This is a genomic window from Taibaiella soli (assembly GCF_003236175.1).
Classification (GTDB): Bacteria; Bacteroidota; Bacteroidia; order Chitinophagales; family Chitinophagaceae; genus QKTW01.
This window is the reverse complement of record NZ_QKTW01000023.1, coordinates 1-50,253: the sequence shown is the minus strand read 5'-3', so window position 1 is coordinate 50,253 and position 50,253 is coordinate 1. Positions and strand designations below refer to the sequence as shown.

Genomic DNA, 50,253 nt, shown 5'->3' with positions numbered 1-50,253 from the left:
CAACCTTTTTTAGGACGAGGCATTTTTCGAATAGAATAAGAGGTTGTCTCATCCAGAGACAACCTCTTTTCATTTGTCGCAATCCCCCTGTTGCACAAAATCAGCAGAGAGTATACAGCAATAAAAAAAGACGGCCGAATGGCCGTCTTTTATAAAAATATTCGGTTGTTATTATTTAATAACAGTGAATTTTTTGAATGTAGTACCGTTGTCAGTACCGATCAGCAGGTAGTAGTTACCAGCAGCGTAGCGAGATACATCCAGGCTCACTTTCTCGCTCTGAACATTGTGATGTGTTTCAGAATACATAGAACGGCCGAGTGCGTCGATTACTTTGTACGTAACGTTTTTAGAAGCGTTATTCAGCTCTACAGAAACGTTTGTGCTGCCTTGTGCCGGGTTAGGGAACAGTGTAACATTACCAATGTTTTTAGTAACGTTTTTCACGCCAACCGGAGCAGTTTTATACATGTGCATTGCAACAGCAGGAACTTCATTGTATCTGTCGAACTGAACTGAGTCAATGAAGAGTGCATTACCAGCGAACGGATAAACACCGAACACATTATTAGGATCTGCAAGACCAGTGTTAAGGTCAGTACCGATAATAGATTCTGCAGGATCTGCAGTACCAGCTGCTGCTCTTACACCACCAGCGAGGTAGAAACCGTATGCACGGGAGAACCAGCTTGCAGTTTTGTCCATACCCAAGAATGAACCCAATGGAGCTTCAACTGCAACCCAGTAATGGCTGTTTGCATCGATTTGTGCGAAAGGAGAACCGTTATCATCAGTCAGATCAACAGTGAAAACACCGAATGTATCAGCTGAAGTAAAGTTTTTGATATTTGCACCCATCAACTGCAGTTCACCAGCTTCGATAGTTGAATCTTTTTGCAGCGTATCTGTCCATTTGAACACATATACAGATGCAGTCAGGTTTTCCAGAGATGCAGGAGGGTTAATGCTCAGATAGTATTGAACTTTAGAAGCGTAACCACCATTTGGCATATAGAAAATCGGACCCATGGTGAAGTTGTTCGAACCACCTGCCGGCTGAATGCTGATGCTTACATTTGGTTCGTATTTCGTGAAGTCATATGCACCTTTACATACAATTGAATCAGAGATGTTATGATTAAATGTATACAGGTTGTCCTGTGGTGTACCTTCTAACGCTACGCTATCATAAGTCATAGAGTAGTTGTGTGAATAACTACCTTGACCAGTTGGAGCAGCCAGCGTGTACGGTGTTGCATTAAAACCAAATTTGATTGAATCGGCAGGAGCGATAGAATCAATTGTGTAAGAATGCGCAGCTTTAAATGAAGCTGAACCACCGGTAGGAGTCCAGTATACAGAATCCGTAACTACGATGTTATGTTCAGTAGCGGTACCATAGTTAGCAACACCACCACCACAGATGAAGCTGTAAGGGAAGGCACCGCTAGTACCAGCCAACTGTGTATAAGGAACGTTAGTCGCGTGCGGTGTAGCCTGGTAGTTACCTACGATACCGAGATCGTGGGTAGCGCCGAGTGCCCATGTACCGAAAGATACTGTTACCGGAACGTTGTTATGGAGTGCCTCATTGATCAGGTCACCGTCAGCCTGAGTAACCATCATTACAGGGATACCCAGAGCAACACCAGTACCACCACCCATAGCGATTGGATCGCCTGGAACGTTGTTAACAATGATTACAGCGATAGCGCCTGCGCTTGCTGCTGCAGTAGCTTTCGTTACGAAGCTGATGCCGCCGCCGCGGTACAACAGACATACTTTACCAGCAACCGCAGCTGCGTTAGTCAATGGATTAGTAGCCGCGAGACTATCTTCACCTTGTATAACCGGCTTGTTCAGCATTGGAGTAGATGGCTGAGCGCCCCAGTCTGCAATTGATGCTTTTTTCGTGCCTGTAAGGTTCGTCGGTGTATTTACCATGAGTCTTACACTGCTAAGATTCGCGATGATGTTGTCCTTCATCGGTTGGTACTGCGACTGTGCGACAGCCAGATTAGTACCCCCCACCAGACATGCACCTGATAAAAGGAGTGATCCGAGTAAGTTAAAATGCTTCATAAAAAAGGTAAAATTTAAATGCAGCTCAAAATAACACAATGTTGCGTTAATAGCAAAATGTTAACTTCACGCAAAGTCATTTAATGGTAATTTTCGCTAAGGAAAGTCGTATTTAAATGCCTTGATTACGAAAGTTGTTCAGGTTCTTTGCCCCACTCTTCATTAACTTCTTCTATATATGCCAGCATTTCTTTGCGGCCATGAAATTTTTCTGCGCTGGTGACAAAGCTGCGAGGAATGAATTGCCATTCTTCTTTCATCTTTTCAATGAATTGTTTCGCGTTTTTCGCCACTTCGCGTTGCGTACTTTTATCCGCTTTGGTAAATACAATACTGAAAGGAACGCCCCACTCGCCGAGCTGCGCCATAAAGTCCAGATCAAGCTGTTGTGGCTTCAGACGGCTGTCCACCAGTACAAATACGGTCATCAGATTTTCACGCTTTGTGAGATAATTGGAGATCATCTTCTGAAATTCCGCACGCTGCTTCTGCGAAACTTTAGCATAACCATAGCCTGGCAGATCCACCAAATACCAGGAATGGTTGATCACGAAATGGTTGATTAATTGCGTCTTTCCTGGGCTGGAAGAGGTTTTCGCCAGCTTGGTCTGGCGGGTCAGCATATTGATAAGCGAAGACTTGCCCACGTTGGAGCGGCCGATAAAGGCATATTCTGGTTTATCCGGCTTCGGACAATCTTCCACTTTGGGGCTACTGATCAAATATTTGGCAGAACGTATTTCCATTGATTACTGTGCTGTACTTTTGCGTCGAGATGCAAAATGAATTTCAAAAAAATCCGGCAGACGCCGTTCTTCCCGATGCGGGCTCAAATTTAAGCAAGAAAGCGCAGGTTGCCGACATGTTTAATGACATTGCGGGCAAATATGATTTCCTCAATCATTTTCTTTCGATGGGAATTGATAAAGGATGGCGCAAAAAAGCGATCGCAGAAATAGCAAAAGTAAAGCCACAGCAAATTCTGGATGTGGCCACAGGAACGGGCGATCTGGCGATTGCCGCATCTAAACTTCAACCATCAAAGATCATCGGTGTGGATATTGCCGATCAGATGCTGGAGGTAGGCCGCAAAAAAATCAGCGACCTACAGCTCTCGGATATTATTACCATGCAAAATGGAGATAGCGAAAATCTTCCGTTTACAACCAATACTTTCGACGCAGTAACCTGTGCGTACGGCACCCGTAACTTCGAAAACCTGGATAAAGGTCTCGCTGAGATGGCCCGTGTGATGCGCCCCGGTGGTAAATTAGCCATCCTGGAATTTTCACATCCGAAGAAATTCCCAATTAAACAGATATATAAATTTTATTTCCGTTACATACTGCCAACATTGGGCAAACTCGTTTCCAAACACAGCCGTGCGTATACTTATCTACCTGAAAGCGTTATGGCTTTTCCGGAAGGAGCCGCGCTCTGCAAACGCCTTGGAGACGCGGGTTTTAAAGATGCAAAAGCAAGACCGCTCACGTTTGGCATTACGACATTGTATACGGCAACAAAATAGTTTATTGTGAGTAGTCAGTTGTGAGTGCTTGTGGCAATACGGTACTGACAACTGACCGCTCACAACTGACGCTCTAAGTGGTTTAAATAAGGTAATTTTATAACAGAACACCTTATTACATGAGCATTCCCGTGTCACAAGACTTGAAAAAGAAGAGATTGCAGCGGTTTAAGATGATGGCATTATCGCTGCTGTTGCTCATGGCAGCAATCTATGCCATATGTTCTGTTTTCATTGATCAGTATTCCTGGCTGGGGTATCTGAGGGCGTTTGCAGAAGCCGCTATGGTGGGCGGTCTTGCAGATTGGTTTGCAGTGACTGCACTTTTCCATTATCCGCTCGGCATTAAAATTCCGCACACCAACCTCATCGAAAACAGCAAACAGCGCATTGGCGAAAATCTCGGCGATTTTGTTGTCGGTAATTTTATCACACCCGAAATCATCCGGCCACGTATTGAAAAAATTACGATCGCTGAAAAATTAGGCGAATGGCTGGCCTTAGAGAAAAACAGACGACCGCTGGTAAATGAAGTAATGATACTGGCTTCAGACATGTTGCAGCGGACAGAACAGGAGCAGATTGTACGGATGTTTACACAGCAGGCACAAACATTGGTCAACGATATCAATGCCGGAATTTTGATCTCGGATGTGCTGAACTATGTGTTGGAACACAAAAAACACGAGCCTTTTATTGACAGGGCTTTGGAAAAAATAGAAGAATGGATTCTGGCGCATGAATCAATGGTACGCGACCGCGTAAAGGCGGAAAGCTCAGCGTTGGTCCCCGGATTTGTAGATAATATGATCGCTAAAAAGATCACAAATGGATTTATCAAACTGGCAGAAGAAATTCGTAACAATCCACAGCACCCCATCCGCCAGGATATTGACCGGCAACTGATGAGGCTTCGCGATGATGTACAATCGAACCCAGAATGGCGTGCGCAGTTGCAAGATGCCAAGACCAAATTACTAAGTACTGAAGCTATTGAAAACTATGCCAGACAAGCAGTAGCGCAGCTATTACAAGCTTTTGCCATCGATATTCAGAAAGAAGATTCGGCCGTAAAAAATTATTTACACCAGACGCTTCAAAAAATTGCACAGCAACTGCAGACTGAAAAAGAAACCAGTGACAAGATTGACAACTGGATTCACTATCACGCTTTCCGGCTAATTATGAAAAGCCGGGCCTGGGCCGGTTCTTTGATCAGTCAAACGGTAGGAAACTGGCAGGGCGCCGAACTGAGCGAAAAGCTGGAACAAGAAGTGGGCCGGGATTTGCAGTTCATTCGTATCAATGGTACGCTTGTCGGTGGGCTTGTTGGATTGCTGATTTATGCAATTACCCAGCTGGCCCGGCACTTCTAGATGGCGCATCCAATAAAAAATATTTATAGAAAATCCGGAAACAGGCTACAATGGTTGGGTTTTGATCTCATTCTCAATTTTTAGCAAAAAATGGCTGGTTGCATAACTAATTACATACTGTATCTTCGTATCAACGCGTTAATATCTTCAATGAAGCTTTTATCCAGTTTCCGTAGTCTGGGCCAATTACTGGTCATTGCAGGCATTTGTTTCTGCAGCAGCAAAGCAAATGCACAACGGTATATCTTAAATATGCCAGAGCACGACCAGAAGCCGTATTATTTCGGTATCACATTTGGCATGAATTTTTCTGAATATCAGATTCGTTATAACCAGTCTTTTGCCGAAACGGACACCTTCAAAAAGATTCAACCTAAATGGTCGCCAGGCTTCAATCTTGGTTTGATGGCCAATCTTCGTCTAAACAAACGTTTTGATCTGCGTACGGTTCCTTCACTTTCCTTTGCGGAAAAGAAACTGGACTATACCGATCCGCAGTTTTCAGATGCTGAAATTCAAAAATCAATTGAGTCGATTTATATCCATTTGCCATTACAAGTAAAATTCAAGAGCGATCGTATTAAAAACTTTCGTTTTTATGCAATGGCCGGTGGCAAATTTGATTACGATCTGGCAGCAAATGCCCGTTCCCGCCGTAACGATGAATTCCTGAAAGTAAAACCTGTGGATTTGGGTTATGAAATCGGTTTCGGGTTTGAATTCTACAATGCGAACTTTATTTTCTCTCCGGAAATAAAGCTGAGCCAGGGTTTGGTAAATCAGCTTTATAACGACAGAAGCTTACCACTCACCAATGCAATTGATCAGATCAATACGCGTATGATCGTTATCAGCTTGCATTTGGAAGGATAAGAAATTGGTGATTTGAATTTGTGATTTGTAATTGAATGCTCGATAGTACTGCTGCCGTTGAACGGTGCGACGCAACTCAGGCTTAATCTGTGCGCCTTAGCTGGTGGCAAAATAAAAACCTGAGTCATTACTTACCGGATCAATGTTACATCACCTTTTGATGTGTGCATTTTTTGTTCACCTCCGGCGCCCAGCACCCAATACCGAAGATACCAGAAGTACACACCGCCTTGCGCCTGTTTACCGTTGTAAGTCCCGTCCCAGCCTATAGTATTTTCCTGCGAGTGATAGAGACTGTTGCCCCAGCGATCATAAACAGCAAGATCCGCAACTTTAATGTTGGGATTATCCGTGATCAGATGAAAATAGTCATTGAGGCCATCGCCGTTTGGTGTAAAAGCATCAGGCAGCCATGCATCGGAAGGAATATTGGTGACTGTGATTTTGTAAAAACAGGTATCGGCACAATCCGCATTTCGTGTCACGCAATAATAATTTTTCTGCCAATCTTTTGCCAGAAGATTTAATGCCGCACAATTTGAACACACAAGATTATTGTTTTCATCGTACCAATCCGTTTCAGCCGCGGCTGCACAGGCTGGCAGATTTAATTCTGTTTTATAAGGCGTCACGATAATCGTATCTCTGAAACGAGGATTGGGCTTTGGCAGCACCGTGATGAAAAATGCTGCTGTATCTGCACCAAAATCATTGCTAACAACCAACGATGCTTTGAACGTACCGGCTGTATCATAGCAGACTAAAGGAGATTGATTGCCGGTAATTGTAGCCGGATTGCCACCAGCGAAATACCAGTCGAACTGTGTAGGATTATGATCAAATGATGCCTGAAAACTAATGCAGGAGCCACTGCAAATGGTATCTTTTGCTGTCGTAAAATCGGTGATCACCGGCGGGCAAAAATGTACGAACATGGTATCGCTATAGATACCGCAAGGCGTAGTGGCAGACACCCAATATTTTCCTGGTTGAGTGATCTGAATATTTGCAGTTGTGGCACCGGTATTCCACAAATAATTATTGAAATTTCCACCTGCCGTAATAGTTGCACTCATTGCGGCGTTGCAGATGGTGGTGTCTGCCGGCAACAAAGAAATATTTGATGGCGGATAAATAGTGATACGAAATGTATCCCTAAATGTGCACTGCCCTATTCTTGTCTGCACCCAATAAGTACCCGTTTGCGTTGCGGTAAAAACGCTGTCGTGTGTGCCATCACTCCAGGTAATGCTGCCCGGTGTATGCAATGTATATTTTACCGGTTGCCCGTTGCAGGAAATAGAGTCTGGGATTGGCGCTGGTGCTGTTATGCTGTGTACCTGAAATGTATCAATACGCCAGGCGCCGCAAGTCTGTGAAGATTTCACCCAATAAGTTCCGGGTTGATTGATATTGATACTTTGTGTAGTGGCACCGGTATTCCAGATATAGCCGCCAGCACTCGGTACTTGTGCGGTGAGCTGCGATGGGTATTGACAGGCGTACTCTTCGCTGTTATTATAGATTACATGGGAGACGGGAACAAGATTGGCCATACAAGCGGAATAATAAAAATTGGAATCCCCGTTTGGCATAGTGATATAATTGTTCACCAATCCGCAAGCCTGTGCTTCCTTATTCGGGTAAAGGATAGCTGCGATATTATTTCCATAATATCCCGTTGAAATGTAAATATTGTTTTGCCCTGTCAATTGAATTTCGCGGACCGAGTCAATTATACCTACGAGTGTTTTTGAATTTTGAATATCAATAGCCGTCGGCAATGAAAGATCATACTGGTAGATTAAACCTTTTTGGGTGAAATTGCTATCAGTGTTGACTGTGCTATACAATTTCTTACTATCGGAGGATAATTCAATGGCATTAGGCCGGGTTGCATCTTGAAAAGCTGAAATACCGCCGGCAAGAGCAGGTTCTACCATTACCGGGTTAGATACCACCCCTGTTTGATAATTGAAATCAAATGCCTCGATAAACGAAGCCGCCTGCAAATCATCGGAACGTAGCACGAGCCGCTGATTGTTACTGGCAAACTTCATGTTTGCGTAAGCTACTTTCACAGAGTCCCCTGCGGTAGATACTACCGGTGCGTCAATACCTGATGCAGTGATATGATAAGCCTTGAATTGATTTGAATAAAGCAGGTGCATCACCAGCCATTTATCACACATACCGTAACCGGCTACAGCGATAACAGGACACGCATTCGAATCCAATACCCTGTCTTTAAAATTGGGCAAAACATCGCCCAATCCACCGTTAAGACTCATATCGACTTTACTATACCTAATTTTCGACGGAGATGGATTTCCGAGGCTGCCGCTGTAACTACTTAATAAAGGCCCGGTAAAAACATAATATTGCGCTGCATTTCCCGGATCAGGCACAATAAAAGCTTCTCCCCCATCGGGAAATATCGCACTATTGGTATGAATAATGCTATCTCCATGGGGCATTATATTATTGGTCTGATCCCAAACAACCGTTCCATTGGTATAAAAAAGCAGATTACCATTTGCATCGCTTACTGTAGCAGAGCGGAAGGGAGCATATACCTGACTTGGCAAAAAGCTGGCTGGTTGTGTGGCAAATGAAAGCCCCCATTTATTGCCGAATGCCCAGTTGTTATTTTCATATTGAGCAAAGGCAGTAGAACAAAGCAGTAACAACAAAACAGCACAGATGTAAACAAACCTGTACCCCTTGCCTATGGCATGGATGATAATACTTTTCATAGTCTTCATTATGGGCGGCGAAGCGTGTTTTCGGCGAACGGGCAAAAGCCAAAATTAATGACAAACGCAAAACAAAACACAGTTTGGTCGCTATTGTTACTACAAAATAAGGGCAGCAACTGCTTGTTGCCACCCCTATTTTAAAAATTGACCCTAGGATTACTATTCTTTTACAAGCGTACCTGTTTTTTCACCGTTCGCTGTAGAAAGCTTATAGTGATAAGTACCAGGAACCAGCATTGAAACGTCTAATGATACATCATTGAACCCTTCGATTTGTGGCAATTGTTTTTTGATTACTACTTTACCCAAAACGTCTACCATCATCAACGTAGCTTCTGTAGCACCACTTTGTGCATGCCATGCCACCTGAATCTGGTTAGTTGCCGGGTTAGGGAATACGTTTGCTTCCATTACCTGAGCATTATCGAGTGTTTCTTTCCAGTAGTTGCCAGCAGAATATTGCGGACCGCCATCGATAATCTTGAAATAAGAAGATGTTGTTACTGTATCACAAACTGTAGTAACGATAGATGCTGAAACTTTAAACACATCAGTTCCTTTAATCGCAGCATAGTTATTGATAAAATATCCGCTTGCCAGAGATGCAAATGCAAGCGCTGTTGGCAATGTTCCAGTGAAAGTCTGTGATGCGATCTGACCACCAGGACCATCCAGTTTAACGATGTAAAGCGTAGCCGAAGTGTTTACAACGTTAGCTGCCACACCGATCATCGCACAACTTGCAGCACCTAACCAACCCTGATCACAGAATGGAGCAGAAACCTGACCATGCGGATTGAACGTTGGTGAAGTATTTCTCGCCTGATAACCGCCACCAGGACAGTTTGCCTGCGGTGGTGCCTGCATACCGAAATCTACAAGCGCAGAAGCAGAATTGACGCTGAAAATATGTGTTGTTGTCAACGGACCGCCACATGGACCATATACAGTCAGCTTAATCTGCAGATAGCCATAATAGTGATTCAGTGCCGCAATGTTTGCAGCGAGATCATATGGCATTGAGGCAGGCAATACGTTGTACTCCGTATAAGTAGTACCTGCAGTGAATGTAGTACCGGAATAACTGCCAGTGCTGGCTTCTATACGGTAGCTGTCCACAGTACCTGTCACCCAAGGTTGCAATTTCAGTGCTGAATCTCCGTTACACAGCCATACTTTACCTGGTGTGTCTACATATACTTGAGCTACGCTGTCCAATTTAAAGTCAAGACCAGACAATGATGTAGCGCGAACGAGGTGGAAGATTTCTTCTTTTTCGTTGTTACCACATACACCTATTGCTTTTACTTTAACGCTTACATAACCGCTATAGCTGCCGATTACAGGGCTCAATGCGGCATTAGAAGCCATGTCGAAAGAGGAATAGCTCGATGATGCGAAAGTCGCTGCAGCATTAGTTCCGTAAGTGAGCGGCAACGTAGCACCCAGCTGTGTCACAGTCACTACATAGCTTGTATAATTAGCCGTCAATGTAGCATCGAGATTCAATGCCGTAGCGCCATCACACAATACAACATTCGGGTAGTTGGTAGGACCTGTAGGTGTTACACCATTCACATCGAATGTAACAACCGTAGGAGTATTCACCGCATGAATATTGTAATAGTGTTTCACGTTCTGACCAGTACAAGTACTGTTTGCCGTCACCGATACCTGGATAGTACCAGTATAGCCCAGCATACCAGATAATGATGAGATATCATACGGCATGCCCGTCTGCAACACATGTAGTGCAGAAACAGTAGAACCTGTTGCTGTAAACACGCCACCAGTATAAGTTCCCGGAGTTACATCAATTGTGTAGTCAACCAAAGTACCGCTGGTTACAGAAGCCGCAACCTTCAACGCAGTACCACCGTCACATTCGTTTACATCAGCCGCCGTAGAACCCGACTGGCTAACCGAATTCAGTGTAAAATCGAGACCCGCGACAGAGCTGCTGCGTGTGAGCTGGAAGATTTCTTCTTTCAAACCATCGCCGCAAATGCCGTGATTGGTAATCTTAACGCTGAGGTAACCGGCATAACCAGCTACAACTGAAGCCAGCGTAGCATTCGAAGCAATATCAAATCCTGTAAACGAACCAAGAGGAACAGTATAAGTTGCACTAGTGCCATAAACGAATGATGGTGGTGTGCCGCTCAGACGTGTTACCGTAACATCGTAACTAGTGTACACACCGCCCAGTGTTGCGCCCAGGTTCAACGCTGTTGCTGGTGCGCAAAGATTGATGACCGGATAAACGCCAGCTGTCGTTTGTGTAATACCGTTTACATTAAACGTAGTTACAACCGGCGTAGCAGGCGTTTCCAGTTTGATGTATTCTGTTACATTACTTGCACGGCCACAAGCATCGTTATTCATCATATCGATACGATAGTAACCTTCATGGCCTGGTGTAGCGAGCCATGTACTGTTGCTTCCCGGCAGGTTTTTCAGATCAACAAGACCGCCAAACGGACGCAGGAATGAATAACCCCAGGTAAGACCACCCGCAACCGGATTACCACTGGCATCTACCTGCACAATACCCATGTTCAGATAAGTTTGTGCCGGAGTAGTAAGATCAGTCAATCGGATACTCTGACAAGTGTAAACCGCTTTCGGATTAGCGAGTGTACCTCTGTCGCCGTTTACTGTAAAGTCGGTGTGAATAGCAGCAAATTCACTGGTGTTTTCACCAGTCAACTGGTTGCCGAAAGAATACGATGTGCCGTTGTTGTACACACAGCCAAGCTGTCTGGTTACCGGGCTAAATCCGGAGTTCGGATCAAATGACATCAAGTCTGCCGCGTTACCGCCAAAAGTAGTGCCTCTGGCAATAAACATCAGACCATTTGCGCCGAGCGCGACATCAGACTTGATACCGTAATTTGGAGTGAGCACATTGAAAGTAGTGCTACCCTGTGTAAAATAACCAAACTGTGTTGCAGTACTTACATACCAACGCACTGTACCACCGATGTTCACGCCTTCCAAACCATAAATAGTAGAAAGGTTTGGCCCTACTGCATAGGCTTGCGTAGCCGTGTTGAACGTGATCAGATTACCATTGATGTCCTGGTAAGCGATGTACGCACCGTCGTTAGAAATTTTCGCCTTGCTGGCAATATAGTGACTCGTGTAAGAATCATATTGTCTGTAATTCGCAGTCGTACCATAACTGTTGGCGAGTGTAGGTCTGGTGCCATCGCTGTGGAGCGTATACTGCTCAATGTACGGACCAGGCTGGCCGGGACCATTATTGGCACTGATAAAATAGTAATAGTGATCGCCGTTAGATTGCGCCGGCGCCGCTACTGCATCATAATACAAAGGATCGCCAACTGAGATGTTGGCACTTGATACGGCATTTGGGAAATTCGTGGTGTTAATGTTGTTCGTTACCCCACTTACATCCATAATGGTGACGTCCAATGCAGAACCGTGCGGAACCGTAACACCTCTGGTATTGATAATAGCGTACTGGTTACAATTGCTCGGACCCGTGAGTGGAATGATGACGCGAGCGCCTTCACCGGTCATGTTGGTCCAGACACCGGCAAAATCAATGCTGCTCATGCTTGAAGAAAACAATACACTTCCCGCAGCGCTGAATATGGCGCGTGGATTGGGATTGGAATAGTCAAGCGGAATACCGGTGGAGGAGATGGTAGTGAGTGAGTTAGTTTTCACGTTGTAGACCCTGTTTCCGGCCATAGACCAATAGGTGTCCTGGGCCTGTGTCTGTAACACAGAGGCACAGAGGGATGCTATGGTAAGCATCCTCTTGAAGAGGTGTTTCATTTTGATGTTGGTTTTTTTAAGTTTTAGTTTTCGATAGGACCCAAGGTGGGCGTAATTCTAATTGCGCAAATATTTACGGAGCCAAAGAAAGAATAAACTATTTTAAAAAACAAGTATACAAAATAATTGCATGATATTTTTTTATTGTAAACAATGAAGAATACATACAAAAAACTGAAACAAATTGAACAAGTTCATCTTTGGGAAATAAAAACGCCGCTCCGAATTTCGGAGCGGCGTGGGTTAAAAATCGATTGAACGATTTTATTGTTTTACTACAGTACCTGTTTTTTCACCGTTAGATGTTTTCAGCGTATAATGGTAAGTACCGGATGCAACAGTAGAAAGATCTACCAGTCTGTCATTGCTTCCTTTAGTTTCCGCTAATGTTTGATTGTAAATCACACGACCCAATACGTCTACGATAGAGATGGTTGCATCCTTACCTTCGGCATTGCTGTTCCATGCAAAGTGTACATTGTTGACAGTTGGGTTAGGATACACATTTACAACTTCTGAAGCTGGCACTTCAACCATTCTCCATTGTTCCGGATAGCCACTGCCACCATCGTCACTAGAAAGGCCGCCGTCAATAATTTTGAAATAAGAAGAGTCTCTTACAATACCACACTCTACGCTATTCATAGAAACCACCGTTTTGTAAACATAATTATTCTTAATCGTTTCGTAGTTATTGGTGAAATAATACGATGGTGATGTTTTCGGATTAAATGTAAATGCTAATCCGATAGACGCTGGATTCTTCTTTAAGATTGGCGTTGTTCTATTAGGCGTCGCACCGTCTGACTTAAATTCTTCTACTCTGACCTCATAAGGGGTCGTTGCGCCAGGAAAGTTGGCTGGTGTGAGAGTAGGGGCAGTTCCTGTAGCAGCACCTTGTGTAATACCCAAGGTACTTGCGCCAAGCCAACCTTGAGTGCAAGGAGGTGTCGTTACGGGCTGAGTAAACGGAGTAAAATAATAGCTGTATATATATCGATTCTGAATCCCACCAGGACATACTGGCGTACCATTATTATCAGATGGGCCAATCATCTTGAAATCCATGCTTGCAGTTGCCGTTACTACTTTTACATATTCTGTGTGCGAGGAGATACGACTACATCCATCAAGAGTGACCAGATTAATGCGATAGATACCGTCATGACCAGGATTCCCCAGCCATGTACCATTTGTACCGGGCAGATTTTTCAGATTGTATGTATTAAGACCTGTATTCGAAATAGCGTTAGAATATTGGAAACCGCCAGTAACGGGTGCGTCGTTTGCATCTACCTGCATAATGTTCAGATGAATTTCACTTTGAACCGGAGTCGTCAAATCAGATAAAATAAAATCCGAACAGGTGTACAACATTTTTGGGGAGATGATTGTGCCTCTGCCACCGTTTACCAAAAAATCGGTGCGAATGCTGGACACCTCACTTGTATTCTCGCCCGGGATCAAGTTACCAAAAGTTAATTTGTAACCATTATAAAGCACACAATTGGCTGCTCTTCGTACCAGCGTAATGCCGGCTGCATACGGATCAAATGACAACAGATCTGCACAGTCGAGGTTGTAGATGTTGATGCCATCTCTCCCAACATATACCTGTCCGTCCGCACCTAACGCTATATCAGAGGCAATCCCAGTACCAGGAACTGCAGCTGTATAGCTAGTGCTACCTTGAACAAAAACACCCAATTCGGTCGTCGTACTTACATACCATTTTACCGTGCCATTAATATTAACCCCTGCCAATCCATAAACTGGACCGATATGCGGACCTACCGCAAAGTCTTGAGTAGCTGTATTGAAGGTAACCATGTCGCCATTTCCATCCTGATAGGCGATATAGGTGCCATCGTTAGAGATTTTCGCGAGACCATTAACAAAGTGGGTTCCATTGTCAAAATACTTACGATAATTAGCGGTAGTACCGAAGCTATTAAGCGCAGTAGGTATGCTGCCATCAGCGTGAAGGGTGTATTGCTCGATGTATGGGTAGGAGGTAGTCTGACCAGGCATCGCACCAGCACCTAAATAATAATAGTAATGATCTCCGTTAGATTGCATAGGAGCAGCAACAATGTCACCGCCTGAGATCGCAGTGACGGCCGTACTCGACACGGTCACCGGAGTACCGCCAGCACTGACATCCAGCACTTTGATACCCAACGTAGTGCCTGTTGCTGAATACCAGACATTAAGAACAGCATACCGTTTGGCACATCCGCTGACTCCAGTCAGTGGAATGAGAGCCCGGCAACCAGCTTCTTGGCCGTTGCCAGCGCTACCTGGAATAACGCTACCGTTATAATAGATACTGTTTGGGCCTGTACAAAATAAAACATCTCCGTCATAACTGAATACAGTTCTGGGAGTAGTACCTGCATTATCAATCTGAACGGCCCCGGCAGGAATTGTTAGGAGCTCATGAGTTTTGGTATTGTACACCTGGTTGGTACCGGCGGCGTTGGCAGAGTTCATATTCCAATACGTGTCCTGTGCCTGTATAGTTGACGACAGGAAGCTGCAAAGGGACGCCACGGTGAGCACCCTTATGGATAGGTTTTTCATTTGAAGGTTTTAAAAGTTTTCGATTAGGAGTACCTGGTAAATACCTTTGCAAAGATTTACCACAAAAAGAGGTTGCCTCGAAATATTGGAGACAACCTCTTTGTTTTTAACATTGATAGAACGATCGATTATTGTTTTACTACCGTACCTGTTTTTTCACCGTTAGATGTTTTCAGTGTGTAGTGGTAAGTGCCGGATGCAACAGTAGAAAGATCTACCAGTCTGTCGTTGCTTCCTTTAGTTTCCGCTAATGTCTGATTGTAAATCATACGACCCAATACGTCTACGATAGAGATGGTTGCATCTTTACCTTCTGCATTGCTATTCCATGCAAAATGTACACTGTTCGTAGTTGGGTTAGGATACACATTTACAAATTCAGAAGCTGGTACTTCAACCATTCTCCATTGTTCCGGAAAACCACTGCCACCATCGTCGCTGGAAAGGCCACCGTCGATAATTTTGAAATAAGAAGAATCTTTTATGATACCACATTCCACGCTGTTCATAGAAACGACGGTTTTGTAAACATAATTATTCTTAATCGTTTCGTAGTTCGTAGTGAAATAATACGAAGGCGATGTTTTTGGATTAAATGTAAAAGCTAATCCGATCGAGCCTGGGTTCTTCTTTAATATTGGCGTTGTTTTATTAGGTGTCGAACCGTCTGACTTAAGTTCTTCTACTCTGACCTCATAAGGGGTCGTAGCGCCAGGATAGTTGGCCGGTGTAAGCGTCGTTCCTGTAATAGTACCTTGTGTAATACCTAAGGTACTTACGCCAAGCCAGCCTTGCACGCAAGGAGGTGTAGTTACAGGCTGAGCAAACGGAGTAAAATAATAGCTGTATATATATCGATCCTGAACCCCACCAGGACATACTTGCGTACCATTATTATCAGATGGGCCAATCATTTTAAAATCTACAGTTGCATTTGCTACTATTACCTGCACATATTCTACATGACTTGCCAAACGACCACAGCCATCGGTTGTGTACATCGTAATGCGGTAAATACCAGGGTGAGTTGCTAACCAGGTGCCATTTGTGCCTGGCAGGTTTTTCAGATTATAAACACCCAAACCGCTGTTGGGTATCGAATAACCACCAAAATTAAACCCACCTGCAACCGGGTTGTCAGTGGCATCTACCTGCACAATGCTTATATTAATTGAACTTTGCACCGGTCTGGTCAAATCAAAAAGGTCAAAACCAGTACACGTGTACAGGTTTTTCGGATGCAAGAGTGTGCCCCGACCACCATTTACGGTAAAATCGGTATAAATAGAAGAAACCTCATTCGTATTTTCACCAGTAATCTGGTTGCCGAAATGGTAAGAAACACCATTAAAATAGACGCAATTACTAGCTTTCAACTTTGGCGTTTGTAAGCCGGTTATAGTCGGATCCAACGTCATCAGATCGGCGGCAGGGCCACCTGTAACCTGCCAACCGCGGGCAGCGTACAACAGACCATCAGGCCCCAGCGCGATATCAGATATGATGCCGCCGGCGTTGGCAGCCGTTATTGTTGATGTACTGCCTTGATCAAAATAAACCATCCGGCTATTCAAACTAACAAACCAACGCACGGTACCATTAAGGTTTACACCTTCCAATCCATAAAAAGTAGTAAGTTTCGGACCTGGTACAAACTGCTGGGTTGCCGTATTAAAGGTCATAATCGTCCCGTCTGCAATCTGGTAGGCCACATACGCACCGTCATTGGAAACTTTAGCTCTGCTATTAATAACGTGCGTCGGATCATTATCCTGCGCGCTGTAATTCGCCGAGCTGGTAGTCCCGTCAGCATGCAGTGTATATTGCTCAACGAATGGATTACTGTTTGAAAGTGGATTGAGCGCACTGATAAAATAAACGTAACGATCTCCGTTAGTCTGTTTTGGTGCAACAACTGCATCAAAGTGATTAAAGTCACCATAGGCATTGAGCGTTGAACCTGATACCGGAGTTGGAACACCACTGCTTACATCCAGGATAGAAACATCACACGTAGACGTATGTGAGCCTGAAGTTTGGTAAGCATTGATTACCGCATACTTCGAAGTACATGAGCCACCTAGCGGCGCTACCCCTCTGGAAGCCAGAGTGCTAATCGGACCGCCGTCGAACATCAGGTAATTTTGGCTACCAGTAAACAGAAGATTCCCCGCCGAACTAAATACACCTTTGGGATCCCAAAGTGGGTTACTAGCTGTTGGATAATAATAATCAAGTCGAGGAGACGCTGGCCAAGCTGGAAGTGTGGTAAGTGTACCGGTCTTTGTGTTATAGACCTGTTGGTTGGCCATGGACCAATATGTGTCTTGTGCTTGTGTAGTTTGCGACAAGAAGACACAAAGGGATGCGATAGTGAGCACCCGATTGGATAGGTTTTTCATTGTAAGGTTTTAATTGTTTTCGATTAGGATTACTTGGTAAATTACTTTGCAAAGGTTTACGGTATCAAAGAAAGGACAAAAAGAAATACAAAAAACAAATTAGAATATATATTTTTTTATGTTAATCGCTTGTTAACGTTACCTTAACACCAAATCTATCTATAGGTATCAAAAGCAAAAACGGTCTCCACAGTGTTGTGGAGACCGTTTTATTATTGAAATTCTTAAATTTTAAGCGATTTTTTCGACCTGCATGTAGTTCAGTTCTACTGGCGTAGCACGTCCAAAGATCTTTACAACTACTTTCAGTTTTTTCTTCTCTTCGTTTACTTCTTCTACCGTACCATTGAAATCGTTGAACGGACCATCGATGATCTTAACAGTTTCACCAACAATATACGGTTCTGCGATACCAACACCTTGTTCACTAACTTCGTCCATCTTACCGAACATTTTGTTCACTTCAGATTTACGCAGGGAAGTAGGATTATCTTTACCGAGGAAGTGAATAACGCCGTTGATGCCTTTAATACCCTGGATCATATCGTCGTTCAGTTTGCCGTCTGTAGCTTCCAGCATCAGGTAACCCGGAAACAAGATCTTTTCACGCAACACTTTTTTACCAGCCTGTACTTTAAACACCTTTTCAACCGGGCAAAGTACTTGAAGGATCGCGTGCGTCCAGTTATTGATCTTTACTTCCTTATCAAGATATTCTTTTACTTTCTTTTCCTTACCACTAACTACACGTAATACGTACCACTTAGTATCCTGATTTGTTACCGCTTCACTCATCTTCTAATAAACTTTAATTACTTGCCCAATAAATTATAAAGCAGCGTCAGCACGCGCTCAGATACAACATCCATACCAAAAATTACCGCTGTAACGATAATCAGAGATACGAGAACGATGATAGTAGTTTGCTGCAGTTCTTCCCATGATGGCCAACTTACTTTATGTACCAGCTCGTCATAGGCTTCTTGTATATAGCTTCCAAATTTGCTCATAATAGTGGCGCCAGGCGCAATATTTTGTTAATAAAAAAATAGAGCGATAAAACTATATAATTTTCGCTCTGTTTCCAAAATTTTCAAAAATGTCTGTTTCCGTAAAGAAACTTAGCACGGGAACGCGGATTCGAACCACGATCAAAGGTTTTGGAGACCTCTATTCTACCGTTGAACTATTCCCGTAGATAAAAATTCCCTTTGGAGGGAGTGCAAATGTAAACATATAAAATCGAATATCCAAAGCACTTATCCCATTCAGTATGAAATTTTTATTTTTCCTATACTATCTGCCTTTTCAATGAATTCGATACGCTTTTAAACAATCCGTGAGTACCGCCACATCGGCCGGTGTATTATAAAAATGCATGCTTACGCGTACCATGCTATCAAGGCGTGTCACTACAATATTATTTTCCGTTAGATAGTCCTGCAGCTGCTTATCAGCTTTCAGGTAAACAATTGAACTTCTGTTTTCTAAAGTCTTCGGACCAACCAGCAAGTCATCTGGAACGTTGTCCAATAATTGTTGGGTCAATTGCCGGTTGTGCGCTTCTATTGCGGCGACACCTTTCGCCCGTTTGAATTGCACTGTCGCATCCAGAATCAATAACGCATGCAGATTAGTATGTCCTGGCTCAAAACTTCGAACAGAAGGTACATACTGCCGTATTCCATCTTTTATAGTATAGCTGTTATTACCGCCAATAACCGGTGGATATCCTTGCATAAAGGACTCAGACATATACATCACACCGGTTCCAAAGCCGGCATTCATCCATTTATAATTACTGGCAATCAGTACATCCGCATGTATGTCACCCATATTTATCTCTATGGCACCCAGACTCTGCGTAGCATCTACGATAAAAATGATTTTATGTTTTTTGCAAAAAGTGCCGATATCAACAAGATTCAATTTAAAGCCAGATAACCATTGTACATGACTAATTACCAAAAGATCTATCTTCTCCTGAAGCAATTTTTCTTTTAACACATCAGTATTGATCGTAAAACCATCAGCTTCCACTTCGATCCATGTAATATCGAAATTGTTGATGCGAAAAGGCTCGTATACTGAAGGATAATCGGTTTTAAACAAGAGGACTTTTTCTGTGCCCTTCAGCGCTTGTACAATGCAATTGAGTGCGTAGGAAAAGTTAGGCACGAATGCTATCTCTGAAGCAGATGCCCCCAGAAATGAAGCAAGGTTTTCTCTTATTTCCGGAATGCGCTTATCGCGAACGATTTCAGAAGCAGTACTACTCTCGGTCAGCATTGCCTGATAAAATGCATTGGTCTGCTGTAAAGCACCCTCATCTAATAATCCGCAAGCTGCTGTATTGAGATATGTTTTGGTTGACACGTTGTTTGGTTTGGGAATACCAAAGATACGTAGCCGAGCTATGATTTATAAGGGATGAGTTCTTATCAAGGTGAAATATCAATGCTCGCAAAACATCATACTTCCGCCCCTTGCGTCTTCGCGCCGTTGCAGGAAAAGCCATTCTTGCCGAGACTCCCTTTAGATATGGGGTTTGAGGTAAAAAAAAATAGCCACCGGAGAACCGATGGCTACTTGTATTTTTCTTGCAGAATAACTTCTGCGAAGGATTATTTGATGATTTCAGTTACCTGACCTGCACCTACTGTACGGCCACCTTCGCGGATCGCGAATTTCAGACCTTTTTCCATCGCGATTGGAGCGATCAATTTAACCAGCAAGTTTACGTTATCACCAGGCATAACCATTTCAACGCCTTCTGGCAGCATACATTCACCAGTTACGTCCGTAGTGCGGAAGTAGAACTGAGGACGGTATTTGTTGAAGAATGGAGTGTGACGACCGCCTTCTTCTTTGCTCAGTACATATACTTCACCACGGAATTCAGTGTGTGGAGTGATAGTTTTAGGAGCAACGATTACCATACCACGACGGATGTCTTTTTTCTCAATACCGCGGAGGAGGAGACCAGCGTTATCACCAGCTTGACCTTGATCCAACAGTTTTTTGAACATTTCAACACCAGTTACAGTAGAAGTCAGTGGATCTTCATTGAAACCTACGATTTCAACGTTTTCACCAACTTTAATGATACCGCGTTCGATACGACCTGTAGCAACTGTACCACGACCAGTGATAGTGAATACGTCTTCTACAGACATCAGGAACGGCATGTCAACCGCACGTGGAGGCAGTGGAATGTATTCATCTACTGCAGCCATCAGTTCATCAATTTTCTCAACCCATTCAGCTTCACCAGCCAGAGCGCCAGTTGCAGAACCTTTGATGATTGGAGTGTTATCACCATCGTATTCATACTTGCTCAACAGTTCACGGATTTCCATTTCAACCAGTTCCAGAATTTCTGGATCATCAACCAGGTCTACTTTGTTCATGAACACAACGATACGTGGAACGCCTACCTGACGAGCCAGGAGGATGTGTTCTTTAGTTTGCGGCATCGGACCATCTGTAGCAGCAACCACGAGGATCGCACCATCCATCTGCGCAGCACCAGTGATCATGTTTTTCACATAGTCAGCGTGACCTGGACAGTCAACGTGTGCGTAGTGGCGGTTCGCTGTTTGGTATTCAACGTGAGCCGTGTTGATCGTGATACCACGTTCTTTTTCTTCTGGTGCAGCATCGATTTCATCGTAGCCCTTCTTCTCTGCCAAGCCTTTGCTCGCCAGGATGTTGGTGATTGCTGCAGTCAAAGTAGTTTTACCATGGTCAACGTGGCCGATGGTACCAATGTTTACGTGGGGTTTTTCCCGCTTAAAGGTCTCTTTTGCCATTATTATTCCTTTTTAAGAGATGTTTATTTTTATTTTTTATAATTCTAAATGACTCGCGTCAATTTAAGATTCAAAGTTTCAAAAGCCTTTCAGCACTTTTCTTATTACTCGATCAGCTTTGTCACTTAGCTGAGCTGTTGAGCAGGATTGAACTGCCGACCTCTTCCTTACCAAGGAAGTGCTCTACCGCTGAGCTACAACAGCTTAAGAATTTCTTCGCAATTCCTAAAAACTACCCTATAACACTTAAAGTTTTCGTCCTGGCGTTTTAACTGCCTGGCGAAAACTGCCCAAATTAAAGAGCGGGAGACGAGGCTCGAACCCGCGACCTACAGCTTGGAAGGCTGTCGCTCTACCAACTGAGCTACTCCCGCTTATTTAAAAGCAGGCAGCATGCTATAAAAACAAAGCAGCTTTAAACCTGCATTATGCCCCTTAAACTCAAGAAACATAAAGTGGGCAGAGAAGGATTCGAACCTCCGTACTCGTGAGAGAACAGATTTACAGTCTGTCGCCTTTAACCACTCGGCCATCTACCCATTTATTCCATTTCAAAAACTCAAAATTTGAGCTTTGAAAAAAGAGAGCCACTTGCCGGAATCGAACCAGCGACCTACTGATTACAAATCAGTTGCTCTACCAGCTGAGCTAAAGTGGCTTTTTATTTTCGTTGTTTTTAAAGAGCTTGTTGTTGATTGGGATTGCAAAGGTAGACAAGGAATTTAAATCTGCAAATTTCCTTCGCTCTTTTTTTTACAAATATTTTTTTATCATAAATCCGGTTTCATAAAACACTCTACCAGCAAGGATTTCAGAACTTTATGCGAAAATATATTTTATAAGAAATGTGTCACACATCGCTGATCACTAATCAAAAAGCAATTGCTAAAAGTCAGAAACTAAAAATTGATTGCGTCTAAAACGGAGTCCAAATGTGTTTATGTTTATCTGAAACATAAAAAAGAATCGAAACACCGAAGATTGGCCACTCACTTATCAACGTATTAACCTATTTGCTCCACGTCATATTACTGGTACGGGATATACCATTTTGCGTAAACGTATAATTGACCGTCACATTTCCTGTAAGTGTATCTAGTGTGCCTTCTCCGCTTTGAACAGAGAAGGTGCTGTCAGCATTTAATTGTGCTGGCATCAGGAAACTACGGTTATCATTAATCACGCAGTAAACGCTGTCGACTGAATTCTCTAATCCGTCAATAAGGAAGGTATTACCAGTGGTACTTGGCCGCGCAGTTATTGTATAGCCATATTCTGTTACGCCATTTGCGTCCTGGGTAGCTTCCGAAACTTTCCAGGTGCCGGAAAACTTCTGGCTCCACAACGTATCACAATGTACGCCTTCATACCCTGTAACACAGGCACAGGCGCCATTGACGCAAATCCCGCCATTGGCACAAAGTGAGCTGGAACAGTTGTCCTTAATGCAAGCCGTATATGTGATTCCTAAAAAAGAAAATATTGTAACAATTGCAGGAATAATGATCTTTCCCTTCATTCCACAAATGTATTTGGAAAATGTCTGATTTCCTGATCGTGTGATTTACCGTTCTGCTCCGACGTCTCATTTGTCGCACGGAGCAAGGTTGAAGGGCATACAAATCAGACATCAGCGATCAGCCATCGGAAAATCCCATTATATTTGACGCCTTTATTTTAAATTATTCTATGCCCCAACAACGTTTAAAAATAGGAGAAGGTAAAATCAGTGGCTATGTCTCCATATTTCTGGCACTCCTTTCATTCATCGCAGTATTCTGTTTTAAGTTTCCTGAATGGCTTACATCCCCAGAGTTTCGTGAAGTTTATACCGGCGAATCGATGGCGGTTTTATTAACAGCCACCATTATAGCATCGTTCTTCTTTGCATTATTGAGCTTATTGCTGAGTAAACAGAAAAAATGGGCCTTGGCAGGATTGATCATTTCTACAATAGCAATATTCATTGGTGGTTTCAGCGTAGAAGGAAGAGCAGTAAACAAAACCCAATACCATCTTGGACTCGATTGGCTGCTTTTAGATTTATTACTGATGGCGGTGATTTTTGTTCCGATAGAACTAGTGTTTCCGAAAAATGAAAAACAAACCAAGTTTCACGACGAATGGCGGACGGACCTGGTTTACTTTGTTGTGAGCCATCTGTTCATTCAATTCTTTGGCGTCATCACACAGGAACCTGCAAAATTGCTTTTCGGCTGGATGGGTCTTTCCGGGTTGCATGCATGGGTACAACAATTGCCGTTTCTCGTAGAATTATTGATGGCTTTCGTTGTAACTGATTTATTCCAGTATTGGGCACACCGCTTTTTTCACAGCCACCATTACCTCTGGCGCTTTCACTCGATACACCACTCTACACAAAATATGGATTGGCTGGCCGGTTCGCGTACACACTTTGTCGACATATTTGTAACACGGGCGATGACGTTTATTCCGCTTTATGTTTTTGGATTTTCAACGATCACGTTTAATACCTATATCGTATTCATGGCAATTCACGCGGTGTTGATTCATGCGAACACACGCATCAATTTCGGTGTACTGAAATACATCATTACAACACCTCAGTATCACCATTGGCATCACTGCGAAGACCCACGATATTACGGCAAAAACTTCGCGAGCATTTTTCCATTTATCGATATGATTTTTGGCACTTATTATTTGCCGGGAAAAGTATGGCCGGAAGGCACGGGATTACACGAAGCCAATTATCCAAAAGGTTATCTGAAGCAAACGGCTTATCCGTTTACCAAAAGTCCTTTTGATGGTGATCTGAAGATGGAGGAACGGACGAAGAGGTAATGCGAGATAAGGCTGAAAGGTTAAGGCCTAAAGCTGGAAACTACATAAGTCGACAATTTGACGATTCGGCAATCACCTGTGTTTCGCAGGTTCCACATTTCGTGGGACCCTTCCTCCGTCAGGGTGACAAATGCGAACAAGGAAACAAAACACGCGTATTGACCATTCACCATTGACGTTTGACCTTTCACGTTTCACGCACTCACAACTGACAGCTCACGACTCACACATTTTTGAGTTCCGCTACTAACTCTTGCAGCACTTTTTTCGCATCACCAAAAAGCATCGAAGTTTTAGGACGGAAGAATAATTCATTTTCGATACCGGCATAGCCAGGTTTCATGCTACGCTTGTTGACGATCACGTGTTCCGCTTTTTCTACTTCAAGAATGGGCATGCCGTAAATAGGGCTGGAAGGATCTTCTTTGGCAGCAGGATTTACCACGTCATTCGCACCAAGGATGAGCACTACATTTGTTGATCCAAGCTGATCGTTTGCATCTTCCATCTCCAGCAATTTGTCGTAAGAAACATCTGCTTCCGCGAGCAGTACGTTCATATGTCCAGGCATACGGCCCGCAACAGGATGAATGCCATACATCACTTCTACGCCTTTCTCTTCCAGTAATTTTTCCAGTTCGTGGCAAACGTGCTGTGCCTGTGCTACCGCTAATCCATAACCCGGAATGATCATTACTTTTTGTGCGTAAGCCATCAGCACCGCTGTATCATTGATGGAGATTTCCTTGTAATTACCTTGTTCTTTATTGCCACCACTACTGCCAGCATTTTTATTGCCGCCAAACGAACCGATCAATACATTCTTCAATGACCGGTTCATCGCTTTACACATGAGAATGGTAAGAATGGTACCTGCAGAACCAACGAGAATACCGCCAGTAAGCATCACCGGATTATTGTACAGGAAACCACCAAAAGCTGCTGCTACGCCGGTAAATGAATTAAGTAAAGAAATAACTACCGGCATATCGGCGCCGCCAATCGGCATTACGAAAAGAATGCCGTAGAGTAAAGACAACGTCAGAATCAGATAGAATAAGACAACAATTGTATTTGCAGGTTGCGCAGCCAGTAAGTAAATCGTGAGAACAGCGATGATTGATAAAAGGCCTATATTGATCACCTGCTGTGCACTGAACGAACGGTCTTTGATTTTTCCGTTGAGCTTTCCCCAGGCGATAATACTTCCTGCAAAAGAAACGGAACCGATAATCATTCCTAAAACAATGACAATAAGGATACCTGTCGACTCTCCAAAAATACGTTGTACCTGAATGACGCTTTGCTCGTCAGGCACATTCATCGGAGTCAGACTGGCAGAGGTTTTGACCACATGCCCCTGAAACTCTACTATGGAAATCAGCATCGCACAAGCACCGCCCATACCGTTAAATAAACTCACCATCTCCGGCATTGCGGTCATCTGTACTTTCTTCGCCGCCATTGTTCCTACTACCCCGCCGATAAGCAGTCCTCCGAATATCCATCCGTAGTTATGCAAATGTTCGCCTGTATCCGGATTGTGGTATAAAAATATCGTGGCCAAAATCGCAATCGTCATACCGAAAGCCGCCACAAGATTACCCTTGCGTGCAGAATCAGGATGCGACAGCATCTTTAGCCCTATGATAAATGTGATGGAACCAATAAGGTAACAAAGCGGTAGCAACATGGCTATTTGAGATTTGTGATTGTGAGTTGTGAGTAGTCAAACGTGAAAGGTCAAACGTCAATACCGGATACTCGCGTTTGAAGTTCTCCTCCTTTGGAGGAGCTAGAGGAGGCCTTTTATTTTTTGACTTTTGACTTTTGACTTTTCTTGGCAAACATCTCCAGCATCCTGTCCGTCACCACAAAACCGCCTACCACATTGAGTGTACCTAATACCACTGCCAGAAAACCTAGTGCGAGTGCAAGGTAATCGTCAGTAGATGCTTGTCCCATTACAATAATGGCACCAATGATCACGACACCGTGAATGGCATTGGCACCGCTCATCAAAGGCGTATGCAAAACAGATGGCACCCGTGATATAACTTCTATCCCCAGAAAAATGGAAAGAATTACGATCGTGAGCAACCTGTAAGAGGCGGGATCGGTAAACAATGCGGTTAAACTATCCATAGTTTATGCTGTTGTAGGTTGAGATATGAATGATTGCACGCGGTCGTTAGTGATTTTACCGCCGTGTGCGATACAAGTTCCTTTTACGATATCGTCTTCAAAATTGAGCTGAAGATTTCCTTCTTTATCGGTGATCAGCTTCAGAAAATTAAGTACGTTTTTGCTGTATAATTTACTGGCATCAGCAGGAGCTGTAGCCGCCAGCGCGGAATTCCCCACAATGGCCACGTCATGATACATCACTGTCGTATCATTTTGTGTGAGCTCAGTATTACCACCCGTTGCAGCAGCCAGATCGACGATCACACTTCCTGCGCGCATTTCCTCAATCATCGGTTTGGTGATCAGTATCGGCGCTTTTTTGCCCGGGATTTGAGCCGTTGTGATAACGATATCGGACTTGCGGATATGCTCCTGAATTTTATCTTTTTGTCGCTGCTGAAAATCGGCCGATTGTTCTACAGCATAGCCACCCGCTTTTGATGCATCGGCTGCACCTTCTACTTCTATGAATTTTGCACCGAGGCTCATCACTTCTTCCTTCACTGCCGGACGTGTATCAAATACTTCCACCACAGCACCCAATCTTCGCGATGTTGCAATGGCCTGTAATCCCGCCACACCCGCGCCTAGTATCATTACTTTGGCAGGTGGAATACTTCCTGCGGCAGTCATAAACATGGGAAAATAACGGCTGTATTGAAACGCAGCCAGCAGCACAGCTTTATAACCCGCAATATTCGCCTGCGAACTCAGCACATCCATTGATTGCGCCCTGGTGGTACGCGGAATATTATCCATACTAAAAACAGTAAAACCTTTCTCAGCCCAGGATTGCATTTGCGGAACATTATACAACGGCTGAAACACGCCCAGCAAAACGGCATTGGCTTTCATTCCGCTTGAAATATTTTCAGGTTGAATGCTGAGCAGCAAATCTGAATTCTTTATGACGGCTTCCCGATCCTGCAGCGTTGCCCCTGCATCTGCATACATCTTATCGCTGTAAAAAGAAGTGAGTCCCACCCCCTGCTCTACCTGCACCTGTACATTCATCTTCACCAGAGCCTGCACTACTTCCGGCACCAGCGATACGCGCGTTTCAGGATGCTGTTCTTTCAGTACGCCTATAGTCATAAAACAAAGAGTAAATCAATTAGATAAGAAAAATAACTATTTTTTAGTCAATTATCAAAAACACACGTATATAAAATTTAGATTTGTAGTAACGCTTCCCATTTAAATTTTACAGCCATGCCCGCACGTCTTTTTCGCATCCTTCTGCCGGTGTTTATGGCTACGATACTGCCCTCTATAACATGGGCAAAGCCCCCTCAACCCAACATTATTCTTATTGTAGCGGATGATCTGGGCTATTCTGATCTTTCCTCTTATGGAAATACCCATTTGCACACGCCTTTTATCGATGGGCTTGGGAAAGACGGTATCCGTTTTGAGCAAGCCTATGCAACCGCACCGATCTGCGGACCATCACGCGCAGCAATCATGACCGGGCGTTATCAGCAACGATTTGGCAACGAGTTTATGCCTTTTGATATCGTAGCGCCGGATGTGGCTCAGGAAATCAAGCGACATTATCTGGAACCGTGGAATAAAACCGAAGGGGTAAAAATGTTGCATCCGCATGTATTTATTGACCGGAGTAAGTATAAAACGGGCTTGCCTGCCACAGAAATAACTATTGCTGAATTGCTGCATGATAACGGCTATGTCACAGGGCTGGTAGGGAAATGGAATCTCGGCAATGGTGGCGGATATTACCCCGACCGCTGTGGTTATGATTACAGCTATTATTTCCCCGGCGCACTGACCCGGTATGTGGATGAAGGTATGGATACCAGTCGCTACGTGAATCAGCATCTGCCCTGGTCATTTTCCGAATTGCCTGCCTGGGCGCCAAGATTTGGTGCTACGGCTATTTACGAAGGCAGAAAACAAGTGCGCGATACCGGTTACCTGACGTTTTCTTTTGCACAAAAAGCTATCGATTTTATTGAAGCAAATAAAAAGAAACAATTTTTCCTGACGCTTACCTTTAATGCACCACATGATCCGTTCCAGGCACCCAGAGCAAATTACGACAGAATCAAAAATGTAGATGACCGGGTAAAAAGAGTGTATTACGCAATGATTGAAGCGCTGGACGATGCAGTTGGTGATGTGTTACAAAAACTGAAAGAAACGGGCAACATGGAAAATACGCTGATCATTTTTATCAGCGACAACGGTGGGGCAACATATACACGCGCTACCGATAATGCGCCTTTGCGCGGCGGTAAATGCACGCAGTTTGATGGTGGCTTACGTGTGCCTATGTTCATGCAGTATCCGAAAGAAATTCGCGGCGGACAGGTTTACAAACATCCGGTTTCAGCACTTGATATTTTTACTACCATTGTTGCAGCAGCAGATGTTTCGATGCCGGAAAACCGCACCTATGACGGCGTAGACCTGATGGGACTGGTAAAGCATCCCGATTCGGTTGCGCATCCTGTACTTTATTTTCGCAACGGTTATGCAAAAGCCGTCCGCAAGGACAATTGGAAACTGTACATCAATGAGCACGACAAAGAAACATTTCTGTTTGATCTGAACAATGATCCTTCAGAACTGAAAGATCTTTCGCGCCAGCAAAAAGAAAAAGTGGAAGAATTGAAGAAGGATTTGCAAACCTGGGAGAAAACACAAACCATCAGTCCGCTTTGGCCAAGCGCTGCCGATGTGATTATTACCGTGAATGGAAAGCAATGTTTTTTCCCTTCTTAGTCGTAGGTTTTAAGTTCTAGGTTTTAGGTTGCGATTAGTATCTCAGACCTTATTACTTATTACTTAGAACTTAAAAACTCCTAACCTTTAAACTCCGAAGACAGCAAACCGTAGTAGACCGAATCTCTGAATTTACCATTGATCAAAAAATCTTCTTTGAAATGCGCTTCTTTCCGGAAACCAAAACGTTCCAGTACTTTAGCGGAAGCAGTATTATCTGCGTCAATGATCGCCGAAACAGAATGCAGTTTCATTCCCTGAAAAGCATAACCGATCACGCTTTTCAAAGCTTCCTGCATGAGTCCTTTTCCATGATAGGCAGGATGTAGCACATAACCGACTTCAGCACGATGATGCGCCAGATCCATACGTGGATAACCAATCATACCAATCAGGCGATTACTCTCTTTATCAGCCATTGCCCAGTTGATCGATTCGTTTTTCTCAATACCGTTGTTGATCATTTCCAGCACGGGCAGTACATCTTCATGCGTTTTTGCAACGGGACGTGGTATGTATTTCATGACTTCAGGATCGGAACGGAATGCAAAAATATCCGGTACATCGTCGTTTGTAATGCGTCTGAGAATAAGTCGTTCAGTTTCTAGTGTCGGGAATGGAGTGAAGTTTATTTGCAGCATAGTAATTGAAATTAAGAATTCTTGGGCAATGGTGGGTGGTGAATGGTGAATGGTCAGTGGTGAATGGTGAAATACAACCGTTCGGCAAAGTCTCTGACTTTGTCGTGGTGGAAACCGGTCTCCCGACCGGAGCAAGATACACTGCGGTCAGAGACCGCGATCCGCTCGAACGAAGTCAGAGACTTCGCTCAACGAGTGGGTGGTCAATGGTGAATGGTCAGTGTGAATGGTGAATGGTCAGTGGTGAATGGTAAAATACTACCGTTCGGCAAAATCTCTGACTTTGTCGCGGTGGAAACCGGTCTCCTGACCGGAGCAAGATACGCTGCGGTCAGAGACCGCGATCCGCTCGAACGAAGTCAGAGACTTCGCTCAACCGGCGACTTCGCTCAACTGGGTTTTGATTACGCACATTACAGGTTGTGCAAAAACACGGTCATTGCGAGGACGAGGTACGAGGACGTCGCAACCTGATTTCGCGCCGGGCATTTACCAAACAACTATTGCCCCTTCAGCAATTTTTCAAGCAGCGCTACTTTTTCCTTTTCAGCTTGAAGTAAACGTTCGTAGAGTTCTTCATTCTTCTTCAAAGCTTCCAACCACTTATCAACGGGGTTTACAATCGAGTTATTTTCGCCTCCTGAATTCCCAGCATTAACAGATGATTCAGTAAACGTACTTCCAATAATATTGATCGCCGGATCTTCGTTCAGCGCATCAAAAGCTTCCACCGGTATTTTCAATACATCAGAAAGCTGTTTGAGAATTGCATCATCAATTATTTCCTTCTGTTCCAGCAGCGAAATTTTTTTCTGGCTCCAATCGTCACCCATTTCAAATGCAAGCGCTTCCTGTTTCAGTCCTTTCCATTCTCTGAATCTGCGCAGATTCTTACCATGATGTACTTTATGTGCTGCCATAGTGTATTAGCTATATCTACAAATATAGTCGTTTAGGTATGAGATAGATGAACGCCTGGCTTTTTTGATCGAGGGTGTTTACCCAATAGGCAGCACCTATCGTTTCAATAGGTCCACCTATCGATTTAATAGGTCCACCTATTGCCTTCATTAGGTCGGCCTGTCAACTTAACAGCTCCACCTATTCCTCCCATTAGGTCCACCTGTCGATTTAACAGCTCCGCCTATTCCAACCATTAGGCTCACCTATTCCCTTCATTAGGTCCACCTATCGATTTAATAGGTCCACCTATTCCCTTCATTAGCTCGGCCTGTCAACTTAACAGCTCCACCTATTCCTCCCATTAGGTCCACCTGTCAACTTAACAGCTCCGCCTATTCCAACCATTAGGCTCACCTATTCCCTTCATTAGGTCCACCTATCGATTCACTAGGTTCGCCTATTCCCATTAATAGGTGAGCCTACTGATTTAGTAGGCTCCTGTCATTCCACAAACGCGAAACCGGATTGCGACGTCCTCGTACCTCGTCCTCGCAACAACACATTAAAACCGGCACGACCGTATTGTGTTTAGTACTATCATTATATGAAGACGTTGCGTGCAACGTCTCTACGAATTTGGCGTCACACAAGATTCACCATTGTCCATTCACCATTGTCCACTGTCAATTGTCAATTAGCGACCGTACATTTGCACTTTCTATCAATTAAGACACTAGTACCATACAGAATGCATTACGTATCGGCCGAAGGAATCAGTAAATCGTACGGGATAAAACCGCTTTTTCATAATATATCCTTTCATATCAGTGAGGGAGATAAAATTGCGCTTGTCGCCAAAAACGGCAGCGGAAAATCTACCCTGCTCAAAATCCTTTCTGGTCAGGAGACCACCGATAGTGGCACCGTATGGATCCATAAAGATGTAACGGTAGCGCTTTTTGAACAGGAACCGAAGTTTAAGGAAAACCTTTCTGTGCTGGATAATATCTTCCACCACAACCATCCGGTAATCAATGCCATCAAAAATTATGAGGCAGTGAGCGAAACCGATGACGCGGAAAAGCTTGGTGAAGCCATCATTAAAATGGACGAACTCGGCGCCTGGGATTTCGACACAAAAGTGAAACAGATCCTTGGTAAGCTGAACATTCATCATCTGCAGCAGGCGGTCGGACAGCTTTCCGGCGGACAACGCAAACGTGTAGCCCTCGCTCAAACGCTCATCGATATCGGTTTTGAGCATAAGCACGTACTCCTTATCATGGATGAACCTACCAACCATCTGGATGTAGGCATGGTGGAATGGCTGGAACATTATCTGAATCAGGAAAAAGTAACCCTGCTAATGGTAACCCACGACCGTTACTTCCTCGATGATGTGTGTAATGAAGTTTGGGAACTGGAAGGCAGTACGTTATACGAGCATCGGGGCAATTATGAAAATTTCCTTGAGAAGAAAGCAGCCCGCATTGAAAGCCAGCAGGCAAGTATTGACAAGGCGAAAAATGAATACCGCAAGGAGCTGGAATGGATGCGCAAGCAGCCAAAAGCGCGTAGCACCAAAGCGCAGAGCCGCATCGATAATTTCTACGATGTAGAAGCGCGCGCCAAGCAAAAGATCGAAGACAATCAGGTGCAGCTTCAGATGAAGATGAACCGCCTGGGTGGCAAGATCGCAGAATTGAAAAAAGTGTACAAGAGTTTTGGAGATAAAGTGATCCTGAAAGGGTTTGACTATACTTTTAAAAGAGGAGAACGGATCGGTATTGTGGGCGTAAACGGTGCGGGTAAATCTACGTTCCTGCAAATGCTGCAAGGTCACGAGCAGGCCGACAGCGGTAAAATCAATATTGGGGACACGGTTATTTTCGGCAATTTTTCGCAGCAAGGTCTGGAAATTAAGGAAGACATGCGTGTGATTGAATATGTGAAAAACATTGCAGAGAATTTTCCTTTGGCCGATGGCAGCACGCTGAGCGCGGCGCAGTTCCTGCAATTGTTCTTGTTCCCGCCAGATCAGCAATACACTTACCTTTCTAAATTAAGTGGTGGTGAAAAGAAACGGCTGCAAATCCTGACGGTGCTTTTCCGCAATCCCAACTTTCTGGTACTCGATGAACCAACCAATGATCTGGATTTGCCAACGCTGTCTGTGTTGGAAAATTTCCTGAGTGAGTATCAGGGTTGTCTGATTGTGGTTTCGCACGACCGTTATTTTATGGATCGTCTCGTTGATCACCTGTTTGTTTTTGAAGGCGACGGCGTCATCCGCGATTTCCCGGGCAACTATTCGCAGTATCGTATCTGGCAAAAGGATAACGAAAAGAAAGAGGCAGAAGCCAAAGTACAGGCGGCAGAAACAAAAAAACTGACGGAAGAGAAAACGGAAGTAAAAAAGGATAAAAAGAAACTTTCCTATAAAGAGCAGCGTGAGTTTGAACAACTGGAAAAAGACATTCCGGCGCTGGAACAAGAGAAAACAGAGATTTCCGAAAAAATGAGCAACCCGTCATTGGCTTATGAAGAGCTGCAAAAGCTCAGCGCGCGGATTACAGAGGTTACAAATGCACTGGAAGAAAAAGAAATGCGCTGGCTGGAACTGAGCGAATTGGCTTAGTGCTGAAAGCTTAAGGCCTAAAGCTTAACGCTTCCCACCGGATTACATTGCAATAGCATTAAGCTTTATGCCAGTAATAAAAAACAAGAGCGATGGACTTTTCCATCGCTCTTATTTTTTGTATTTGATCTTATGTTCAGAACTTAAACGCTGAAAGACGAAAACCAAAGCTTGCTAGATCACGCAGTTTTAAGCTTTAGGCATTAAGCTTTCAGCCTAAAACTACCGAACAAGACGCAGATTAATACGTTCGCCGGACTCACCGGAAATTCTGAAGAAATAAATGCCTTTAGCGAGTGATTGCAGATTGATATTAAATTCTGTTCCCGAAGTAGTGAATTGTTGTAGCAGCTGGCCATTTATATTGGTGACGCTGCAGACCAAAACACCCATATCGCGGGTAAGCTTCACCGTAGCAACGCCGGCATTCAGCGGGTTAGGAAATACGATTGCGTCTGTAATTCCCTGTTGATTAAAAAGAACTTCTCTTACGTTACTCCAGATATTGGCACCGGCGTAATCAATACCTCTGATACGATAGAAATTGGCGCCGGATTCAGGTGCATTATCAGTGAACGAATAGTTTGCTGCAGTGCTGCTGTTTTTTGCTCCAGTGTTTCCTACCGGTGAAAAATTACGGCCATCTGCGCTGCGCTCTATGAGATAATTACTCATATCATGTTCATTGTAAGATTGCCAAAGCAGATTTGTATGGTCATTGGCACGGGTTGCCGAAAGCGATATGCCTGTAACGCCCAAAGGTGCCATAACCTGCACCGTACGACTGTTGGCGCTCAGATTTCCGCAGATGGTGCCGTTAAGCAATGCCGCCTGCAGGCTTGAAAACGGACCGCCGGTATAATTATCCAACGTAGTCTGTGAAACCGTATTGTCTACGGAAAGTCCGTATACGGTGTAATTATCTGCGGGATATAACGACGCATTGCTCATATCGCCGGTAGCGCTGTAACCTTGTATATTGCCCAGACTGTTTACTATGACGAACGTATAATTGTATCCCGCTCCCGGGTCCGGTGTACTGCTGTATATATTGCCACCTGCAGGTGGTGTTACGCCAATAGCAAACGATGCAGGAAGCGCCGGTGATCCGCTGGTAAATGTTCCAACCGTCATTACATAAGTAATGCCAGCAGTAAGACTAACAGTGAATGACGCACTGCTGCTGCCACCTATATAATTTGAAACGAGATAATTATTGCACGGAGTAGACGGTGTATAACTTCCCTGATACAAATCAAAAACTAACGCTGCGGACCCTGTAGTACGCGTAAATGTATAACTGCCGCTTGCTGTCGGCTGAAAACTGAATGTTTTGTACTGAAAAACGTTGGAATAAGAAGCGCATGTTGTTGCAGTGCCATTTCCTACAGCAAGGTTTGCTATAGGATCGGAAGAGGTTATTGTACCTGAAATATTTACCGGTGAACCGTATGAAGCCGTCAGGCCCTGATTTAGCGAAAGACTTCCCGCCGGCGCTATTAAAGTTGAAGTAGGACTGAATATGGCGCCATTGGCAGCACAAGGCGAATTAATTGTAATAAACGCCTTATTGATATCGAAAAAGATGTTGTTGCTGCTTTGTACTTTGATTCGACCAATAGTGGTACTCACATTCGGCACAAGTACCGTTTTCGTGCCATTGTTTGCTGTAGCCGATGCCAGCGTATATGGAAACGTCTGACCATTATCTGCAGAGAAAAGGATGTCTACATTTGGTGAGCTTACAGGCGATGCTGTAGTGTTGGCCACATTCCAGGTAACAGTCATGGTATTGCTGCCGTTCGCCGTATAGCTTGTAGCGCTGTTTTGCGAAGTAACAGCGAAAGGACCAGCGCTGCTGTTAGTAGTCACTACAATATTTTCGTAGGCCACACAGCCACCGCCGCTGGCATTATCGCGGGTCATTACTTTAAAATTTACCGTGCGTGATACTGACGGTAATACTTCCCATGTGTTTGCAACGCCAGACAGAATATTTGACAATGGGGGTAATGTACGACTCGGCGTGGCGGATGGCGGATAAGACCTGAATATAGGCCCTGACGTCGCAGTTGATGACGGCGGTGCAGTCATATATGTAGCAGCTACATCATACTGATCAAAAGTATAGGTGAGCTGATCTCCATTTACATCAGTGCCTGAAGCTTTTAATGTAAAAGGTGTGGATACAGGAATGGTATAAGCCCCAGCAGGCACGGATATAACTGGCGAACTATTACTGATAGTCGTCTGCGTACCACAAGTGTTTTGACTGATCGCATAAGTGAGTATCAGTTGCTCGCTGTTAAAATGAAAGTATCCGTCAGGATAATTCTGATAATATAATCCGGCACATACTGAACCGGAATAGGCCATGATGGAAGAACCTCCGCCCGGTTCATAGGCAGTAGGCAAGTTTACATTGGCAGAGCAGACGCCAGCATTAGTACCTGTGCTCATCGTGTGTTGCGCGCTGAACATATGCCCTATTTCATGCGCCATCATGTTATCCATAATAGAGCTCAGCGTATTAAAATTCAGGCCTGCCGCGCCACCACCTTTATTACTGCCGCAAATTGCAGGTGTATAGGCCAGACCGCCATTCCAACCATAGTTCAGCACAAAACCGATATCATAGTTTGCCGTACCGATAACGCTATTCAGGGTAGTGGTGTTTGCATTCAATATGGTCGTGTTCGGGAAACTTGCTGTTGGATAAGGATCGGTAAGCGAATCCGTAAATACGATGGAGCTGTTGGTTGTAAGCGTAAACTTAATTGCCAGCTGTAGTTCATAAATCAGGCTCGCATTTGCAACGGTAGTAGTGATATCCGCAATCGCATTTGCCTGGCTCCCTGCCCAGTTTGTATACTCTCCGGTTGCCGCGACAGCAAGCCGGTAGGTACGAAGTTTACAATCACCCAATGTTACATTTGTGGTTCGTTGTGCTGCATGTATTACCGTATCTCCTTCTACCCCGCAAAGCACTTTCAGGCTTTCTGGTACCTCATAGTCTTTGAGTGCATATACCGCATGATCTAAAGCATCTGTTTTAGAAAAAGGCGTGATATACTGTCGTTCTCCGGGCAGCAGCAAAACTGCGCTCATACCCATCGGACTGTAGGTAATACGCCCTTTGATATTTCCTTCTACCGAACGGATATCGTAGTTCTTTATTTCCGGATGCTCCTGTGCCGACTCCGGTGAAAGTATATGTACCTCCGCGATGTAAAAGGGAACAATTTGGCCGTTCGCGATTGGCAACGCTATGATGGCGTTACTGGCACTCAGTGCAGCTAAATCACTCGCCTGGGGAATAATACGTTTTGCTGATTCGAATACTGCAGCATCCAACAGGTATGTTTCATATCGTTTGATGTGGTCATCTGCCGGTCTGGCCTGTGTTACGGCCTCAATGTGCTGAAAAGGTCTGATCACCTGAGCGTGTAATGCCTGAAATGATACAAGCATTAAAATAAAAAGTAAAATTCGTCTCATCTATTTTGATTTTGTAACAGCAACAAATATTGATATGGCCAGCTAGGTGCGCTATTCGTTTTAACAGGGCTGTTATTCAATCTATCACTATCATCCCTGTTTCTCCAGAGAAAATTTCAGCAATCCATATTCTAAATATATTCTAAAATCCAATCAAACGATGTTCCAAATTTTCCCGACCATAAAATACATACGGCACAGCTACTCCCCTGGCTTTACCTGGTAGATAAAACGAATAAAGGCTCGCAAATTGCGAGCCTTTATTCGTTTTATCTTTTATTGCTAAGCCTATTCGCTGGCTTCTTGTTTGCCGAGTTTGTCAAATTCAAACATCAGAGAGAAACGCAGTGTGTTGGACAACGGGTTTCTGTTGATACCAGAGCCTGAAGGAACGAGGTAAGAGAAGTTCAGGTTAAAGATGTTGTAACGAACACCCAGACCACAAGTGAAATACTGACGGTCACCGTTTGAAGGAGATTCGTAGAAATAACCTGCGCGTACTGCAAATTGGTTTTGGTACCAGTATTCAGCACCGATCGACATATCGATACGCTTCATACCAGCCGGATCACCAAATGATTTAAACATACCTTCTACTACGCCCATATCACTGTGCATATCGTAAGCAGGCGTACCGCTGGTAGAAGTATCTGTTGGCGCAGGCACCAGCAGTTTATTCAGATCAGCAGCGATTGTGAATTTGTTGTATTCATCTACCTGATAAGTATATGCTGCACCGATACCGAGGTTCAATGGAATAAAGTCTTTGCGGGTAGAATTATAAGAGATTTTACCACCGAGGTTAGTCAGTGCAGCACCAAAGCTCCATGTAGAGCTACGGTATTCTGTAATTTCTTTTGTTTTGTTATAGTACACACCCATATCCGCAGAAGCAGTGCTACCAGGTTTGTAGTCTGTACCTTGCTGACCGCTGAGACCTGTAGCGATTGCCGAGTGAATATAACGGCCGGTCAAACCTACGGAGAGATAATCCGACAGTTTACGTGAGTAACCAAGGTCTACGGAGAATTCACGTGGCTTACCAGTACCTACCGGTGTTGCGTTGATGTCCGTATAGTTGATATCACCCAGAGAGAAATAGCGCAAAGAACCGCTGATCGCCTGGTTGTTATTTTCACCGAATTTAGCGTAAGCGGAGAGATATGCGAGGAAGATATCTGGAACGAGATCCTTCAGCCATGGCGTATAAGTTGCAGAGATGCCGAATTTTTTATCTGTAAACGGAATTTTAGCAACGTTCCAGTATTGTGCGTTCGCATCCGGAGAAATAGCGAGACCGACATCACCCATACCGCCAGAGCGTGCATCAGGAGAAATTCTCAGAAAAGGAACAGCAGTGGTTGGGATCGTTGTTTGTCCGTTCAGCCCGGTTTGAGCTAAAGCAGTACGTGAAGAAAAACCGGCCAAAAGACTCAGTCCGATTATTGCAAGGCGATTCGACATTCTATTATACTTTAATTTAAAGTTTTGCAAAGTTATCTTATTTCGTTTATGTTACAAACAGCCCGGGCTATTTTAAGTCCGGGCGAATTTGCAAAAACATATTAACGGATCAAAACCAATTTTTGGTATGCAGTCGCCTGAATTCCTGTACTTGTTGAAATATTTATTCTGTAAACATACACACCATCAGGCAATTGTGCACCAGCCTGGTCCGTACCATCCCAGGTAATCTCATGACTACGGCTGCCGGAAGGTGTGAAAGTTTCCTGGAAAGAACGCACTAACTGACCGCCCATATTGTAAATCAACAATTTAGCCGTAAGTGTTTCTTCAGGATGATTATGCTCAAATACGAAATGAGTTTCTTTGCTGACGTTACCGAATGGGTTCGGATAATTCATCAGATTGCCGATTTTCATCACTTCGCCGTTGTAAACCACGAAATGGACGTCCCCTTCACCTGAGTTATTGTTCACATCCCATGCTTTTACGTGTAGTACGTGCTGACCGTCTGCCAGACCTGTAATCGGGAAGTTTACATAACCATGCTGATAATCATTTGGTGCGTTTTCGTAATAATCATTTAATACATAAGGATTTTGCACATCACCGTCCAGAACGGCAGTAAGATCGTGGCCGACGCTATTACCGGAGATATTAATACCGGTTTCATCGAAAAGCGAAACGAACAAAAGGGTATTGCTGCCTGTAATGCCGCCATCCACGAAAAAGCTATCGTTCATGTAAGGTTTTACAATTGGCGGCGTATTATCTACTACCGGATTATCGGAATATCCGCCGACAGTCATTGAAGTATCGATGCCTGCCGCATCTATGGTACCATTATCCGCATAATAACTGATCCGGCCTTTACCGAAATCATAATTCAGATCTTTAGGCGCAACGAATTTTACGCTGAAACGTCCGTTTTCAACAGTCGCCTTCCCTTTATATATAATATTATCTTGTACGAGATAGGTCCGTTTGGTATTGTATACTTTGGTATAAAGCGTTATGGTGCGGGCTTTGTCATAAATCGTCACATACACCTGACCGTTGAAACTGCTCATCAGATTACCTGAATGATCTTTCACCTTTCCGGTAATAAGGTAACCGCCCAATGCACTCACTGTGTCTGTAGGATTTCCATCCAGTGTTTTAATGGAATCTGTAGCTACGCTATATTCAGGAAAATCTGGCTCCAGTGCAGGGTCGCCCAGCAACGTGAATTTTCTGAAGTTAACCAGTGTACTGTAATCTGGCAACGGATTAGATTCGTAAGTCACGTTTTTACCTTCACGGAATGCATCGCCAAATGTATTCCAGGTACCATTCACGCGTTGAAACTGTGCGTTGAGGAACTGAAGATTCAACATACGGTTGGCATAAGCGTAGGTCAGCTGTGTTGTAGTAAGCAATGCAATTGCACCACCGTCCGATTTAATTACCAGTTTTTCACCTGCCGATACATATGAAGGATCATCGAAACGCGCAAAATCACAGGTCGCGGTGATCATGAAAGGCAGTTTATCGATATTTTTCCACTGATTGAAATCATCGGCAGTAAGAATGCGTTCATGCGCCAAAGTCGTTGGCCCACCGTGACCGTTGTAATTGATGATAAACGTTCCTTTAAAGACCTGGTCATTGATTGCTTTATTAGCATCCGGACAGCGGGCACCGCCCGGTGTGGAAACAAACGGGAGATTATCCAGATATACTTTTACGTCATTGTAAACATTGACATTGCTGTCTACCTCAGCCACCATTTCCTCTGCCTGCGCAAGGTGTGCGCCAGCGTCATCTTCGTTATCGGCCACATAAGTATTGGTCAGGCGCCATGGTCCAAGTGAGGCGGCGCTTTTGTAATGAATGATTTTTGCGGCCACATTATTTGCATCTGCTGTCGTCGCTACCGGAATACGTCCTACGCCAATATCAAAAGAGTTTGCAATTGTGATGTCTTCAATATTTTCATTTGCCCCGAGGAAGCCAAAAAAGTCGTCCGTTCCATAACTGTTGCCAAGACTTATTGATTCCTGTGATTCAAACGTAGGCACATAGTTGGTATTCGCACCGATCCGATCCTTATAATCGTAAGAAGCATCGCCAAACAGCAGCAAATAGCGTGGCATTTGCGTAGTATCATTTCCAGCGCGGTCATAAAACATTTTAGCGGCATCACGGATGGCGCTGATGTCTTGTGACCCGGATGAAAATTCATTATAAATCTGCCCGGTTGTGGCTACCAACACACGCATATTATCATGCTGGCGGTGAAAATCTGCAATCTGATTGGCCGCATCCAGAAAATCCGGATAGGTCACAACAATCAGGTCTACCGCAGACTGGCCATGAATATTTTGATTATCTACCTTACTGACAAAATCAGGTGTGTAAAACTGACTGCCGTCAAATGTGACGAACTCGCGCAATTGCGAAGCGTCCTGTGCGAAACTATAGGTACCACCATTCAAATTGCCGCTGATTGATGCAGGATTGATCGGATCAGTTATATCCCATACCTGGGTATTGCTGTTTGTATTCTGAATACTATAACCCGCTACATTACCCGATCCTACCGAGTTCCAGTCACGAAAATTCATTTGGCCACCGGCAAAAGAAAGCGCTCTGCGATAATTAAGTTCGATATAGTCCAGATATCCGTTAGCGTCTGTAGCAGGAGAGTTAAATTTCAGGTAAAAACTCTCCGAATTGGAAGCCGGGAGCTTGTATTGGACATACTGGGTTACGACGGCGGAAACCGGCGTGCCGGAAATATCCACAGGAATCTGACCCATGTAATACGGACCACCATAGGTTTGCCCATTTACCGCGACATTAAACGTGTTGCCATTTACACTAGACACGCAACCGAGGCTCATCGAGGCAGATACAGAATCGATAACCTGTCCAAGATTGAAATTAAAAGTGTAGTCAGAGCTTTTACCGGGAAGCGTGCTAAAGTTTTCGCCCCACCAGGTCTTACCTACCACGCCAAGGTTTACCAGGTCGGTATCGTGCATCTGGTAATCATTGAAACTCGTAACCGGGATATTGGACTGTGCTGCGTTATTTGCTGCGCCAACACGTTTACCCGCTCCGAGATCAAAATTGAGGAAGTAGTACGATTTATTTTCGTAGAGATTATTGCTGTGTGTAAAACGTCCGTTGACACTGTCTTTAGCCCATGTGACCGGTCCGTTTGCATAAAAAAGGATGTAATCCCCGGAGCCGAATTTTCCATCGCCGCCATCATTCACGACGATCGCATCTTCCGTAAGATCTGCCGGACGCGGAATGGCATTGTTTTCCGGAAGCATAGTGCCTCCGTTGCCATATACCCGGATATTAGCAGTGTTTATGCCTGCCGGATCTACGCCTAATTTAGTTTTAATAAAATCATAATCAATTTTATAAACGCCGCGTTGCGGTATAGAAATTTTGTACCAGCTACCTGAAGCTAAAGGGGAATTTGTTACAGTACCAGTTGTTCTTGCTAAAGCTTTGGGAGTAGTTGCAGGAGCTGCCTGTTCATCTGTGACCAGTGTAAAATCTGTGAGCTGACGTACAGCGCCGCCCTGAGTAGAATAGACCGGAATTTTAACAATCGCGAAGTAACGTTTGCGTACTTCACCAATCACCACTTTTACATCCTGAGGGTTTTGAGCAGTAACGTTTTGCGGCAGCGCGCTGACAGCCGTAAACGCAGGATTGATCAGCTGTACACGGGGCACAGCGTACTCTTTAAGCCATACTTTTTTTACGACATAGCCGTTATTAATATCGCTCGCTGCAATATGGTAGGTTTCGGTGGAGGAAGCCCATGCCGTTGTAACCAGGCATGAACTAAGCAAAAAACTTAATAAATTTCTCATTTCGATACTGTACTGACCGGACTCAAAGCAGCCGGACTATGTTTTCAAAATTAAGGAAATATCAGGAGGACTGCTCCCGTAAAGATCACATAGGAAAGAAACGATAAAACATAACAAAATATTATGAAGATTATCCGGTGAAAAGTTTAATTTTTTTTACGCTTCGTGCTTTTTACGCTTGACATTGTGAAAAGAATGCTCTAACATTGTAACACTTTTAACAAATATCAACCTAATTCGTAGCTAATATTTTTCTCAGATTATGAAAAGAACGCTTGTTGGCTTGAGCTTGCTGTATATTGGAGCAGCGACTCTTTTTTCGGCTTGCTCATCTAAAAAATCTTCCGGCACATCGGATAAAACCGGTTGGGATTACAATGATTCGCGCCTAGGGGGCTTCGACGTTCCTAATTATCCTGGTCAGCAAACCGGACCTGGTTTGGTTTTTGTTGAAGGCGGCCGCTTTACAATGGGCCAGGCTGATGATGACTTGCCTACTGTAGATCGTAACAATATTCCACGTACAGTTTCTGTATCATCTTTCTACATGGATGAAACAGAGGTTGCCAACGTTCACTACCGCGAGTATATCTACTGGCTGAAGCGTAACTATGGCGGTGACTACCCTGAGGTGATCACTAAGGCTATGCCTGACGAAAGCGTTTGGCGTAAGTCTTTGCAGTACAACGAACCAATGGTAAATACATATTTCGAGCATGCTGCTTACAACTACTATCCGGTGGTGGGTGTAAACTGGTATCAGGCTAACGAATATTGTAAATGGCGTACAGACCGTGTAAATGAGATGATCCTCATCAAAAACGGTATGCTGAAAAAGAATCCAAACCAAACCAATGAAGACGTTTTCAACACTGAAACGTATATCAATGGCCAATATGATGGTATGGCAGGCAACAGCCGCAAAAAGGATCTCGATCCGAGCGGTTCTAAAAAACGTAACCTCACTTACTCTGATGGTTATTTGCTGCCAGACTACCGTCTCCCGACAGAAGCTGAGTGGGAATACGCTGCGCTCGGTCTGATCGGTAACAACCCAGAACCAGAAACTAAACGTCGTCGTGGTGAAGAAGTTGTTACAGAACGTAACACTTACTCCTGGGGTGCTAAAAACTCTACACGTTGGGCACTGCGTAACCAATACCAAGGTGAATTCCTCGCGAACTTCACTCGTGGTAAAGGTGACTACATGGGTGTTGCAGGTGGTCTGAACGATAACGCTGACCGTCCAGCTCCAATCTATTCTTACAAACCAAATGCTTTCGGTCTGTATAATATGTCTGGTAACGTGAGTGAGTGGGTACTGGATACTTACCGTCCAATCACTAAAGATCAGGCAGGTCTGAATCCTTACCGCGGCAACATGTACGAAACTTACAAACGTGTAGCTGAAGATAACTCACTGGATGAAAAAGATAGCTTAGGTCATCTGCAAACGCGTCCGGTTACTCAGGCTGATGTTGACTCTACACACCGCTACGATTACAGAGCTGGTAACCTGAGCGACTTTAACGATGGCGACAGCACTTCTCAGTATTCTTATGCTTACGGTAAAAACACACTGATCAGCGACGAAGCTAAAGTATACAAAGGTGGCTCTTGGGCTGACCGCGCATACTGGCTGGCTCCTGGTGCACGCCGCTTCATGCAGGCTAATCAGGCAAGCGCTACAATCGGTTTCCGTTGCGTAATGGATCGTCTGGGTAGCCCTAACGGCCAGAACAACTCTAAAGCGGGTAACAACTTCGGCAAAAGCAGAAAATAAAAATGTTGACCACAGATAATAATAATGAGCCCCTTCATTTTGAAGGGGTTTTTTATTTTTACTCCCTAAATTCCTTAGCGTGGATATAGCTTCTTTATACAAAGTATTTCTCCAATACCCTTCCGTACAGACAGACACCCGCAAACTGAAAAACGGCGATCTTTTCTTTGCGTTGAAAGGACCGAACTTTAACGGCAATGCTTTTGCCAAACAAGCGCTGGAAGCTGGCGCTGCTTACGCAATCATTGATGAAGCAGACTACGCAGCTGATGACCGTTATATTGTAGTAGCAGATGTATTGACCACCTTACAGCAACTGGCGCATCACCATCGCCAGCAGTTCAGCATTCCGTTTATCGCTATCACTGGTTCCAACGGTAAAACCACTACAAAAGAGCTGATCACAACGGTTTTGAAAACTCAGTTTACCACTTACGCTACTGAAGGCAATCTCAATAATCATATCGGCGTACCGCTTACGCTGCTTCGGATCAAAAACGATGCGCAAATGGCAGTGATTGAAATGGGCGCAAATCATCAGCAGGAAATTGCAGGCTACTGTAAAATCGCGGCGCCTACGCACGGTCTCATCACCAATGCTGGCAAAGCGCATCTGGAAGGCTTTGGCAGCCTGGAAGGCGTACGAAAAGGGAAAGGCGAGTTATATGATTTCCTCCGTGAAAGTAATGGCACTGTTTTCAGAAATGAAGACTTAGACTATCTCAAAGAGATGGCAAAAGGAATCGCACAACAAATCACTTATGGCAGTGCCAACGCCCAATATATTGGAAAGCCGATCATGGATGATCTCTTCCTGAAAGTAGCGATACTGACGGCAGGAAATGAAACCCTGTTATCCACACATCTCGTGGGCGAATACAATTTTCCGAATGTGATGGTAGCTGTTGCCGTTGGTCTGTATTTCGGCATTTCTATTGATGAGATCAAGACAGCTATTGCAGCATACAATCCAGACAACAGCCGTTCTCAATGGATGCAGCAAGGCAGTAACCAGATTATTCTGGATGCCTATAACGCAAACCCAACGAGCATGCGCGCGGCAATTCAGAATTTCGCGAATGCGAAAATGGAACATAAATATCTCTGGCTGGGCGCAATGAAAGAAATGGGTGCAGAAGAGCATAAAGAACATGAAGATCTGGTGGCGCTCATCAAACAACATGAATGGCAACAGGTAATACTGGTTGGAAAGGAATTTGAACCAGTAAAAGGTGATTATTTATACTTTGCAGACTCGCGGCTGGCAGCTGAATATATCGCAGCACACAAGCCCGAAAATGCTTCCATTCTCATTAAAGGTTCCAGAGGTAGTAAAATGGAAGTTTTGCTGGAATCGTTAAGCTGAAAAAGCTCAAAGCCTGACGCCTGAAGCTTCTTCCATCATTACACGCTTTGGGCGTTGCGCACCTTAAGCGTTAAGCATCTTATCGATTTTTTGCAGGATGGTGTTTAATTCAGCCTGCAACGCCGGATGCTCCAAAGGTTCGGTTGCATGATCAGCGGCATACATCAGCAGGCACATCGCTATAAAATCCTGATCATCTTTTCCCGCATAGTGCTGGCGCAATTCAGCGATCTTTTCATCCGCCTGTTTAATACTTTTACGCACCGCTTCTTCCTCTTCCCGACGAATCCGGATTCGGTAGCTACGACTGGCAAGCCATACGGTAATAGAAATATATTCGTCAGACAAACGTTGATGTTTTGTCTGACGAATATAATATTTTATAAAGACATTTAAGTTTAAGGATCTATTAAACTGCAGCCTGTTTAGCCGGTGTTTTGTGTTTTTTCACCACAAGCTTCTTCTGGAAGAAAACCAGCGTCAATACACCAACAGAAATGGCGGCATCTGCGAAATTGAAAACTGGCTCAAAGAATTCAAATTCTTTACCACCCCAGATCGGAATCCAGCTCGGCAGATTTACATTGATGATCGGGAAGTAAAACATGTCGACGACGCGACCGTGCAGAAATTGGCCGTAACCCTGTCCCATCGGCACGATTTGCGCTACATGAAATGAGCTTTCCGTAAAGATAAGTCCGTAAAAAAGGCTATCAATCAGGTTACCCATTGCACCGGCAAGAATGAGTGCGCCGCAGATGATGGCACCATTGCCATAACCGCGGTTTACGACACGTTTCAGCAGATAGAAACCGAATGCAACAGCAATCAAGCGGAAGGATGTGAGCAACAATTTTCCGAAGGCGGCCTGGCTGAATTTCATACCAAAGGCCATTCCCTCATTTTCGAGAAAATGCAAACGAAACCAGTGACCTAATACGTTCACTTCTTCTCCGTAATAAAAATGCGTCTTCACGTATATTTTAAAAATCTGGTCAATAAGAATCACCAGAAAAACAATCAAAATGGCGTGGCGGTATTTCACGTTCTGTTACTTCTATAAAGTTTAAAGATACAAGCATCTCTGGCATCAGCCTCAATTCAGCCGAATACCGGAAAATATATACTATAGCGGATGTGCCGTTTCATAGATCACCTGAAGCAAGGTCTGTCCTACTGCTTTCAGTGTGTTCTTGTCGATAATATCCATGTTGTCATTGTGCGTATGCCAATGCGCTGCAAATGGTTCCATACCATTCCCCGCAAGGTTAATGATATCGATTGTCGGAATATGCGCAATGCTGTTTACAAATTCGTGATCGTCGATAATGGTGCTGCCATTTACAAACGGAAAGAATGAAGAATAGCCTGCACGACCCGCAGCCTGCCATACATTCTGCTGCACATCACCGGCAACCTGCGCCGAAAGTCCCTCGATGGAAAATTTAGCATTGCGGGCGCCTACCATGTCCAATAAAATACCAAATTCAGCTTTGTAACCCGGCACATGCGGATGATGCGCCCAGTATTGCGTACCAAGACAATAAGACGCATCACCCCATATCTCTTTTCCATAATCTTCTACGTCTTCAAAAAGAATATCGATACCGACTGACTCAGGTAGTTTTTTCATCTGAATCTGACGGGCCACTTCCAACAATACGCCAACGCCACTGCCCGCATCGTCTGCGGCAAGAATTGGTTTGTCTTTATCTTTTGTATCCTGATCCGCCCAGGGACGGCTATCCCAATGGGTCAGAAATAAAATGCGTTTTGTCGCTTTGGGATTAATAGAACCAATTAGGTTGATACATGGCAACATTTTCCCGTTACCTGCTTTTACCTGAACATTTTGTCTGTAAACAGTATCTGTAACTTTTTTCAGCTCCGTTTCCATCCAGTCGGCACATTGCTTTTGTGCTGGTGTTCCCGGCACTCTGGGACCAAAGGCTACTTGTTTTGCCACTAAAGCATAAGCAGAATCAGCGTTAAAATCAGGCACGGCAACTTTAGGCGTTGTATCCTGAGCAACGGTTGTTTCAGCCGAATTATTCTCTGATGTATTCTTACACGACAGCATGCTTAATGCCAGACATGGAACTAACAATAAAGCGAGTGTTTTCTTCATAATTCCGTTATTGTGACCGGGTAGAAAAATGCCCTACCGGAAAGGCAGGGCAAAATAAAAGAAAGTTTTTAAAAGCTATGTTATAACAAAGGCTTATTTCACGTGTGTAACGACTGACTGCGCTACTTCGATGTCTTTTCCTTCGTTATTGCTGATCCACGCAATTACGCGGCAATGTTCAGGCACCCATGCATCATTGCTGAGTTTATAGCTAAAATAACGAATATAAACCTGGCCTGCTGGTTTCGGATTAAGACCTGGCAGAATCTCAGAACCGGTATAATCTGTAACAAAATCACGAAGTACAGACTGATGCATATAGAACGTATCGGTAGTGCTCGGATATTCCTGCGCATCGATAATACTGTCTTCTACGATCGCTACTGTCAGATTGAGCTTTTTAGCGATGTCCTGTGTGATAGCTGTTTTCACCGTAATGTTTGCGGTTTTCGAACCAGCATCGTAAGCACTCGTGATGTACATGTTTAACGGAGTTACCGTAGCAATACGTTTATCTACCTGATCAGACCAGCTGGGACTTGATACCATGATCTGGTTGTTTACCGGTACGCGGTCAATTACGCAGGCCGGCATAAATGAAAGCCCGCCAAAGAAAACAAATGCAAGATCTGTACCTTTTTGGGTACGGAAATCTTGTTTGGTAACGTCAGTTGGGGTTGCCTGACCAAAGTTAAATGGGTAAATACGCGCTTCGATAATACGGTTTGGATATTTTGCTTCAAAACCTTCAATCATTGCATGACCTGCAGGACAATTGGCACAAGTAACACCTGTAAATTCCTCGATCATCACATTGCGGTTCTGTGGAGTCTCTACTGTAGCGGTATAAGTACTATCTACTTTTTTAGCGAAATCAATAGTCGGTCCTACTTCTTTACAAGATGCCAGAGCAACGATACCTGAAACGGCGATCAACGCAAGCTTTTTCATTAATTTTAGCGAAAGTTTTGAAGAACGAATTTAATCAAAAAATAACTACGCAGCGCGTTTCAGGCAAAACTCTATTTAACTAGGTGGTTTTAGGCTACCTTTACACAAGAAATAAATATAAAATGGAAGAAAGTAAGCGTCAGAAGCAGGTTGGCAGGCTTGTACAGGAAGAATTGAGTGATATCTTTCAACGTGAAGGTGTGAATGTTATAGACGGAGGCATGGTTTCCATCTCCAGAGTGAGTGTAACTCCGGATTTGCTGGAGGCACGCGTATACCTGAGTCTTTTCCAGGTAAAAGATCAGCAAAAATTACTGCACGATATTAAAGACCGCGCCTGGGAATGGCGTAAATTACTGGGCGTGAAAGTTAAAAATCAGCTACGCCGAGTACCCGATCTCCTCTTTTTCCTCGACGACACACTTGATCACGTGTTTAAAATGGAAGCGATTTTCAAAAAGATTGAAGAGGAACGTGCGGCCCGCGGCGAAAATAAAACTGAACCAGACGAAGAAGCATAAACCGGATGAACAGAACCATTGTCTGGCAGACAGCTTTCAGATACCTGCGCGGCAAGCGTTCGGCAAATGCGGTGCCGATACTGTCGCGCATCAGTATGCTTGCTATCGCAGTTGGCAGCTGCGCCATGATCGTTCTGTTCTCTGTTTTTAACGGCTTTGAAGATGTAGTCAAAGACCTGTACAAAGCTTTTTATCCCGATATTAAAATCACAGCGGCACGCGGCAAATTCTTTCAGGCCGATGAACAACGTCTTGCTAAACTGCGGCAGGTAAACGGCGTGACAGTTATTACGCCGGTGATTGAAGACAATGTGCTGGTCAACAGTGAAGACGAGCAAATTGTGGTAACGCTGAAAGGCATTGATCCCTCCTATTTTAAAGTCAATGATCTTAGTCCCTACATCGTGGAAGGGCGGGATTCTGTAGTCATAGATCCGGCGCCTACAGCGATTGTGGGACAACATATAGAAGCACAGCTCGGTGTAGATGTAAACAATGTCTTCAGCCGTCTGAATCTTTATTATCCTAATGCCAACGCAAATTTTGCCCTAAATCCGGAGTCCGCTTTTCAATCCCTGCGGCTGCGCCCCGATGGCGTTTTTCATGTGCAGGATGACTTTGACGGAAAATATGTTTTAGCCCGTTTACCGTTGGCACAACAACTTTTCAATCAATCGGGCAAATTGTCTGCCTATGAGATAAAGCTCAATCCCGGTACCGATCAGGAATCTGTAAAGAAAGCAATGAAACAATTGCTGGGCGAAAGCTTTGTTGTAGAAACACGTTTTGAGCAGAACCGCATGCTGTACGTGGTTATGCGCACGGAAAAATGGGCGGTCTATGCAATCTTACTACTCGTATTGCTGATTGCATCGTTTAACATGGTGGGTGGCCTTTCTCTGCTGGTACTGGAAAAAGAAAAAGACATGGCGATACTCCAAACCATGGGCGCCGATCGCAGCACCATTCGCGGTATTTTTCTCACAGAAGGAATTTTATGGTCACTTACCGGCGGACTAATCGGTGTGCTCATTGGCGGCTTACTCTGCCTTGGCCAGCAACAATTCAAATGGAAGAAACTCGAAGGCTCTTTTATCATCGATGCCTACCCTGTTTCCATGCAGTTTTCAGATTTCGTTCTGGTAATCGTTACTGTTATCATCGTCGGCCTGCTGGCTGCACTATATCCTGCCATGCGCTCTGGTAAAATAGAAAGCGCGGTAATGCTGAGAAGCTCGTAGATCAATTGACGGTGGACAGTTGACAGTGCTTATATTATCTGGCAAACCACAATCGAGGACCATTTTACTGGATGCACCTCATCGACAACATGACAAATGCGAGCAAATCTACGCGAGTATTAAACGCGAAATCAGGTTGCGACGTCGTCATACTTCCTCCTCGCAATGATTGCTATGACTTAACGAAATACTTTTTATGCTGCTTTTTGATAGTTATTCACATATTTTCTTTGATTCTTGATGACAGCAACGACCCTTAGC

At 44.2% G+C, this 50,253-nt stretch carries 33 protein-coding genes and 5 tRNA genes; 10 read left to right on the top strand and 28 right to left on the bottom strand.

Annotated elements, in window-relative coordinates:
• Positions 1-171 precede the first annotated feature (171 nt).
• Positions 172-2,082 (bottom strand): T9SS type A sorting domain-containing protein, encoded by a 1,911-nt coding sequence (locus DN068_RS18020; protein ID WP_111000339.1) that lies wholly within the window; start codon positions 2,080-2,082, stop codon positions 172-174.
• A 125-nt stretch (positions 2,083-2,207) separates the two neighbouring features.
• Positions 2,208-2,828 carry a ribosome biogenesis GTP-binding protein YihA/YsxC gene (gene yihA, locus DN068_RS18015; RefSeq protein WP_111000338.1) on the bottom strand — a complete coding sequence of 207 codons (621 nt, stop codon included), beginning with the start codon at positions 2,826-2,828 and terminating at the stop codon, positions 2,208-2,210.
• A 29-nt stretch (positions 2,829-2,857) separates the two neighbouring features.
• On the opposite strand from yihA, the gene ubiE reads away from it, so the two are divergent.
• The 3 genes from ubiE to porT all read left to right on the top strand — a co-directional run bounded on the left by ubiE (position 2,858) and on the right by porT (position 5,859).
• Positions 2,858-3,610: a bifunctional demethylmenaquinone methyltransferase/2-methoxy-6-polyprenyl-1,4-benzoquinol methylase UbiE gene (gene ubiE, locus DN068_RS18010; protein WP_111000337.1), complete on the top strand. Its 753-nt coding sequence runs from the start codon at positions 2,858-2,860 to the stop codon at positions 3,608-3,610.
• A 119-nt stretch (positions 3,611-3,729) separates the two neighbouring features.
• Complete coding sequence (locus DN068_RS18005) at positions 3,730-4,986, top strand: DUF445 domain-containing protein (RefSeq protein ID WP_111000336.1); 1,257 nt, start codon at positions 3,730-3,732, stop codon at positions 4,984-4,986.
• A 150-nt stretch (positions 4,987-5,136) separates the two neighbouring features.
• Complete coding sequence (gene porT, locus DN068_RS18000) at positions 5,137-5,859, top strand: type IX secretion/gliding motility protein PorT/SprT (RefSeq protein ID WP_111000335.1); 723 nt, start codon at positions 5,137-5,139, stop codon at positions 5,857-5,859.
• Between the two features lie 131 nt (positions 5,860-5,990).
• On the opposite strand, the gene DN068_RS17995 is transcribed toward porT, so the two are convergent.
• From DN068_RS17995 to DN068_RS17930, 14 genes are all read right to left on the bottom strand, one after another.
• A complete protein-coding gene (locus tag DN068_RS17995) occupies positions 5,991-8,615 on the bottom strand; it encodes a T9SS type B sorting domain-containing protein (protein WP_165836443.1) in 2,625 nt (874 codons plus the stop codon).
• A gap of 162 nt (positions 8,616-8,777) precedes the next feature.
• The gene (locus DN068_RS17990; RefSeq protein WP_111000333.1) at positions 8,778-12,425 is read right to left on the bottom strand and encodes a T9SS type A sorting domain-containing protein; all 3,648 of its coding nucleotides are present in this window, start codon (positions 12,423-12,425) and stop codon (positions 8,778-8,780) included.
• 264 nt (positions 12,426-12,689) lie between these two features.
• Entirely contained in the window at positions 12,690-15,008 is a 2,319-nt protein-coding gene (locus DN068_RS17985; protein ID WP_111000332.1) for a T9SS type A sorting domain-containing protein, read from the bottom strand.
• Positions 15,009-15,136: 128 nt separating this feature from the next.
• Positions 15,137-17,410, bottom strand: a complete 2,274-nt coding sequence (locus DN068_RS17980; protein ID WP_111000331.1) for a T9SS type A sorting domain-containing protein — start codon at positions 17,408-17,410, stop codon at positions 15,137-15,139.
• Positions 17,411-17,641: 231 nt separating this feature from the next.
• On the bottom strand, positions 17,642-18,205 hold the full coding sequence (gene nusG, locus DN068_RS17975; protein ID WP_111000330.1) for a transcription termination/antitermination protein NusG: 564 nt from the start codon (positions 18,203-18,205) through the stop codon (positions 17,642-17,644).
• Between the two features lie 17 nt (positions 18,206-18,222).
• Positions 18,223-18,420 carry a preprotein translocase subunit SecE gene (gene secE / locus DN068_RS17970; protein ID WP_111000329.1) on the bottom strand — a complete coding sequence of 66 codons (198 nt, stop codon included), beginning with the start codon at positions 18,418-18,420 and terminating at the stop codon, positions 18,223-18,225.
• Between the two features lie 115 nt (positions 18,421-18,535).
• Positions 18,536-18,606 (bottom strand) — tRNA-Trp (locus DN068_RS17965).
• 112 nt (positions 18,607-18,718) lie between these two features.
• Positions 18,719-19,786, bottom strand: coding sequence for an aminotransferase class V-fold PLP-dependent enzyme (locus DN068_RS17960; RefSeq protein WP_165836442.1), 1,068 nt, complete (start codon positions 19,784-19,786; stop codon positions 18,719-18,721).
• Between the two features lie 248 nt (positions 19,787-20,034).
• On the bottom strand, positions 20,035-21,222 hold the full coding sequence (tuf, locus tag DN068_RS17955; protein ID WP_111000327.1) for an elongation factor Tu: 1,188 nt from the start codon (positions 21,220-21,222) through the stop codon (positions 20,035-20,037).
• 132 nt (positions 21,223-21,354) lie between these two features.
• Positions 21,355-21,426, bottom strand: a tRNA-Thr gene (locus DN068_RS17950).
• A 97-nt stretch (positions 21,427-21,523) separates the two neighbouring features.
• Positions 21,524-21,596, bottom strand: a tRNA-Gly gene (locus DN068_RS17945).
• 82 nt (positions 21,597-21,678) lie between these two features.
• Positions 21,679-21,761, bottom strand: a tRNA-Tyr gene (locus tag DN068_RS17940).
• 46 nt (positions 21,762-21,807) lie between these two features.
• A tRNA-Thr gene (locus DN068_RS17935) sits at positions 21,808-21,880 on the bottom strand.
• A 351-nt stretch (positions 21,881-22,231) separates the two neighbouring features.
• Positions 22,232-22,741, bottom strand: a complete 510-nt coding sequence (locus DN068_RS17930; protein ID WP_111000326.1) for a cupin domain-containing protein — start codon at positions 22,739-22,741, stop codon at positions 22,232-22,234.
• Between the two features lie 170 nt (positions 22,742-22,911).
• Between DN068_RS17930 and DN068_RS17925 the strand changes: the two genes are divergently transcribed.
• The gene (locus DN068_RS17925; protein WP_111000325.1) at positions 22,912-24,048 is read left to right on the top strand and encodes a sterol desaturase family protein; all 1,137 of its coding nucleotides are present in this window, start codon (positions 22,912-22,914) and stop codon (positions 24,046-24,048) included.
• A gap of 223 nt (positions 24,049-24,271) precedes the next feature.
• Here the strand turns inward: DN068_RS17925 and DN068_RS17920 are convergent, their stop codons facing one another.
• The 3 genes from DN068_RS17920 to DN068_RS17910 form a co-directional block, all read right to left on the bottom strand.
• Positions 24,272-25,741: an NAD(P)(+) transhydrogenase (Re/Si-specific) subunit beta gene (locus DN068_RS17920; RefSeq protein ID WP_111000324.1), complete on the bottom strand. Its 1,470-nt coding sequence runs from the start codon at positions 25,739-25,741 to the stop codon at positions 24,272-24,274.
• Between the two features lie 116 nt (positions 25,742-25,857).
• Positions 25,858-26,193, bottom strand: a complete 336-nt coding sequence (locus tag DN068_RS17915; protein WP_111000323.1) for an NAD(P) transhydrogenase subunit alpha — start codon at positions 26,191-26,193, stop codon at positions 25,858-25,860.
• Between the two features lie 3 nt (positions 26,194-26,196).
• The gene (locus DN068_RS17910) at positions 26,197-27,330 is read right to left on the bottom strand and encodes a Re/Si-specific NAD(P)(+) transhydrogenase subunit alpha (protein WP_111000322.1); all 1,134 of its coding nucleotides are present in this window, start codon (positions 27,328-27,330) and stop codon (positions 26,197-26,199) included.
• Between the two features lie 117 nt (positions 27,331-27,447).
• On the opposite strand from DN068_RS17910, the gene DN068_RS17905 reads away from it, so the two are divergent.
• Positions 27,448-28,980: a sulfatase-like hydrolase/transferase gene (locus tag DN068_RS17905; RefSeq protein WP_111000321.1), complete on the top strand. Its 1,533-nt coding sequence runs from the start codon at positions 27,448-27,450 to the stop codon at positions 28,978-28,980.
• Between the two features lie 80 nt (positions 28,981-29,060).
• Here DN068_RS17905 and DN068_RS17900 read toward each other — a convergent pair whose 3' ends face one another.
• Complete coding sequence (locus DN068_RS17900) at positions 29,061-29,621, bottom strand: GNAT family N-acetyltransferase (RefSeq protein ID WP_111000320.1); 561 nt, start codon at positions 29,619-29,621, stop codon at positions 29,061-29,063.
• A gap of 500 nt (positions 29,622-30,121) precedes the next feature.
• Complete coding sequence (locus tag DN068_RS17890; protein WP_111000318.1) at positions 30,122-30,541, bottom strand: helix-turn-helix domain-containing protein; 420 nt, start codon at positions 30,539-30,541, stop codon at positions 30,122-30,124.
• Positions 30,542-31,272: 731 nt separating this feature from the next.
• On the opposite strand from DN068_RS17890, the gene DN068_RS17885 reads away from it, so the two are divergent.
• Positions 31,273-33,162, top strand: a complete 1,890-nt coding sequence (locus DN068_RS17885) for an ABC-F family ATP-binding cassette domain-containing protein (RefSeq protein WP_111000317.1) — start codon at positions 31,273-31,275, stop codon at positions 33,160-33,162.
• A gap of 222 nt (positions 33,163-33,384) precedes the next feature.
• Here the strand turns inward: DN068_RS17885 and DN068_RS17880 are convergent, their stop codons facing one another.
• From DN068_RS17880 to porU, 3 genes are all read right to left on the bottom strand, one after another.
• Complete coding sequence (locus tag DN068_RS17880; protein WP_111000316.1) at positions 33,385-36,660, bottom strand: zinc-dependent metalloprotease; 3,276 nt, start codon at positions 36,658-36,660, stop codon at positions 33,385-33,387.
• Positions 36,661-36,948: 288 nt separating this feature from the next.
• On the bottom strand, positions 36,949-38,124 hold the full coding sequence (porV, locus tag DN068_RS17875; RefSeq protein WP_111000315.1) for a type IX secretion system outer membrane channel protein PorV: 1,176 nt from the start codon (positions 38,122-38,124) through the stop codon (positions 36,949-36,951).
• A 101-nt stretch (positions 38,125-38,225) separates the two neighbouring features.
• On the bottom strand, positions 38,226-42,002 hold the full coding sequence (gene porU / locus DN068_RS17870) for a type IX secretion system sortase PorU (RefSeq protein WP_111000314.1): 3,777 nt from the start codon (positions 42,000-42,002) through the stop codon (positions 38,226-38,228).
• 262 nt (positions 42,003-42,264) lie between these two features.
• On the opposite strand from porU, the gene DN068_RS17865 reads away from it, so the two are divergent.
• Together DN068_RS17865 and DN068_RS17860 are read left to right on the top strand one after the other, a co-directional pair.
• The gene (locus tag DN068_RS17865; RefSeq protein WP_111000313.1) at positions 42,265-43,785 is read left to right on the top strand and encodes an SUMF1/EgtB/PvdO family nonheme iron enzyme; all 1,521 of its coding nucleotides are present in this window, start codon (positions 42,265-42,267) and stop codon (positions 43,783-43,785) included.
• 79 nt (positions 43,786-43,864) lie between these two features.
• Positions 43,865-45,151 carry a UDP-N-acetylmuramoyl-tripeptide--D-alanyl-D-alanine ligase gene (locus DN068_RS17860; RefSeq protein ID WP_111000312.1) on the top strand — a complete coding sequence of 429 codons (1,287 nt, stop codon included), beginning with the start codon at positions 43,865-43,867 and terminating at the stop codon, positions 45,149-45,151.
• Between the two features lie 63 nt (positions 45,152-45,214).
• Here DN068_RS17860 and zapA read toward each other — a convergent pair whose 3' ends face one another.
• The 4 genes from zapA to DN068_RS17840 form a co-directional block, all read right to left on the bottom strand.
• Positions 45,215-45,499 carry a cell division protein ZapA gene (gene zapA / locus DN068_RS17855; protein ID WP_165836441.1) on the bottom strand — a complete coding sequence of 95 codons (285 nt, stop codon included), beginning with the start codon at positions 45,497-45,499 and terminating at the stop codon, positions 45,215-45,217.
• Between the two features lie 61 nt (positions 45,500-45,560).
• The gene (locus tag DN068_RS17850) at positions 45,561-46,196 is read right to left on the bottom strand and encodes a lipoprotein signal peptidase (RefSeq protein ID WP_111000310.1); all 636 of its coding nucleotides are present in this window, start codon (positions 46,194-46,196) and stop codon (positions 45,561-45,563) included.
• Between the two features lie 81 nt (positions 46,197-46,277).
• Complete coding sequence (locus DN068_RS17845; protein ID WP_111000309.1) at positions 46,278-47,279, bottom strand: M28 family peptidase; 1,002 nt, start codon at positions 47,277-47,279, stop codon at positions 46,278-46,280.
• Positions 47,280-47,372: 93 nt separating this feature from the next.
• The gene (locus tag DN068_RS17840) at positions 47,373-48,230 is read right to left on the bottom strand and encodes an Omp28-related outer membrane protein (RefSeq protein WP_111000308.1); all 858 of its coding nucleotides are present in this window, start codon (positions 48,228-48,230) and stop codon (positions 47,373-47,375) included.
• A gap of 122 nt (positions 48,231-48,352) precedes the next feature.
• On the opposite strand from DN068_RS17840, the gene rbfA reads away from it, so the two are divergent.
• Complete coding sequence (gene rbfA / locus DN068_RS17835) at positions 48,353-48,751, top strand: 30S ribosome-binding factor RbfA (RefSeq protein ID WP_111000307.1); 399 nt, start codon at positions 48,353-48,355, stop codon at positions 48,749-48,751.
• 5 nt (positions 48,752-48,756) lie between these two features.
• Positions 48,757-49,992 (top strand): FtsX-like permease family protein, encoded by a 1,236-nt coding sequence (locus tag DN068_RS17830; RefSeq protein WP_111000306.1) that lies wholly within the window; start codon positions 48,757-48,759, stop codon positions 49,990-49,992.
• Positions 49,993-50,253: the final 261 nt, after the last annotated feature.

Bases quoted from the DNA above. Each gene is read 5' to 3' on its own strand.
- DN068_RS17865 (WP_111000313.1), top strand. From the start codon at position 42,265: ATGAAAAGAACGCTTGTTGGCTTGAGCTTGCTGTATATTGGAGCAGCG.
- DN068_RS17880 (WP_111000316.1), bottom strand. From the start codon at position 36,660: ATGAGACGAATTTTACTTTTTATTTTAATGCTTGTATCATTTCAGGCA.
- DN068_RS17995 (WP_165836443.1), bottom strand. From the start codon at position 8,615: ATGAAAAGTATTATCATCCATGCCATAGGCAAGGGGTACAGGTTTGTT.
- DN068_RS17840 (WP_111000308.1), bottom strand. From the start codon at position 48,230: ATGAAAAAGCTTGCGTTGATCGCCGTTTCAGGTATCGTTGCTCTGGCA.
- porT (WP_111000335.1), top strand. From the start codon at position 5,137: ATGAAGCTTTTATCCAGTTTCCGTAGTCTGGGCCAATTACTGGTCATT.
- rbfA (WP_111000307.1), top strand. From the start codon at position 48,353: ATGGAAGAAAGTAAGCGTCAGAAGCAGGTTGGCAGGCTTGTACAGGAA.
- DN068_RS17990 (WP_111000333.1), bottom strand. From the start codon at position 12,425: ATGAAACACCTCTTCAAGAGGATGCTTACCATAGCATCCCTCTGTGCC.
- DN068_RS17830 (WP_111000306.1), top strand. From the start codon at position 48,757: ATGAACAGAACCATTGTCTGGCAGACAGCTTTCAGATACCTGCGCGGC.
- DN068_RS17890 (WP_111000318.1), bottom strand. From the start codon at position 30,541: ATGGCAGCACATAAAGTACATCATGGTAAGAATCTGCGCAGATTCAGA.
- DN068_RS17980 (WP_111000331.1), bottom strand. From the start codon at position 17,410: ATGAAAAACCTATCCAATCGGGTGCTCACTATCGCATCCCTTTGTGTC.
- porV (WP_111000315.1), bottom strand. From the start codon at position 38,124: ATGTCGAATCGCCTTGCAATAATCGGACTGAGTCTTTTGGCCGGTTTT.
- DN068_RS17885 (WP_111000317.1), top strand. From the start codon at position 31,273: ATGCATTACGTATCGGCCGAAGGAATCAGTAAATCGTACGGGATAAAA.
- nusG (WP_111000330.1), bottom strand. From the start codon at position 18,205: ATGAGTGAAGCGGTAACAAATCAGGATACTAAGTGGTACGTATTACGT.
- DN068_RS17910 (WP_111000322.1), bottom strand. From the start codon at position 27,330: ATGACTATAGGCGTACTGAAAGAACAGCATCCTGAAACGCGCGTATCG.
- DN068_RS17930 (WP_111000326.1), bottom strand. From the start codon at position 22,741: ATGAAGGGAAAGATCATTATTCCTGCAATTGTTACAATATTTTCTTTT.
- DN068_RS17900 (WP_111000320.1), bottom strand. From the start codon at position 29,621: ATGCTGCAAATAAACTTCACTCCATTCCCGACACTAGAAACTGAACGA.
- DN068_RS17915 (WP_111000323.1), bottom strand. From the start codon at position 26,193: ATGGATAGTTTAACCGCATTGTTTACCGATCCCGCCTCTTACAGGTTG.
- tuf (WP_111000327.1), bottom strand. From the start codon at position 21,222: ATGGCAAAAGAGACCTTTAAGCGGGAAAAACCCCACGTAAACATTGGT.
- DN068_RS17845 (WP_111000309.1), bottom strand. From the start codon at position 47,279: ATGAAGAAAACACTCGCTTTATTGTTAGTTCCATGTCTGGCATTAAGC.
- DN068_RS17920 (WP_111000324.1), bottom strand. From the start codon at position 25,741: ATGTTGCTACCGCTTTGTTACCTTATTGGTTCCATCACATTTATCATA.
- DN068_RS18020 (WP_111000339.1), bottom strand. From the start codon at position 2,082: ATGAAGCATTTTAACTTACTCGGATCACTCCTTTTATCAGGTGCATGT.
- DN068_RS17905 (WP_111000321.1), top strand. From the start codon at position 27,448: ATGCCCGCACGTCTTTTTCGCATCCTTCTGCCGGTGTTTATGGCTACG.
- secE (WP_111000329.1), bottom strand. From the start codon at position 18,420: ATGAGCAAATTTGGAAGCTATATACAAGAAGCCTATGACGAGCTGGTA.
- yihA (WP_111000338.1), bottom strand. From the start codon at position 2,828: ATGGAAATACGTTCTGCCAAATATTTGATCAGTAGCCCCAAAGTGGAA.
- ubiE (WP_111000337.1), top strand. From the start codon at position 2,858: ATGCAAAATGAATTTCAAAAAAATCCGGCAGACGCCGTTCTTCCCGAT.
- DN068_RS18005 (WP_111000336.1), top strand. From the start codon at position 3,730: ATGAGCATTCCCGTGTCACAAGACTTGAAAAAGAAGAGATTGCAGCGG.
- DN068_RS17985 (WP_111000332.1), bottom strand. From the start codon at position 15,008: ATGAAAAACCTATCCATAAGGGTGCTCACCGTGGCGTCCCTTTGCAGC.
- porU (WP_111000314.1), bottom strand. From the start codon at position 42,002: ATGAGAAATTTATTAAGTTTTTTGCTTAGTTCATGCCTGGTTACAACG.
- DN068_RS17925 (WP_111000325.1), top strand. From the start codon at position 22,912: ATGCCCCAACAACGTTTAAAAATAGGAGAAGGTAAAATCAGTGGCTAT.